45 protein-coding genes and 5 pseudogenes (1 of these 50 running past the window's edge) are annotated in these 57671 nt (G+C 63.3%); 30 read left to right on the top strand and 20 right to left on the bottom strand.

Annotated elements, in window-relative coordinates; all coding sequences use genetic code 11:
- The 3 genes from D2V07_RS12020 to D2V07_RS12010 form a co-directional block, all read right to left on the bottom strand.
- Window positions 1-772, bottom strand: partial view of an acyl-CoA thioesterase gene (locus D2V07_RS12020; protein ID WP_233548381.1) — the 5' portion only. The gene continues 134 nt to the left of window position 1, outside the view; only the first 772 of its 906 coding nucleotides appear in the window; the start codon lies at window positions 770-772; its stop codon lies off the left edge, out of view.
- An 81-nt stretch (window positions 773-853) separates the two neighbouring features.
- Complete coding sequence (locus D2V07_RS12015; protein WP_119587249.1) at window positions 854-3619, bottom strand: TonB-dependent receptor; 2766 nt, start codon at window positions 3617-3619, stop codon at window positions 854-856.
- Between the two features lie 193 nt (window positions 3620-3812).
- Entirely contained in the window at window positions 3813-5051 is a 1239-nt protein-coding gene (locus D2V07_RS12010; RefSeq protein WP_407641600.1) for a serine hydrolase domain-containing protein, read from the bottom strand.
- Between the two features lie 144 nt (window positions 5052-5195).
- On the opposite strand from D2V07_RS12010, the gene D2V07_RS12005 reads away from it, so the two are divergent.
- Complete coding sequence (locus D2V07_RS12005; protein ID WP_119587247.1) at window positions 5196-6959, top strand: class I adenylate-forming enzyme family protein; 1764 nt, start codon at window positions 5196-5198, stop codon at window positions 6957-6959.
- A 147-nt stretch (window positions 6960-7106) separates the two neighbouring features.
- On the opposite strand, the gene D2V07_RS12000 is transcribed toward D2V07_RS12005, so the two are convergent.
- From D2V07_RS12000 to D2V07_RS11985, 4 genes are all read right to left on the bottom strand, one after another.
- Window positions 7107-7670, bottom strand: a complete 564-nt coding sequence (locus tag D2V07_RS12000; RefSeq protein WP_147366960.1) for a hypothetical protein — start codon at window positions 7668-7670, stop codon at window positions 7107-7109.
- A 251-nt stretch (window positions 7671-7921) separates the two neighbouring features.
- Window positions 7922-8968, bottom strand: coding sequence for an NAD(P)H-dependent flavin oxidoreductase (locus D2V07_RS11995; protein WP_407641601.1), 1047 nt, complete (start codon window positions 8966-8968; stop codon window positions 7922-7924).
- A gap of 189 nt (window positions 8969-9157) precedes the next feature.
- Window positions 9158-9304 (bottom strand): hypothetical protein, encoded by a 147-nt coding sequence (locus D2V07_RS18695; RefSeq protein WP_199698789.1) that lies wholly within the window; start codon window positions 9302-9304, stop codon window positions 9158-9160.
- 314 nt (window positions 9305-9618) lie between these two features.
- Window positions 9619-10701: a Zn-dependent alcohol dehydrogenase gene (locus tag D2V07_RS11985; protein WP_119587244.1), complete on the bottom strand. Its 1083-nt coding sequence runs from the start codon at window positions 10699-10701 to the stop codon at window positions 9619-9621.
- 166 nt (window positions 10702-10867) lie between these two features.
- On the opposite strand from D2V07_RS11985, the gene D2V07_RS11980 reads away from it, so the two are divergent.
- Genes D2V07_RS11980 through D2V07_RS11965 form a run of 4 tightly spaced genes read left to right on the top strand, consistent with a single transcriptional unit; the run spans window position 10868 to window position 15698 of the window.
- Complete coding sequence (locus D2V07_RS11980; protein WP_119587243.1) at window positions 10868-12175, top strand: acyl-CoA dehydrogenase family protein; 1308 nt, start codon at window positions 10868-10870, stop codon at window positions 12173-12175.
- Window positions 12175-13386, top strand: coding sequence for a thiolase family protein (locus D2V07_RS11975; protein ID WP_119587242.1), 1212 nt, complete (start codon window positions 12175-12177; stop codon window positions 13384-13386). Before D2V07_RS11980 ends, D2V07_RS11975 begins: the two co-directional genes overlap by 1 nt.
- A gap of 24 nt (window positions 13387-13410) precedes the next feature.
- Complete coding sequence (locus D2V07_RS11970) at window positions 13411-14607, top strand: acyl-CoA dehydrogenase family protein (RefSeq protein ID WP_119587241.1); 1197 nt, start codon at window positions 13411-13413, stop codon at window positions 14605-14607.
- A 5-nt stretch (window positions 14608-14612) separates the two neighbouring features.
- Complete coding sequence (locus tag D2V07_RS11965) at window positions 14613-15698, top strand: acyl-CoA dehydrogenase family protein (protein WP_119587240.1); 1086 nt, start codon at window positions 14613-14615, stop codon at window positions 15696-15698.
- Window positions 15699-15748: 50 nt separating this feature from the next.
- Here the strand turns inward: D2V07_RS11965 and D2V07_RS11960 are convergent, their stop codons facing one another.
- The 6 genes from D2V07_RS11960 to D2V07_RS11935 all read right to left on the bottom strand — a co-directional run bounded on the left by D2V07_RS11960 (window position 15749) and on the right by D2V07_RS11935 (window position 23009).
- The gene (locus D2V07_RS11960; protein WP_119587239.1) at window positions 15749-16885 is read right to left on the bottom strand and encodes an acyl-CoA dehydrogenase family protein; all 1137 of its coding nucleotides are present in this window, start codon (window positions 16883-16885) and stop codon (window positions 15749-15751) included.
- A gap of 1 nt (window position 16886) precedes the next feature.
- Window positions 16887-18086, bottom strand: coding sequence for an acyl-CoA dehydrogenase family protein (locus D2V07_RS11955; protein ID WP_119587238.1), 1200 nt, complete (start codon window positions 18084-18086; stop codon window positions 16887-16889).
- Entirely contained in the window at window positions 18079-20115 is a 2037-nt protein-coding gene (locus tag D2V07_RS11950) for a 3-hydroxyacyl-CoA dehydrogenase NAD-binding domain-containing protein (RefSeq protein ID WP_233548380.1), read from the bottom strand. Before D2V07_RS11950 ends, D2V07_RS11955 begins: the two co-directional genes overlap by 8 nt.
- Before the next feature lie 224 nt (window positions 20116-20339).
- Window positions 20340-21161 (bottom strand): SDR family NAD(P)-dependent oxidoreductase, encoded by an 822-nt coding sequence (locus tag D2V07_RS11945; RefSeq protein WP_233548379.1) that lies wholly within the window; start codon window positions 21159-21161, stop codon window positions 20340-20342.
- Window positions 21158-21934: an SDR family oxidoreductase gene (locus D2V07_RS11940; RefSeq protein ID WP_119587235.1), complete on the bottom strand. Its 777-nt coding sequence runs from the start codon at window positions 21932-21934 to the stop codon at window positions 21158-21160. The genes D2V07_RS11945 and D2V07_RS11940 overlap by 4 nt, the downstream gene beginning before the upstream one ends.
- A 28-nt stretch (window positions 21935-21962) precedes the next feature.
- Window positions 21963-23009, bottom strand: a complete 1047-nt coding sequence (locus D2V07_RS11935; protein WP_119587234.1) for a phosphotransferase family protein — start codon at window positions 23007-23009, stop codon at window positions 21963-21965.
- 113 nt (window positions 23010-23122) lie between these two features.
- Here D2V07_RS11935 and D2V07_RS11930 point away from each other — a divergent pair, with 113 nt between their 5' ends.
- The 7 genes from D2V07_RS11930 to D2V07_RS11900 all read left to right on the top strand — a co-directional run bounded on the left by D2V07_RS11930 (window position 23123) and on the right by D2V07_RS11900 (window position 30522).
- Window positions 23123-24397: a TetR/AcrR family transcriptional regulator gene (locus D2V07_RS11930; protein ID WP_158586825.1), complete on the top strand. Its 1275-nt coding sequence runs from the start codon at window positions 23123-23125 to the stop codon at window positions 24395-24397.
- A complete protein-coding gene (locus D2V07_RS11925) occupies window positions 24397-25200 on the top strand; it encodes a tyrosine-protein phosphatase (protein WP_158586824.1) in 804 nt (267 codons plus the stop codon). Before D2V07_RS11930 ends, D2V07_RS11925 begins: the two co-directional genes overlap by 1 nt.
- A 19-nt stretch (window positions 25201-25219) precedes the next feature.
- Complete coding sequence (locus tag D2V07_RS11920; RefSeq protein WP_119587232.1) at window positions 25220-26218, top strand: NADPH:quinone oxidoreductase family protein; 999 nt, start codon at window positions 25220-25222, stop codon at window positions 26216-26218.
- A gap of 136 nt (window positions 26219-26354) precedes the next feature.
- Window positions 26355-27326, top strand: coding sequence for an NAD(P)H-dependent flavin oxidoreductase (locus tag D2V07_RS11915; RefSeq protein WP_119587436.1), 972 nt, complete (start codon window positions 26355-26357; stop codon window positions 27324-27326).
- Window positions 27323-28255: a hypothetical protein gene (locus D2V07_RS11910; protein ID WP_119587231.1), complete on the top strand. Its 933-nt coding sequence runs from the start codon at window positions 27323-27325 to the stop codon at window positions 28253-28255. The genes D2V07_RS11915 and D2V07_RS11910 overlap by 4 nt, the downstream gene beginning before the upstream one ends.
- Window positions 28248-29111 (top strand): enoyl-CoA hydratase-related protein, encoded by an 864-nt coding sequence (locus D2V07_RS11905; RefSeq protein WP_119587230.1) that lies wholly within the window; start codon window positions 28248-28250, stop codon window positions 29109-29111. The genes D2V07_RS11910 and D2V07_RS11905 overlap by 8 nt, the downstream gene beginning before the upstream one ends.
- Window positions 29112-29232: 121 nt before the next feature.
- A complete protein-coding gene (locus D2V07_RS11900) occupies window positions 29233-30522 on the top strand; it encodes a spinster family MFS transporter (RefSeq protein WP_119587229.1) in 1290 nt (429 codons plus the stop codon).
- A gap of 29 nt (window positions 30523-30551) precedes the next feature.
- Here D2V07_RS11900 and D2V07_RS11895 read toward each other — a convergent pair whose 3' ends face one another.
- Window positions 30552-31169: a helix-turn-helix domain-containing protein gene (locus tag D2V07_RS11895; protein WP_233548378.1), complete on the bottom strand. Its 618-nt coding sequence runs from the start codon at window positions 31167-31169 to the stop codon at window positions 30552-30554.
- Between the two features lie 138 nt (window positions 31170-31307).
- On the opposite strand from D2V07_RS11895, the gene D2V07_RS11890 reads away from it, so the two are divergent.
- The 13 genes from D2V07_RS11890 (at window position 31308) to D2V07_RS11830 (ending at window position 48685) form a co-directional block, all read left to right on the top strand.
- Entirely contained in the window at window positions 31308-33305 is a 1998-nt protein-coding gene (locus D2V07_RS11890) for a serine hydrolase domain-containing protein (protein ID WP_119587227.1), read from the top strand.
- Window positions 33305-34315, top strand: a complete 1011-nt coding sequence (locus D2V07_RS11885) for a dipeptide epimerase (RefSeq protein WP_119587226.1) — start codon at window positions 33305-33307, stop codon at window positions 34313-34315. The genes D2V07_RS11890 and D2V07_RS11885 overlap by 1 nt, the downstream gene beginning before the upstream one ends.
- A 129-nt stretch (window positions 34316-34444) precedes the next feature.
- Window positions 34445-36658, top strand: a complete 2214-nt coding sequence (locus D2V07_RS11880) for a TonB-dependent receptor (protein WP_119587225.1) — start codon at window positions 34445-34447, stop codon at window positions 36656-36658.
- Between the two features lie 2 nt (window positions 36659-36660).
- The gene (locus tag D2V07_RS11875; protein ID WP_233548377.1) at window positions 36661-37722 is read left to right on the top strand and encodes a DUF1611 domain-containing protein; all 1062 of its coding nucleotides are present in this window, start codon (window positions 36661-36663) and stop codon (window positions 37720-37722) included.
- Complete coding sequence (locus D2V07_RS11870; RefSeq protein WP_119587224.1) at window positions 37719-38873, top strand: YkvI family membrane protein; 1155 nt, start codon at window positions 37719-37721, stop codon at window positions 38871-38873. Before D2V07_RS11875 ends, D2V07_RS11870 begins: the two co-directional genes overlap by 4 nt.
- Window positions 38866-40446, top strand: a complete 1581-nt coding sequence (locus tag D2V07_RS11865; RefSeq protein WP_119587223.1) for a serine hydrolase — start codon at window positions 38866-38868, stop codon at window positions 40444-40446. Before D2V07_RS11870 ends, D2V07_RS11865 begins: the two co-directional genes overlap by 8 nt.
- Window positions 40443-41633, top strand: a complete 1191-nt coding sequence (locus D2V07_RS11860) for a dipeptidase (protein ID WP_119587222.1) — start codon at window positions 40443-40445, stop codon at window positions 41631-41633. The genes D2V07_RS11865 and D2V07_RS11860 overlap by 4 nt, the downstream gene beginning before the upstream one ends.
- Before the next feature lie 89 nt (window positions 41634-41722).
- Window positions 41723-42037 (top strand): hypothetical protein, encoded by a 315-nt coding sequence (locus D2V07_RS11855; protein ID WP_147366959.1) that lies wholly within the window; start codon window positions 41723-41725, stop codon window positions 42035-42037.
- On the top strand, window positions 42037-43053 hold the full coding sequence (locus D2V07_RS11850; RefSeq protein ID WP_119587220.1) for a histone deacetylase family protein: 1017 nt from the start codon (window positions 42037-42039) through the stop codon (window positions 43051-43053). The genes D2V07_RS11855 and D2V07_RS11850 overlap by 1 nt, the downstream gene beginning before the upstream one ends.
- 105 nt (window positions 43054-43158) lie before the next feature.
- Window positions 43159-43734: a sigma-70 family RNA polymerase sigma factor gene (locus tag D2V07_RS11845; RefSeq protein WP_119587219.1), complete on the top strand. Its 576-nt coding sequence runs from the start codon at window positions 43159-43161 to the stop codon at window positions 43732-43734.
- A complete protein-coding gene (locus tag D2V07_RS11840) occupies window positions 43727-44488 on the top strand; it encodes an anti-sigma factor (protein WP_119587218.1) in 762 nt (253 codons plus the stop codon). Before D2V07_RS11845 ends, D2V07_RS11840 begins: the two co-directional genes overlap by 8 nt.
- 249 nt (window positions 44489-44737) lie before the next feature.
- Window positions 44738-47155, top strand: coding sequence for a hypothetical protein (locus D2V07_RS11835; protein WP_119587217.1), 2418 nt, complete (start codon window positions 44738-44740; stop codon window positions 47153-47155).
- A gap of 360 nt (window positions 47156-47515) precedes the next feature.
- Complete coding sequence (locus D2V07_RS11830) at window positions 47516-48685, top strand: tyrosine-type recombinase/integrase (RefSeq protein WP_119587216.1); 1170 nt, start codon at window positions 47516-47518, stop codon at window positions 48683-48685.
- On the opposite strand, the gene D2V07_RS18850 is transcribed toward D2V07_RS11830, so the two are convergent.
- Window positions 48670-48828, bottom strand: a complete 159-nt coding sequence (locus tag D2V07_RS18850) for a hypothetical protein (protein WP_233548376.1) — start codon at window positions 48826-48828, stop codon at window positions 48670-48672. The two genes, D2V07_RS11830 and D2V07_RS18850, sit on opposite strands and share 16 nt — an antisense overlap.
- Before the next feature lie 58 nt (window positions 48829-48886).
- Window positions 48887-49498 (bottom strand): lytic transglycosylase domain-containing protein, encoded by a 612-nt coding sequence (locus D2V07_RS11820; protein ID WP_233548375.1) that lies wholly within the window; start codon window positions 49496-49498, stop codon window positions 48887-48889.
- A gap of 39 nt (window positions 49499-49537) precedes the next feature.
- Between D2V07_RS11820 and D2V07_RS19145 the strand changes: the two genes are divergently transcribed.
- From D2V07_RS19145 to D2V07_RS11805, 3 genes and pseudogenes are all read left to right on the top strand, one after another.
- A complete protein-coding gene (locus D2V07_RS19145) occupies window positions 49538-50485 on the top strand; it encodes a DUF7146 domain-containing protein (RefSeq protein WP_456061944.1) in 948 nt (315 codons plus the stop codon).
- Window positions 50486-50612: 127 nt separating this feature from the next.
- Window positions 50613-51076, top strand: a pseudogene (locus D2V07_RS19140) (DDE-type integrase/transposase/recombinase).
- Window positions 51077-51144: 68 nt separating this feature from the next.
- Window positions 51145-51351 (top strand): annotated as a pseudogene (locus D2V07_RS11805) (IS3 family transposase); the annotation flags it as partial.
- A gap of 20 nt (window positions 51352-51371) precedes the next feature.
- Here D2V07_RS11805 and D2V07_RS19135 read toward each other — a convergent pair.
- The 4 genes and pseudogenes from D2V07_RS19135 to D2V07_RS11790 all read right to left on the bottom strand — a co-directional run.
- Window positions 51372-51650 (bottom strand): annotated as a pseudogene (locus D2V07_RS19135) (transposase); the annotation flags it as partial.
- Between the two features lie 37 nt (window positions 51651-51687).
- Window positions 51688-51849 (bottom strand): annotated as a pseudogene (locus tag D2V07_RS19130) (IS110 family transposase); the annotation flags it as partial.
- 307 nt (window positions 51850-52156) lie between these two features.
- A complete protein-coding gene (locus D2V07_RS11795) occupies window positions 52157-53608 on the bottom strand; it encodes an FAD-dependent oxidoreductase (RefSeq protein ID WP_119587214.1) in 1452 nt (483 codons plus the stop codon).
- A 133-nt stretch (window positions 53609-53741) separates the two neighbouring features.
- Complete coding sequence (locus tag D2V07_RS11790; protein ID WP_158586823.1) at window positions 53742-55451, bottom strand: FAD-dependent oxidoreductase; 1710 nt, start codon at window positions 55449-55451, stop codon at window positions 53742-53744.
- A 174-nt stretch (window positions 55452-55625) separates the two neighbouring features.
- On the opposite strand from D2V07_RS11790, the pseudogene D2V07_RS19215 reads away from it, so the two are divergent.
- Window positions 55626-56125: pseudogene (locus D2V07_RS19215) on the top strand (IS6 family transposase); the annotation flags it as partial.
- A gap of 94 nt (window positions 56126-56219) precedes the next feature.
- A complete protein-coding gene (locus D2V07_RS11780; protein WP_119586016.1) occupies window positions 56220-57593 on the top strand; it encodes a transposase in 1374 nt (457 codons plus the stop codon).
- The last annotated feature ends 78 nt before the right edge of the window (window positions 57594-57671 follow it).

Here is a 57671-nt window from a genome sequence, read left to right as displayed (position 1 = left end):
GGCTGAGCCCGCGCGCCTTGCCGGCCCATGGGCTGTCCGTGGCGAAGAGGTGCCACTGCCGGAAATCGGGGGTCTGGTGAAACCACATCGCGTGGTCCAGGCTGGCAAGCTGCATGCCGCTGTCTCCCGGTCGCACGCCGTGGGGCAGCAGCGCGTTGCGCAGGAAAAGCATGTCGGATGCGTATGTCAGCTGCGCGCGGCTGGTCGCGGCATCGGCGGGCTGCGGGTCGCGCGAACGCATCCAGACCGCAGAGTGCGGTGCGCGCGAGGTGTTGCCGAACAGCGAATCCGCCGCGAGGGGAATGACCTCGACGGGACGCAGGCCCAGCTTGCCGATGATCGGCATGCTGTCCATGTCGTTGCGCTTGCGCCATTCTTCCAGCGCCCGCTCTGCACTGTGCCTGTCGCCGTAGTCGGGCGGCGAGGCAGAATGGCGGAAACCATCCTCCTCCAGTTGCAGGGACACGGTCATGGTCAGCACGTGATCGTCATGCTGGAAGGCGTCGACGCGCCGCCGTGCGAAGCTGCGGCCTTCACCAAGGGAGGTAACCTTGTAGGTGACCGGCACGTCGGCATCGCCGGGCCGCAGGAAAACGACATGGAGCGAATGGGCTAAGCGCTCCCCGGTCTCTTCTTGGCACGCCGCCATCAGGGCCTGTGCAAGCGCGTGGCCGCCGAACAGGCGCGTTCCCACGCCGGCTCCCGGGGGCCCGATCCAGCTTTGCTCTCCCTGTGCTTCAAGCTCCAGGATATCGGCAAAGTTGGTCGTCACGATAAGGGCCTCCGGCAGGGTCTTACAAAATGCAAGGGCCGGGGAATCGCCCCGGCCCCTGTTTAGCAGTTGCCGAGCGGCCTAGAAGCCGGCGCGCACGGTAATCCCGTAGGTGCGCGGCTCTGCGAGGTAAACCGAATAGGTCTGCTGCGGTGCCACGAACGGGGTGTTGAAGGCCACCTGCGAGTAGTCCTTGTTGAGCAGGTTGTTACCCCAGACCTCGATCGACCACGCGCGATCCGCGTCTTGAATGCCGATCCGGCCGTTGACGGTGACAAATCCTTCCTGCTCCTTGCCATAGAGAAGGTCGGAGCCGGTGTTGTAGGCGCTGACTGCGCGCGCGTTGGCGAACAGCAGGCCGCGCAGGCCGGAATTGCCCAGTTCGGGGTTCCAGCTGATCGAACTTGTCACGGTCGTCTCCGGCGCGTTCGACAGGTTGTCGCCCGGCAGCAGACGAAGCGCGGGGTCCAGCGGTGTGCCGCTGTCGCCTCCGATCAGGTTGTCCTCGTAGCTGGTATCGGCATAGGTCATCCCGAAAGTGACGGTCAGATCACGCAGCGGATACAGCGCCGTTTCCAGTTCGACGCCCTGCGCAACGACGCCGGGCTGGACATCGTCCGGGCTGCAGCTGCCGGTGGTGGCACTAGCATCCGTATCCGCCCCGCCAAGGTTGGTGCCGCACGAATTGATGTTCTGCACGAGGAACACCGATCCGTTGAAGGTATTGAGCTGGAAGTTCGAGAACTCCTGCCGGAAGGCCGCCACGCTGATCGACAGCGGACGGCTGGAGTACTTCATGCCGATCTCGAAAGCGTCGACCGTTTCCTCTTCGAACTGCAGCGCGCTGGGATCGAGCGCGTTGACGTTGAAGAAGGCCGGTACGGCCAGCGCAGAGCGGTCGAGGTTGAACCCGCCCGCCTTGTACCCGCGCGAGTAGCTGGCATAGAACAGCAGGTCGTCATTGGGCTGGTACGACAGCACGGCCGTGCCGGTCAGTTCATCCTCGTCGCGCGTGTCTGCCAGCATGACGCCGTCCAGTTCCGAGGTGGAATTGCCCTGGCACGTCAACGACAGGAGGCCGCCCGCCAAGCCCGCCAGCGCAGGCACCTGCAGCAGCGGCGAAAGCAGTGCCCTGTTCTGCGGACAGTACACGTTATCGTTGCCGAACTGCGCGTCGAAATCCTTGGTTTCGTTCGTGTAACGCAGGCCCAGGGTCAGATCGAGCTTGTCGGTGATATGCACGATATTGTGCGTGAACAGCGCGAAGTTGTTGCTTTCCTGATTGTAGATGTCGCCGGTGCCGCCAACGTCGCGCACCTGGGCCAGGTTGTTGATACCGGCGATGATGAGCGGGGTTGCCGCCCCGAAAGCGCCTGCCCCGCCATTGGCCAGCTGCAATGCGGCAATGTTGGGCCCGAAGCAGTTGTCTGCAGACGGGTTTGCCAGCGCCGGATTGATGGCAAGGGCAATGCGGCAGTTCGCGAACGTGCCGTACTGGGTGCCGAAGCGCAGGTTGTCCTGCACACGCAGGGATTCGTTGGCGTAATATGCGCCCACCAGCCAGTCGAAGCGGTCATCGAACAGGGTGCCGTTCAGGCGCAGTTCCTGCGTGAAGGTTTCGAAATAACGCGCCCCGCCGAATTCGTCCGGCGCACGATAGAGCAGGTCTACCGTGGTGTAGTCGGTATCCGATCCCTGGAAGTTCGAATATTCGCGGTAACCGGTGATCGAGGTGAGCGTGATGTTCCCGAAATCCCAGTTGAGTTCGCCGGAAACGCCGTAATCCTCGGTCTCGCCCTGGTAGGAACGACCGGCGGTCGGATAGATGTCGCGGTTGAACGTGTCCTGGGAAAGCGCCCGCGGATCCTGTCCAAGGCCAAGCAGGATGTTGACGATGGGGTTGGCCGTGCTCGTCAGTGCCGGACTGCCCGGCTCGGGCCGGTTGTAAGGCTCCAGACCCGGGCTGACCCTGGCAAGCGAGGCGAACTCGGGCTGCACGAACGTGGCGGCGCAGCAGGCCTCGTCCTTCTTGGAATAGTCCGCAACCAGCCGGAAGCTGATGTCTGCCGTCGGTTCGAACAGCGCCTGGGCGCGGATCAGGTAGCGATCGCGATCGTTGACATCGGTGCCGTTCGTCACGTCGTTGTAGAAACCGTCGCGCGTGAAATAGACACCGTCGATCCGTGCGGCGACCGTCTCTCCAAGCGGGACATTGATCCCCGCTTCCACCCGCATGGCATCATAGTTGCCGTAGGTGAATGCGCCGTAACCGCTCAGGTCGAACTCCGGCGGAGCGGTATAGATGTTGATCAGGCCGGCGGTGGAATTGCGACCACCCAGCGTGCCCTGCGGACCACGCAGGATTTCCACCCGCTCGAGCGGGCCGAGCTCGGAAAGGGCGTTGCCCGAACGCGAGCGATAGACACCGTCGATGAACACCGCGACCGAGCTTTCCAGGCCGGCGTTGTCGCCCACGGTCCCGATGCCGCGGATACGGGCCGAACCGTTCGCCTCGTTACCGGTGGAGGACACCAGCAGCGACGGGGCGATCTGGTTCAGTTCGCGAATGTCTGTGGTGCCGGACTGTTCCAGCATCTCCGCCGAAATGGCCGAGACGGCGATCGGAACGTCGGCCAGCGACTGGCTGCGGCCCTGCGCGGTCACCACGATGGTGTTGGTGCGCGCCTCAGGCGTTGCCGGCTCCTGCGGTTCGTTGACGTCGCCCCCTTCGGCAAGATCGTCCTGATCGGTGGGGGATTGCTGCTGCGCCGCCGCCATCGCGGGAAGGCAGAGTAACGCGCCGGCTAGGGCACCATAGGCTATGGACTGACGGAATGACGATTTCATAGTTCTCTCCCAACTAATCGTTATTTTTTGGCACACCTGGCGGCCCGGTTTCCTGTTTTCCGGTATCCGCTTTGCAAGGGGCGGTATGGCAATCCTCGTATCTATTGCTTTCGTTGTGAGGCTCTGCGGGTCGTAAGGCAAGTAATTTGAAGAATGGGTATCCTTATTTCCGGTGGAGTGTTGCTTACTTCGCTCACGCCCGGCTCTCTGCCAGCGCGGCATAGACCAGGGTCCTTAGCTGGCGCCGCAGCGGATAGATGAAGGATGGGTATACTTGGGTCATGAAAACCATCGTGATCCCTTCCAGCGGATCGACGAAGAAGGCCGTGGAATAGGCACCGCCCCAATAGAATTCGCCCCGGCTCGATGGCACCAGGGTGCGCGCAGGGTCGATCACCACCGCAAAGCCAAGGCCGAACCCGGTTCCCGCATTGCTGGCTTCCGAGAACAGCGCATCGCTCATCGCTGTCAGGTCCGCACCGCCCGGCAGGTGGTTTGCCGTCATCAGATCCAGCGTCTTGGGGCTGACGATGCGAACGCCATCGGCCATGCCGCCTCCCAGCAGCATGGTGCAGAACCGGTGGTAGTCGGTAACGGTGCTGACCAGGCCTCCGCCGCCGCTATGGAACGAGGCCGGCTTGAATAGCGCACTCTCGTTACCCGCCTCGACCCGCTTCGGCGAGCCGCCGCGGGAATAGGTATAGGCATCGACAAGGCGGCCTTGCTGGTCCTCGGTCAAGTCGAACGACGTGTCGTGCATCCCCAGGGGTTCGAAGATGTGCTCCCGGAAATAGTCACCGAGCGACTGGCCCGTGATCCGCTCGATCGCCACGCCCAGCACGTCTGTTGCGACCGAGTAATTCCATCGCTCCCCCGGTTCATGCTGCAGCGGTATCCGGGCAAGCTCCGCAATATATTCATCGGCCGACAGGTTGCGGGGCAGATCAAGCCCCGCTTCGCGATATGCGGCATCCACATTGGTGCGGTTCTGCAATCCGTAGGTGAGGCCGGACATGTGCGTTAGCAGGTCGACGAACCGGATCGGCGCGGCGGCCCGCACCGGCGCGAAGGGAATCTGGCCGCCGCCGCCCGCATAGACGCCGAGCGAGTCGAATTCGGGTATCACGCGTCCCACCGGATCCTCCAGTGCGACCCGGCATTGCTCGACCAGCTGCATGAAGGCGACCGACGTGACCGGCTTCGTCATCGAAGCGATGCGGAACAGAGCGTTGCCCGGCAAGGGGCCGCGGCCTTCGCCCAGTTCACCCAGCGCCGTGTGATAGAATGGCTGCCCGTCACGGGCCAGCAGCAGCTCGGCATTGGGGAGCCTGCCCGGCTCCACGTAGGTGGATTTCAGAAAGGCCTCGATCCTGCGCAATCTTGCAGTGTCGAAGCCCAGCGATGCGGGATCTTTCAGTTCCGGTATTCCCACGGGTTCCCCATACCTTTCATTCCGCATAGGACCTTATCGCTATTTTACGCAGACGCAATACCATCATACCCTGATTTCAGATTTTGATTTTCAAGGGTTGCGGAAAAGCCCCGGCAAAGGCATCCTGCAAGCGAGGAGAGAACGATGTCACAGACCGGGTCAGGCCATACGAATTCCGACGGTGCGGGGGGCTCGTCACCCTCCGACTGGGCGGCGCACAGTCTGGAGGAGGTGCGCGCAATGCTCACCGCACCGGGGCAGCCCTTCGAGATGGAGACGGTGGAGATCGATGGCCGTCCGATCCGCGCGTGGAAGAACGCGCCAGAGTCCCTGCGGGCAATCGCGATGGCGGCGCGCGCGCACGCCGACGCGGTCTGCACCGTCTACGAGGGCGAGCGCATTTCCTACGACGCCTGGTTCCGCGCGGTGGCAAATCTGGCGCAGCATCTGGTCGATTGCGGGGTGACGAAGGGCGACCGGGTGGCACTGGCCATGCGCAACCTGCCAGAGTGGCCCGTCGCCTTCTTCGCCATCACCTCTCTGGGCGCGATCTGCGTGCCGCTGAATGCGTGGTGGTCGGCAGAGGAACTGGCTTTCGGCCTGTCCGATTCGGGAAGCCGGATGCTCATCTGCGACAAGGAGCGGTGGGACCGCATCGGCGACGCTGCCCGCAATCTCGATGGCCTGGAAAAATGCATCGTCTCGCGCGCGCAAAGCCCGCTCGAAGGGGCGAGCCGTCTGGAAGACATAATCGGCAGCAGTGATGCCTGGGCCGGGTTGCCCGATCGCGACCTGCCCGATGTCAGCGTGGCTGCCGACGACGATGCCACCATCTTCTACACCAGCGGCACCACCGGTTCGCCCAAGGGCGCGCTCGGTTCGCACCGCAGCATCTGCACGAATGTGCTTTCCAGCAAGTACAACCTGGCCTTCGCACCCCTGCGTCTGGGTGAGATGCCGCCCGAACCCGAACCCAAGACCGTGCTGCTGGTGATCCCGCTGTTTCACGTCACCGCCTGCTCTGCGGCGATGGTCGGCTATCTGGTAAGCGGGCACACCATGGTTTTCATGCACCACTGGGACGTGGAGGAGGCCATGGCCGTGATCGAGCGGGAAGGCGTCCAGGTCACCGGCGGGGTGCCCACGATCGCCTGGCAACTGCTCGACCATCCGGCGCGCGACAATTACGATCTCTCAAGCCTGGAGCTTATAACCTATGGCGGTGCGCCTGCCGCGCCCGAGCTGGTGCGCCGCCTGCATGAGGAATTCGGAACCCAGCCGGGAAGCGGGTGGGGCATGACCGAAACGATGGCGACGGTGACGGGGCACGTCGGGCAGGATTACCTCCACCGGCCCGACAGTTGCGGCCCGCCGGTTGCCGTGGCCGACCTGAAGATCATGTCCGCAGACGGCAGCGAAGAACTGCCTACAGGCGAAGTGGGTGAACTCTACGCCCGCGGGCCGATGGTGGCGAAAGGTTACTGGAACAGGCCCGATGCCACGGCAGAGACATTCATCGACGGCTGGGTCCGCACCGGCGACCTGGCGCGGCTGGACGAGGAAGGCTTCTGCTACATCGTCGACCGGGCAAAGGACATGGTGATCCGCGGCGGCGAGAACATCTATTCGAGCGAGGTCGAAAACGTCCTTTATGCCCATCCCGCTGTCACCGATGCAGCCGTGATCGGCCTGCCGCATCAGCAATTGGGGGAGGAGCCTGCCGCCGTCGTCCACCTTTCCAAGGGGCAGAATGCAAGCGAGGAGGAATTGCAGCAATGGGTCGCCGCGCGGCTGGCGCATTTCAAGGTGCCGGTGCGCATCGTGTTCACCGACGAAATGCTGCCACGCAACGCCAACGGCAAGATCCTGAAGAAAGACCTGCGCGGGCTCTTTACGGGTGCCGGGTGAGTAACAGGCAGATGTAGTCGGCGCAGTAGTGTCCGTTGCGATGGGGCGGTTTGCCCTCCTCATCGTGATGACCGCAATCTGCCTGATCGGGAGACAGCTGCCTGTCTGCTAACGACCTGCAGGCAGACGCTGCCATAAGGTTGGTCATTACCTAATTTTTGTCGTCAGTTTGATGCTGACTAGGCGCCAGCGTAATCCCTCTCGCTCGAACTTATACGAGTTGCCTTGCTGATCACTACGATCAGAAGGAGAGGCGACGAATTCATCGATCCCTTTTCGCTCAAACTCCCAATTTTCCGTAGTCTCCATTAATCGAGGCATCACATCCGTCGGGTCCTCAGTCTGAAGCTCGTCGGGCAAGCCTAAAGCGGCCGCGAATTGCCAGTCACCATAAGGTTCGACGACGAAGGCTCTGATCGCGTCTGGATCGGTCATCGCATCGAGCACAACGCGTTTTGTCCAAGGAGGTGGATAGGTCTCGACCTGCGGCAACATCTGCTGCTCGAAGCTCGATCGCACCTTTGCACGATCGTAAAGTGCGGTCAGGTCCTGCGACGCGGTGCTCCAATCACTGAGCTGTGAGATAGTGAAGCGAGGTGACAGAAAATACCAGCCTAGGAACAGTAGCACAGGTCCGATGACGACCGCTGAAATTGAAAGAGGTCGCGCAAACCTCATGATAATCGAGGTTGTGCCCGACTGATTGCGCATCCATTGAGTTTGCGAATAACCACTCCGGGATTATCCGATCAAACAGTAGCTCTAGACAAGTTGTTTCTTGAGAGCAGACTATCCGCTTTCCACCTTATAAACAGGCACTCGCTAAAAGGGACGATCCGCCCGAGAGCGGACTGGCAGCTTTGCCACGCATAGAGACGAAAGCCGCCTGTCTGCTAACGACCCCTTAGCGGACGTTGCTGTTACAGCGGCTCAATGTCTGAAATTGGGGATGTTACCTGACTTTATGTTCGCATCTCTCTCGCGAGTTCTGCGATCAATTCCGCGGCAGGCAGAGCGCGAGCAAGTGGCGCGCCTTGACCCGCCCATTGCGCTCCAAAACCACCGTGCGCGGCAGTCTTTGCCCCCGCGTTCAGAGCCTTTCCCGCATCATACGCAGTTGGATATTCGGGCGGAATACGCTGCGTTTCTTGCCCGAAGTCCGTGAAGTCGTTCCGTAGGCATCGCGCTGGACGACCCGAGATTGCGCGCGTCATAATCGTATGTTGCGCAGCAGGGCTGAATAATGCCGTGCGGTAGGCCGTGTCGGCACTGCTTTCCGGGCAAGCAATGAATGCTGTCCCGAGTTGGGCTGCAACGGCTCCCATGTCGAGCACAGCTCTGATACCCTGCCCATCCATGATACCGCCTGCCGCGATAACGGGGAGACCCGAATGCCTGACAAGCAGGCGGGTCAGAGGCAGGGTGCCAAGACAATCGTCTGGTGTGTTGGGATCGAACATGCCGCGATGTCCGCCCGCTTCATAGCCTTGAGCGACGACGGCATCCATGCCCGCCCGCCTAGCTGCCTGGGCTTCATCCAGGCTTGTTGCAGTCGCCACCAGGAAGCAGCCAGCTTGCCGCAAGGCAGCAGTCTGCTCGGCCGAAGGTATCCCGAAATGAAAGCTTACCATCGCTGGACGCAGATCAATCAGGGCACGAAGCATATCTTCGTCTTCGAGAAAGCTCTTATAGATCACGCGGAGCACTTTGGGTGGGGCGACTTCAAACTTCCGAAACATGGGAGCGAGTGTCGCCAGCCAGGCAGACTCGCGTTCAGAGTCCGGCTGAGGGCTTTTATGGACGAATACGTTCACATTGAATGCTCGCGTCGTGGCCGCGCGAATTTCTGCTACCATGCTCCGTGCGTTGGACGCGTCCGTGGCTCCTACGCCAATCGAACCGAGACCTCCAGCGTCCGAAACGGCAGCCGCCAACATCGGCGTCGATACGCCCGCCATTGGGGCTTGGATTATGGGTAGTTGAAGGTTGAAACGATCGAGCATCCTTATTTAATGCTCGTTCTCGCAAATATCTGCAACGGGGCCGTTAGCTGCTACCGCAGAGTGCCGTCTCCAACGTCCGCTAACCACCCATAATCAGACGTTCGGTGACTGTGACGACCCGCCTAGGAGCGGACTGGCAGCTTTGCAACGATTGGAGCCAAAACCGGACATTCTGCTAACGACCCATTGCGGACATTACTCGGGGAAGCTGCGAACCACCTCAATTTCGCCAACGATGGCTGCATTAAAGGCATCGAGTTCCTCAGCGGGTATCCAATACTCTTGGTGGGCTTTCCCGCCCGCATCCTGAATGTCGTAACCATCAAGGTATGACTTCTTCACTTCGAACTGAGTGACGAATCCTGATCCGCTCGCCCTGACATTCCAGTCTCTTGCGATCTTGACTGCATACTCTTCGGTCGTGACCGGATAAAATTGGCTGCTCCGGCAAGCGGGGCGGAAAAGCTCTCATGCTCGTTTGTCTTATTAGTTCTAGCTCTTCCGGACCTACTGGTCGCCAAAGTGTGATTGTGTCGGCGGTCATTACCGACCGTTAGGAGAGATAATGTCAGCTTTCCACCCAATCTAAGCCACTCCGCCACTCGAGCCAGTACCCTGAAACCGGTCGTTCGCTGACGCACAGCCGCGCACCCCGATCACTCGAAGGTGATGACGGAGCGGGCGATGGTGCCGCCCTTCATTTCCTCGAACGCGTCGTTCACCTGTGACAGGTCGATCCGGCGGGAGATCAGTTCGTCCAGCTTCAGCTTTCCGGCCATGTAGAAATCGACCAGGCGCGGGATGTCGACTGGGAACTGGTTCGAACCCATCATCGAACCGCGCAGCTGCTTTTCCTGCAACAGCTCGTATCCGTTCAGCTGGATTTTCTGGCCCACGGGGATCATGCCGATGACGGTCGCGATGCCGCGCCGGCGCAACATGCGGAAGGCATCGGAAGCGGTGTCTGCCCTGCCGATCGCCTCGAACGCATGGTCCACTCCGCCGTTCGTCAGGCCCAGCACCTTCTTCCACACATCGCCCTCTGACGCGTCGATGAAGTCGGTCGCGCCGAAATCGCGGGCGAGCTGTTCCTTGCCTGCCACACGGTCGATGGCGATGATCCGTCCGGCACCCGCAATCTGCGCTGCGTTGATGGTGGCAAGGCCCACCCCGCCGCAGCCGATCACGGCCACGCTCTGTCCCGGCCTGACTTCGGCGGTGCGAACCACCGAGCCATAGGCGGTGATCGTGGCGCAGCCCAGCAGGGCGGCGCGGTCCAGCGGCATGTCCTTGCGGATTTTCACGCAGGCGTTCTCGTGGATCAGCAACTGCTCGGCAAAGGCCGACAGGTTGAGGAACTGCGCCATCGACGAATCGGCAGTGCCCAGCCGCGGCTCGGCATCCTTGGGCCGCTGGGTGTCCGGCTCGTTGCACAGCGACAGGTGACCGCCGACGCAGAATTCGCAGTGACCGCAAAAGGCGGACAGGCAGGTGACCACATGATCGCCGGGCGCAACGGTGCGCACCTCGCTGCCCACCTGCTCCACCACGCCTGCACATTCGTGGCCAAGTACGGTGGGCAGGGCAGTGGGGTAATGCCCTTCGATGAAATGCAGGTCGGAATGGCACACGCCGGTTGCCGCCGCGCGTATCAGTACCTCGTGCGGGCCGGGCTTGGAAATCGCCACGTCCTCGATCTGAAGCGGTTCGCCCACCGCGCGTAAAACAGCTGCTTTCATGTGATCCTCCGGCAAGTACCTGACGACTCGCAGCCTCGCGAAATTTGCCGCTCTTGCCAAGAGGCATTCTGCAAACCTTGAAAAATGCGTATGTAGACAAACGGCGCGAAAACGTGCATTTCCGACGTGCTTCGAAATAACGGTGCCGGGATAGAGAGGACGCCCGATGGACTTCGAATTGAGCGAAAAGCAGCGCGACATGCGCGGCCGGGTGAAGGATTTCATCGATTCGGTGATTCGCCCGCGCACAGCAGACTACAAGAAGGCCGCGCAGGCTGCGGAGGAGGCGGGGAACCGCTGGCAGCCGAACCCCGTGATCGAGGAATTGAAACCCCGGGCGCGCGAGGCAGGGCTGTGGAACCTCTTCATGCCGCCGCACTCCGGACAGGACCATGTGGACGATTCGTTCGAGTTCGAGGGAAAGCAGCTTTCGAACCTTGAGTATGCCCTGTGCGCCGAAGAGATGGGCCGCGTCCACTGGGCCAGCGAAGTGTTCAACTGCTCCGCCCCCGATACCGGCAATATGGAAGTGCTCTACCGCTACGGCACGCGCGAGCAGAAGGATCGCTGGCTCACTCCGCTGATGAACGGCGAAATCCGCTCCGCCTTCCTGATGACGGAGCCGGACGTCGCATCGTCGGATGCCACCAATATCGAGACCGGGATCATCCGCGACGGCAACGAGTGGGTCCTGAACGGCCGCAAGTGGTGGTCCAGCGGCGCGGGCGATCCGCGCTGCGAGGTGGCCATCGTGATGGGCAAGTCGGACCCTGACGGCTCGCGCCACGGCAGCCAGTCGATGATCCTCCTGCCGATGGATACAGACGGCGTCACCATCGAGCGCATGCTGAGCGTCTATGGCTACGACCATGCGCCGCACGGCCATGCGGAAATCAGCCTGAACAACGTGCGCCTGCCCGCCGATGCCATCCTGCTGGGCGAGGGGCGCGGGTTCGAGATCGCGCAGGGCCGCCTTGGCCCGGGCCGCATCCACCACTGCATGCGCACCATCGGCGTTGCGGAAGAGGCGCTGGAGGCGATGTGCCGCCGCCTCACCAGCCGTGTCGCATTCGGCAAGTACATCTACCAGCAGACCGTCTGGGAAGAGCGCGTCGCGCGGGCCCGCATCGATATCGAGATGAGCCGCCTCCTGTGCCTCAAGGCTGCCGACATGATGGACCGCGCCGGCAACAAGGCCGCGAAGAACGAGATCGCCATGATCAAGGTGCAGGCGCCCAACATGGCGCTCAAGATTCTCGACGATGCCATCCAGGCACATGGCGGGGGCGGGGTGAGTTCGGATCACGAACTTGCCGCGACCTGGGCCAGCATCCGTACGCTGCGCTTCGCAGACGGGCCCGACGAGGTCCACAACCGCGCCATCGCGCGCAATGAATTCGCCAAATACACCGACCTGAAGGCCAAGCCGGGCGACACGCGCGGCCCAGTGCCGACCGGAGCAGGAGCCCATTGATGACCCGTGAAGCCGCCATCGTTTCCACCGCCCGCACGCCCATCGGCAAGGCCCACCGCGGCGCGTTCAACGCAACCATGCCGGACGTTCTCGCGTCGCACGTCTTCGACGCCGCGCTGGACCGCGCCGGGATCGATCCCGAGCGGGTGCAGGACGTGTTCTACGGCTGCGGCAGCCAGTATGGCCCGCAGTTCTACAATATCGGGCGGATGAGCGTGTTCGGCAGCAAGTTGCCGCAGAGCGTTCCGGCGATGACGCTGGACCGCAAGTGCGCCTCTGGCCTGACGACGGTAGCGCTGGCTGCGCGCTCCATCATGGCAGGCGATGCCGACGTGATCCTGGCGGGTGGGGGCGAATCGATCTCGCTCACGATGGTGCCCGGCATCGTCGGCGACAACTGGCGCTCTCCCAACGTGCTGGAGCATGAGCCCGATGCCTACATGGCCATGATCGAGACGGCAGAAATCGTCGCCGACCGCTACGATGTCTCGCGCGAGGCGCAAGACCGCTTCGCCGCGACGAGCCAGCAGCGCGCCGCAGAGGCGACCGAGGCTGGCAGGCTGGCCGAGGAAATCGTGCCGCTCACCACCGAGAAGGTCATCCGCGCCAAGGACGGCAGCGAGACGGGGCGCGAAACCGTTACCCTGGAAGCCGACGAAGGCATCCGCGCCGGCACGACGTACGAGGCGCTGGCCGGCCTCAAGCCCGTTTTCAGGGACGGGGCGAAGGTGAAGGAAGGCCAGCACATCACCGCGGGCAACGCCAGCCAGCTATCGGATGGCGCGGCGGCGCAGGTGCTGATGGACCGCGCCACGGCAGAAGCCGAGGGGCGCGAGGTGCTGGGCATTTTCCGCGGCTTCCAGGCCGCGGGCTGCGGGCCGGACGAGATGGGCATCGGCCCGATCTTTGCCATCCCCAAGCTGCTCGACCGGGCCGGGCTTTCCGTCGGCGATATCGGCCTGTGGGAAATCAACGAGGCCTTTGCCAGCCAGGCGCTTTACTGCCGCGATTTCCTGGGCATCGATCCGGACCGGCTGAATGTCAACGGCGGGGCCATCGCCATCGGCCACCCCTTCGGCATGACCGGTTCTCGCCTTGTCGGCGCAGCCTTGCTGGAGGCGCGCCGCCGGGGCGAGCGCTATGCCGTCGTATCGATGTGCGTGGCAGGCGGCATGGGCGCTGCCGGCCTGTTCGAAATCCCTTCTTCATAATCCGGCCTGAGCGAGAGAAGCACGATGAACCTGGAATATACTCCCGAAGAGGAAGCCTTCCGCGAGGAAGTGCGCGCGTTCCTGAAAGAGAAGCTGCCGCAGCGCCTTTCCGACAAGGTGCGTACTGGCAAACGCCTGACCAAGGCCGACATGGAGGAATGGCACGCCATCCTGAACGAGCAGGGCTGGCTGGCACCGCACTGGCCGGAGAAATATGGTGGCACCGACTGGTCGGTGATGCAGAAGTTCATCTTCGAGACCGAGTTGGCGCAGGCCCATGCCCCGCGCGTCGTCCCCTTCGGCCTTTCCATGCTCGCACCCGTGCTGATCAAGTACGGGACGCAGGAGCAGTGCGAGCATTACCTGCCGCGCATCCTGGATGGCACGGACTGGTGGTGCCAGGGTTATTCGGAACCCGGCGCAGGGTCGGACCTTGCCAGCCTGAAGACCAGCGCGGTGCGTGAAGGTGACCACTATATCGTCAACGGCCAGAAGACCTGGACGACGCTGGGCCAGCACGCGGACTGGATTTTCTGCCTGGTGCGCACCGATTCCAGCGGCAAGAAGCAGGAGGGCATCTCCTTCCTGCTGATCGACATGGACACGCCCGGTATCGAGGTGCGCCCGATCAAGCTGCTCGACGGTGACGAGGAAGTGAACGAGGTGTTCTTCACCGATGTGAAGGTGCCGGTCGAAAACCTCGTCGGGGAAGAGAACAAGGGCTGGACCTATGCCAAGTACCTGCTGACTTACGAGCGCACCAACATCGCCGGGATCGGCGCCAGCATGGCCGCGCTGGAGCAGTTGAAGGAAGTTGCGCGCACCACGAAGCGGGGCGGCAAGCCGCTGATCGAGGACCCGCTGTTCGCCCAGCGCCTGGCACGGCTGGAGATCGATCTCGAGAACATGAAGACCACCAATCTTCGCGTGCTGGATGCAGCGGGGAAGGGCGGCGCGCCGGTGGCGGAAAGCAGCATGCTGAAAATCCGCGGCACCGAGATACGGCAGGAAATCGGCGGGCTGATGCGCCGTGCGGCGGGTCGTTATGCGCAGCCGTTTGTGTCGGAGAGCCTTGACGAAGGCTATAACGGCGCGCCCGTCGGCCCCGAATGGACCGGCCCTGTCTCTTCCCAGTATTTCAACAACCGCAAGCTTTCGATCTTCGGCGGCTCCAACGAGGTGCAGCGCGAGATCATTACCAAGGCCATTCTGGAGCTGTAACGACCATGGATTTTGCAATCGGTGAAGATCGCCAGATGCTGGCCGACACGATGAAGCGCTTCTTCGCGAAGGAATTCGACTGGGAGAAGCGGCTGAAAGTGATCGAGACAGAGCACGGTTTCGACCGCGCGATGTGGGGCACCCTGGCCGAACTCGGCGTGCTGGGCGCGCTGTTTCCGGAGGATGCGGGCGGCTTTGGCGGCAGTGCCTTCGATATCGGCACGGTGTTCGGTGAAGTCGGGCGCGCCATCGCGACGGGGCCTTATCTCGGCACGCTGATGGCCGGGCGCCTGCTCGCCGCTACTGACGAAAGCGAGACGCTGGAAAGCGTGATCGCGGGCGAGAAGGTGCTGACCTTCGCGCATGAGCCTGCCTACGACGCAGAGAGCGGCGAAACCCGCGATGTCACGGCCAGCAAGTCGGGCGATGGCTGGGTCCTCGACGGGGCGAAGGGCGTGGTCGAATATATCGGCGCGGCGGACCTTATCGTGGTGACCGCGAGGGCGGACGATGGCGAGCGGGCGTTCCTTGTCGAAAGAGGCGGGAAAGGTGTCGAGGTCGTCGACTACAAGCTGGTGGACGGCGGATCGGGCGGCGAATTGCGCCTGTCGGCCGCTTCGGCGCGCGAACTTTCCGGCGTGACGGGCGAGACCATCGAAGCGGCCACGGCGGCGGGCGTGGTGGCGCTTTCCTGGGAAGGCGTTGCGGTGATGGACGAATTGCGCGACCAGACGCTGGAATACATGCGCACCCGCAAGCAGTTCGGGGTACCCATCGGCAAGTTCCAGGCATTGCAGCACCGCATGGCGACGCTGGCGCTGGAGATCGAGCAGGCCCGCTCTGCCGCGATCAACGCCGCGGCCCATTTCGACAAGCCCGAGCGGGATCGCTTCGGCGCGGCGGCGAAATATACCGTGGCGCGCGTCGGCAACCTGGCGGCAGAGGAAGCCATCCAGATCCACGGCGGCATCGGCATGACCTGGGAACTGCCGCTGTCGCACTTTGCCAAGCGCATGGTGATGCTGGGCCACGTGCTCGGCGACGAGGACGAGCACCTGGCGCGCTATATCGAGCTGATGCGGGCGGCCTGAGCGAGTTTCGCCCACCCCCTTGCAGCTAGCAGCGGGGTGGGCAGCCAGCCCTAGTAACCCTCCATCCGCGCCAGCCGGTCCGCATGGAAATCGGCATCGCCGTAAAGCTCCGCCAGCACGCGCTGGCGCTTCATGAAGAACCCTACATCGTATTCGTCGGTCATGCCGATTCCGCCGTGCATCTGCACCGCCTCGCGCACGGCAAGGCTGCTGGCCATGCCCGCCATCGCCTTGGCAACGGAGGCATCGCGGGTCGCGGTGTCGCTGCCGGTGTCGAGCGATTGCTGCGCCTTCAGCGTGGCGGCGCGGGCGACTTCCATCTCGGCATAGAGATGCGCGGCACGGTGCTGCAGTGCCTGGTAGCTGCCGATGATGCGGCCGAACTGCTTGCGCTGCTTGATATAGTCGAGCGTCATCGCGCTCGCTCCGCCTGCCACGCCCACCATCTCGGCAGAGGCACCCGTGCGCACGGCGGAAAGCACCCGGTCGAGCACGCGGCGCCCGTCGTCGATGTCGCCGATGACCATGCTGCCATCCACGTCCACGCCGTCCAGATCGATGCGCGTGGCAAGGCTGCTGTCGGCAAGGCGCTCTGCCCGTGCCGTGATGCCGGGGTGGGAGCGGGGAATGGCGAACAGCGTCACGCCGTCCTCGTCTGCGGTGGCACCGGATGTGCGCGCGGAAACGATCAGCAGATCGGCCTCGTGCCCGAACGGCACGAATTGCTTGGCACCCGTTAGCCGAAAGCCATTGCCCTGCCGCTCGGCCTTCAGCGCGACCCTTTGTGGGCGATGCCGCGCCGCTTCGTCCAGCGCCAGGGCGGCCACGGTCTCGCCTGCGACGATGCCGGGAAGCCATGCTTCCTTCAGTGTCGGATCGGCCAGCCGCAAGGCCTCCACCGCGCCCACGGCGGTGCCGATGAAGGGCGAGGGGGTGAGGTTGCGGCCGATTTCTTCCAGCACGATACCCGCCTCGACATGGCCCATGCCAAGGCCGCCATCGGCCTCGTCCACCAGCACGCCGGTAAAGCCCATTTCGCCGAATTCGCGCCACAGATCGCGGCTGAAACCCGCAGGGTCATCGGCATCGCGAAGCTGGCGCAGGTGAGAAACGGGCGCCCGGTCGGCCATGAACGGGGCGACGGTGTCGGCCAGCGTTTCCTGGTCTTCATCATGAAACAGCGGCATGTCAGCCCTCCGGCAGTTCGAGGATACGCTTGGCGATGATGTTGAGCTGGATCTCGCTCGTCCCGCCTTCGATGGAATTGGCCTTGGTGCGCAGCCACGCGCGTGCGGCCTTGCCCTCGCCGGAGCCTTCGCTCTCCCATTCCAGCGCGTCGCTGCCGCCTGCCGCCATCAGCAGTTCGTGGCGATCCTTGTTCAGTTCGGTGCCGTAGTATTTCATCATCGAGGGCTGGGCGGGATGGATCTTCCCGGCCTTGAGTTGGTCCATGAACCGCTCGCTCATGGCGGCGAAAGCGTGGCTGCGCACCTCGTGCATGGCGATCCGCGCGCGCAGCACCGGATCATCGAGCCGACCCTGTTCGTCCACGCCCAGTTTGCCCAGCGCATAATCGGGAAGCGAAGGCCCCTGGCTGCGCCCGCCCATGCCCGAGATCATCTCCCGCTCGTGACCCAGCAGGTACTTGGCGACGCTCCAGCCGTCGTTCACCTCGCCCAGCACCTGGTCCTTGGGCACTTTCACATCGTCGAAGAAGGTTTCGCAAAAGGGCGAGGCTCCGCTGATGAGGCGGATCGGCCTGGTCGAGACGCCTTCCGATTCCATGTCGAACAGCAGGAAGGTGATACCGCCCTGCTTCTGCGAGGTATCGGTGCGCGTCAGGCAGAAGATCCAGTCCGCCTCGTCGGCATAGCTGGTCCACACCTTCTGCCCGTTGACGAGGTAGTGATCGCCCTTGTCCTGCGCACTGGTGGCAAGGCTGGCGAGGTCGGAGCCGGCGTTCGGCTCGCTGTACCCCTGGCACCAGCGGATTTCGCCGCGAACGATCTTCGGCAGGTGGTCCTGCTTCTGTTCCTCGGTGCCGTATTTGAGCAAGGCCGGGCCGAGCATGGATATGCCGAAGCTCTGCAGGGGCACGCGGCATCCCAGCGCGGCCATCTCCTGTTTCAGCACCTTGGTCTCGGCAGGTGACAAGCCGCCGCCGCCGTATTCGGCGGGCCAGTCCGGCACGGTCCAGCCGCGCTCCGCCATCACCTCCAGCCACTGTTTCTGCGCGTCGCTGGAGAAGACAAAGTTTCGCCCGCCCCAGCACACGTCCTTCTCGCTGCGCATGGGTGTGCGCATTTCGGGCGGGCAGTTCGCTTCCAGCCAGGCGCGCGTTTCCTGGCGGAAGCTTTCGAGATCGTCAGCCCTTGCGGAATCAGCCATTGAACCGCTCGCCATTCGCCGCCTTGTCACGCAGCAGCTGGCTGGGCTCCATGCCATGCTTCTCCAAGCCCGCCAGCACGGTGTCGAGGCCGATCGTGTCGGCCCAGAACATCGGTCCGCCGGTGTAGGGCGGCCAGCCATAGCCGTTGATCCACACGGTATCGATGTCACTGGCGCGCTGGGCAATGCCCTCCTCAAGGATCAGCGCGCCTTCATTCACCATCGGGTAGAGCAGACGTTCGCGGATTTCCTCGTCAGTGATATCGCGCTGCTGCTTGCCCGATTGCGCGGCGAAATCGGCGATTACCGCGTCCACCTCTTCAGAAGGGGTGCGCTGGCGGTTCTCGTCGTAATCGTAGAAGCCCTTGCCGGTCTTCTGCCCGCGCCGCCCGCGTTCGCACAGCACTTCGCGCACGTTTGCGCTGCTGGTTGTGTCGGGATCCCAGCCGACATCCAGCCCCGCCAGATCGGCCATCTGGAACGGACCCATGGGGAAGCCGAAATCGGTCAGCACCTTGTCGACCTGCGCAGGGCGCGCGCCTTCCATCAGCAGGTCGCTCGCCTGTTCCTGCCGCTTGGCAAGCATGCGGTTGCCGATGAAGCCGTGACACACCCCCGATACCACGGCGACCTTGCCGATCTTTTTGGCCAGATCCATCGCGGTGGCCATCACCTGCGGGCTGGTCTTGTCGCCGCGCACCACTTCCAGCAGGCGCATGATGTTGGCGGGCGAGAAGAAGTGCAGGCCCACCACCTGTTCCGGCCGGGACGTGCAGGCGGCAATCTCGTTCACATCCAGATAGCTGGTGTTCGAGGCCATGATGGCATCGGGCTTGCAGATCGCATCCAGCTTGCCGAACACGTCCTTCTTGATGTCCATCAGTTCGAACACCGCCTCGATCACCAGGTCGCAGTCGGCGAAATCCTGGTAATCGAGCGAAGTGGTCAGGTGGCCCATCGCGCCCTCGACCTGCTCTGCGGTCATGCGGCCCTTGCGCGCGGTCGCCTCGTAATTCTTGCGGATGATGCCGACGCCGCGATCGAGCGCCTCCTGCTCGCGCTCCACCATGGTCACGTCGTAACCGGCAGAGAGGAAGTTCATGGCGATGCCGCCGCCCATCGTGCCCGCGCCGATGATGCCGACCTTGCGGATCGGCAGCGACTTCACATCCTTTGGCAGTCCGTCGATCTTGCTCGCCTGCCGCTCTGCAAAGAAAACATGGCGCAGCGCCTTCGACTGGTCTCCGTTGACCAGTTCCATGAAGAACTCGCGCTCTTTCGCGATGCCTTCCTCGTAAGGCAGCTCCGTCGCGAGCTTCACCGCTTCGATGCACTTCTGTGGCGCTTCCAGGCCTTTCAGACGGCGGCCATGCTTTTCGCGGAAAGCATCGAACACACCCGGATCGTGATCCTTGATCCTGTCCGTCCGCTGGCTGGATACGGGGTGATCGTCCCTGCCTGCAACTTCGCGGGCGAAGGCCATGGCTTCCTCGCGCAGCTTGTCCGGCTCCACGATCCTGTCGACCAGTCCGATGGCCTCTGCCTTCTTGGCGTTGATCGGGTTGCCGGTAACGATGATCGGCAGCGCCTCTTCCACGCCCACCACGCGCGGGAGGCGCTGTGTGCCGCCTGCGCCGGGAAGGATGCCGATCTTCACCTCGGGCAGGCCGATCTTTGTGGAAGGCACGGTGATGCGGTAGTTGCAACCCAGCGCGATCTCGCAGCCGCCGCCCAGCGCCGTGCCGTTCAGCGCGATGACCACCGGCTTTGCCAGGTTCTCTATGCTGTCGATCAGTTCGGGCAGGGTAGGATGGACGGGCGCGGAGCCGAATTCGGTGATGTCGGCCCCGCCAGAAAACATGCGCCCTTCCGCGCGGATGACGACAGCGCGAATGCCGTCATCCTGCGCTGCCGTGTCTACGGCCTCCGCCATCGCCTGGCGCACTTCGGTGGAGAACGCATTTACCGGCGGATTGTCGAGGGTGATGACGAGCACCTCGTCTTCGCGGGCCGTAGTGATCTTGGACATGATTTCTCCCGTTGTCTGTGATGTCGCCCAGCGGGCGAAACAGCCGCTGCGCGACTCTTTTGCAGCACCGCTCTATTGCATACCGTGTTTTCAGACAAGCGCGCTTAGAGGTGCTCGGCTTACCGACCGCTCCGGCCACCGTGGGCGGGGCGCACGGGGTTCACCAGCGGCGCGTGCGGGTTCACCAGGCGCGCATCGGGGTTCACCAAGTGCGCCACCGGGGTTTACCGGGGGTTCACCGGTAAACCCGGCGGGCGTGTGACGGGATGCGAGGTGGAAAGGCCGCCATCGGCTGCCAGCGCCTGTCCGTTGACGTAGCTTGCCTGCTCACTGGCGAGGAACAGGGCTACACTTGCTATCTCGCGGGGTTCACCACCCCTGCCCATGGGATTGAGCAGCCCGATGCGATCTTCCAGCCCCTTGGCCCGGGCATTCTCGTAGAGCGGCGCGGTCATTCCCGTCTCGATCAGTCCGGGGCAGACGGCATTGATCCGTACGCCTGTTCCGGCAAGCTGCTGCGCCGCCGTCTGCACGAGGTTGATGACCCCCGCCTTGGAAGCGGAGTAGGGCGCCGGCCCCGCGCCGGAGCGCAGTCCTGCTACGGATGCCGTGCACACGATGGCCCCACCACCAGCGGCCTGGATCGCGGGCGCGGCGTGCTTCACCGCCAGGAACGGGCCGACAAGGTTGACCCGCAGCACCGTCATCCAGTTTGCGGCATCGCTATCGAAATATCCGCCGCGCGCATTGCCGGTAATGCCCGCGTTGGCGAAGAAGATATGCAGCGCCCCGAATTCATCCTGAGCCCTTGCCACTGCGCCTGCAATGTCCGCTTCCTCCGCCGCGTCTCCGGTGTGGGCGATGGCCTCTCCGCCTGCATCACGGATGGCATCCGCCGTGGCGTGAACGGCATCGGCGCGGTCGAAGGCGAGCACCTTCGCGCCCTCGCTCGCGAACAGGATCGCGCTGGCTCTGCCGATGCCGGAAGCGGCCCCGGTAATGCAGGCGACCTTGCCGTGCAGCAGTCCCCTGCCGCTGGCGCTCACTGCCCGACACCGATGGTAACGCCGCCGTCGATCACCATCATCTGCCCGGTCATCCATGCGCCCGCATCGCTGGCGAGATAGACTGCGGCCCCGGCGATATCCTCCGGCTCGCCCAGACGCTTGAGCGGTGTCGCCTTCGCGGTGCGATCGTGCATCTTCGGGTCTTCCCACAGGGCGCGGGCGAAGTCGGTCTTCACCACGCCGGGGGCGATGGCATTGACGCGGATATTGTCCTTGCCCGCCTCTACCGCGTAGTTGCGCACAAGCTGGAAATCCGCGGCTTTCGAGATGTTATAGGCGCCGATCGTGGTCGAACCGCGCAGCCCCCCGATGGACGACACGACGATGATCGCGCCGCCGCCGCTTGCCCGCATGTCGGGCAGGGCAAGCTGCACCAGCCAGTGGTTGGACAGCACGTTGTTATCCAGGATCTTGCGGAACTGGTCATCGCTGATTCCGTCCAGCGATCCGTAATGGGGGTTGCTGGCCGCATTGCACACCAGCACGTCGATGGGGCCAAGCTGTTCGCGCGTCTGCTGCACCAGGTTTTCCAGCGCTGCCTTCTCGGAAATGCTGGCGGCAATGGCGACCGCGCGGCCCTGCCCATGTTTCGCGTTGATGGCTTCGGCCACTTCCTCACAGGCGTCCTGCTTGCGGCTGGAAATCACCACCCGCGCGCCATGGTCGGCCAGCGCTTCGGCAATGGCCCGGCCGATCCCGCGAGAGGATCCGGTAACGATCGCGACCTTGTCGGTGCAGTCGAACAGCGACATAGATTAACTCCTTGAATGAAAAGTGATTTCAGGCACCCGCCTGGCGGGCGAATTTCAGTGCCTGCGTGGCCAGTGGCTCCACCATGGCGGCCTTGGCATGGGCGTCCTTGCTCGACGCATTGCCGTCGATGATGCGCTTCTTGATGCCTTGCAGGATGCCGACGAGGCGGAAGAGGTTGTAGGCGAAATACCAGTTCATGTCGGGCACGCTGGCGCGTCCGGTGGCCTCGCAATAACGCTGCGTCACCTCTTCCAGCGAGGGAATGCCCAGCTCCTCCAGGTCGAGGCCGCCGAGCTGGGCGTTCTCTCCCGTGCGCGGCAGTGCCCAGTTCATCGCCAGGTAGGTGAAGTCCGCCAGCGGATCGCCCAGGGTCGACAGCTCCCAGTCGAGAACCGCGCGAACCTGCGGCCCATCGGGCGCGTAGATGAGATTGTCGATGCGGTAATCGCCGTGGATGATGCTGGTCCGCTCCTGCTGCGGCACGGTGGCGGGCAGGAATTCGATCAGCCGCTCCACCGCGGGCAATTCGTCGGTTTGCGATGCGCGGTACTGCTTGGTCCAGCGCCCTACCTGCCGCTCGAAATAGTTGCCCGGCGCGCCGTAATCGCCCAGCCCCGCCTGCTCGGGATCGACCGCGTGCAGGCGGGCGAGGGCGTCCACCATCGCGTGATAGATCGGCTCCCGCTCCTGCCGTTCACAACCGGGCAGCGCGCCATCCCAGAAGGTGCGCCCTTCCACCATGCCCATGATGTAGAAGGGCGAACCGATCACCCCCTCGTCCTCGCACAGGGCATGGGGCGCGGCGACCGGCACGCCCAGCGGGTGCAGCGCGCTGATCAACCGGAACTCCCGCTCCACCGCGTGGGCAGAGGGCAGGATCTTGCCAAAGGGCTTACGCCGCAGGACGTAATCCTTGTCGCCGAACTGCAATCGATAGGTGGGATTGGACTGCCCGCCGGGGAACTTCCTGATGAACCGCAGTGAACCACTTTCGTCGACGTGGTGAACCAGCCAGTCCTCCAAGTGAACCCCGTCAAGGTCCGCAAAGCGTTGCTCGTCGGTGTCCGTCGTCATGCTGCCTCTCCTCGCGTTTGAAGATACCATACGTTCGAAACACCGGTGGACACAACAGCAAACCGAGCATCCTTTTGCTTGGCCTTATGCTTCGTTTGCGGCATGAAAGAGTGATGGATAGCAAGACAGGCGGCTTGACCGGGGGGCGGGAGCGGTCCCCTCGAGGTGCTCGATACGAGCAGAAACGCGACGCGTTGCTGGATGCCGCGACCACGCTGATCAACGAACACGGGGCAAAGGCCACAACCTTGCAGGCGGTTTCGCACGCGGTCGAGTTGAGCACGACGAGCGTGACCTACTATTTCCCGCGCAAGGACGTGCTGGCCGCAGCCGTCTTCGAGCGCGCGATTGAGCGGCTGCGGGAGTTCGTGGACGAGGCTGCGAAGGAGCCCACCCCGCGCGAGCGGGTGTGCCGCCTGTTGGAACTGCATATCCGCCTGCGCGCCGACGTGATCCGCGGAACGGACGTTTCCATCGCCACGCTTTCCGAAGTGCGCACGCTGGACGATCCCATCCGCCTGCCGCTGCTGCGCCAGTATGTCGAACTGTTCAGGGCCACGCGGGCACTGTGGGGAGACTTCCCTGCCGACCAAAAGCCGCTGATGACGGCGCGCACCCACCTGTTGCAGGAAACGATATTCTGGATGCCGGTGTGGCTGGCGCGCTATCCGATTGACGAGTTTCCGCGCGTCCACCGGCAGCTGTTCGAGCTGTTCGATCTGGGGCTGGCCGTGCCCGGTGCCACGTGGTCTCCGGCAGATCTTCCGCGCTGCGCCGATGGGGAGCCGACGGCTGACGGAGAGAATGCAGCGCCCAATTTCCTTGGCGTTGCCACTCGTCTGATCAACGAAAGCGGATATCGCGGCGCCTCCGTCGTGCGGATCGTGGACGAGTTGAAGGTGACCAAGGGCAGTTTCTATCACCACCTCGATACCAAGGATGACCTCATCCTCGAATGTTTCCGCCGCAGCTTTCGCCGCATTTCCGCGGTGCAACGCGCCGCTGCCGAGAGCGGCGGCAGCCAGTGGGAGCGGCTGGAAGCAACGATGAACTACCTGATCGACCTCCAGTTCGAGGGCGATTTCCCGCTAACGCGAACATCCGCGCTGCAAGCCCTGCCCATCGATGTACGCACGGACCTGCTGGCGCGGTCCGACAGGACAGCGCTGCGCCTTGGCAACACGCTGGTGGAGGGTATGCAGGAAGGCTCGATCCGGCTGATCAATCCGCACCTTGCCAGCCAGACGATCACCGCGATGCTCAATTCCGCCTACGATCTGCGCAACTGGGCCATCGATATGGACCGCAAGGATGCCATCCGCATCTACGCTTCCTGCCTGACGCAGGGCATGTTCGTCGATCCTGCCAAAATACTCGGGCAGGCTTGATGCTGACAGACGAAGACAGGGCGCGGATCCTGCCTCTGGAAGGCGCGGGCAATTTCCGCGATTTCGGTGGTTACCCGGCCGGTGAAGGCCTGCGCGTAAAACGGGGCCTGCTGTTCCGATCCAACCGGCTGTCACGACTGACCGCGGGCGATATCGCCACGCTGGAAGCGACAGGTATCACGACCATCTTCGACCTGCGCGCCTCAAGAGAGCGCGAGGCGGATCCCACGGCATGGCAATCGCTCAAGCTTTCCGTTCACACCTGGCCGCCGGGGCACAAGCGGCGCCTGGTGGACATGGCCCAGGAATATCCGCCCGATGCGGAAGGTGCCCGCGCCTTGATGCAGGATTTCTACGCCCAGATGCCGCGCGTGATGAGCCATGCCTTTGCCGATATCATCAGGCGAATTGCCGCAGGCGCGGCGCCCTGCGTGATCCACTGTTCCGCGGGCAAGGATCGCACCGGCGTGGCGGTTGCACTGGTGCTGACCACGCTGGGCGTGCCGCGCGAGATCGTGCTCGACGATTACGCGATGACCGATCGTATCGCCGCGAGCGAAGACGATGTCGCCCGCTCGCTGTTTGTCGGGCGCGACGGCGGAGAGCGGGCGCACGATGCCATGCGCGCACGGTTTTCGCCCGAGGCCATCGCCATGATGCGCTCCGCCCGCCCGGGCCAGCTTGACGCTGCCCTTGCCGCTATCGACCGCAATTACGGGTCGTTCGACGCGTTTCTCGCCTCGATCGGCGTCGACCGGGACGTGGCGGCAATGCTGCGTGCCCGGCTACTCGAACCGGTCTGAACCACTTGGAGATACTGCAATGAAAGCCCTCTATTCCACCGCGCCCGGCGGCCCGGACACGCTTGAGCTGACCGAAATGGAGGCTCCGCAGCCCGGCAAGGGCGAACTCGCCGTGCGCGTGCTCGCCTGTGCCATCAATTATCCCGATGTGCTGATCATAGAGGACAAGTACCAGCTCCGCCCGCCACGCCCCTTCGCGCCTGGCGCGGAATTCGCAGGCGAGGTGATCGGGCTGGGCGAGGGCGTAGAGGGCTGGGCGGTCGGCGATCGCCTGATCGCGGTCAGGGCTTTTGGCGGACTGGCAGAGCAGGTGACGATCGATGCGGGGAGCGCCTTTCTCCTCCCCGCAGGGGCCGACCCGGTCGAAGGTTCGGCGCTGCTGATGACCTATGCCACCACCATCCACGCGCTGAAGGACCGGGGTGAACTGCGCGAGGGGCAGACGCTGCTGGTGCTGGGCGCGGCAGGCGGGGTGGGGCTGGCAGCCATCCAGATCGGTAAGGCGATGGGCGCGCGTGTCATCGCGGCGGTATCGAGCGAGGACAAGGCAGAGGCGGCGAAAGCGGCCGGCGCGGATGAGACGATGATCTATGGCCGCGCCCCGTTCGACAAGGATGCGAGCAAGGCGCTTGCCGCCTCGTTCAAGGAAGCCGTGGGGCCGGGCGGCGCGGATGTCATCTACGACCCCGTCGGCGGCGACTATTGCGAACCGGCCCTGCGCTCAATCGCCTGGGAAGGGCGCTACCTCGTCATCGGCTTTCCCGCAGGCATTCCCAAGCTGCCGCTTAACCTGACGCTGCTGAAAAGCTGCGACGTGCGCGGCGTGTTCTGGGGCGGCTTCGTGGCCCGCGATCCGCAGACCAATGCCGCCCACGTCAGGCAACTGCTCGACTGGTGGCAGGACGGCACGATCACCCCGCATATCGACTGCACGTTCCCGCTGGAGCAGGGCGGCGAGGCTATCCGGCGACTTGCCGAGCGCAAGGCGGTGGGCAAGGTCGTCGTTACGATGGCCTAGCATACTTGTTATTCGGCAATACGCCCCTGCAAGGGGTTTTTGTCCATTCCCTATTTTCGAAAAATTGCATCTACCCGTTGCCAGCGCTCCCGTGTTCGGGAAAGATGCACCCATCGAATCGCGCCAGGGAGAAAGCATGCGGAACCGTTTCACAGCCATGTTCGGGATTGAACATCCGGTCATGATGGGAGGCATGCAGTGGGTCGGGCGCGCGCCGCTGGTCGCCGCCGTGGCGGAAGCCGGTGCGCTGGGCGTGCTGACCGCGCTGACCCAGCCCACGCCGGAGGACCTGACGAAGGAAATCGCCGCCACCAGGGAGCGCACGGACAAGCCCTTCGGCGTGAACCTGACCATCCTGCCGACCATGAAGCCGCCGCCCTACGCCGAGTACCGGCAGGCCATTATCGAGGCGGGCATAACCATCGTCGAAACTGCCGGACACAAGCCGCAGGAGCATGTGGACGACTTCAAGGCGAACGGCGTGAAGGTCATCCACAAGTGCACCGCCGTGCGCCATGCCCTGTCGGCCCAGCGGATGGGGGTGGACGTCATTTCCATCGACGGCTTCGAATGCGCGGGCCATCCGGGGGAGGATGACATCGGCGGTCTGATCCTGATCCCGGCGGCAGCAGACGCGCTGGATATTCCGATCATTGCCAGCGGCGGCATTGCCGACGGGCGCGGGCTGGTCGCGGCGCTGGCCCTCGGGGCGGAAGGCGTGAACATGGGCACCCGCTTCCTCGCCACGCAGGAGTGCCAGATCCACACCAATGTGAAGGACAGGATCGTCGCCAGTTCGGAGCGCGATACCAATCTCATCTTCCGCAACCTGCACAACACCGCACGCGTGGGGAAAAACAGCGTGTCGGACGAGGTGGTGGACATCCTCTCGCGCCCGGAAGCCGAGTTCCAGGACGTGGCGCACCTCGTGGCAGGCGCACGTGGAAAGAACGTGATGGAGGAAGGCGATCTCGACGACGGCCTTTACTGGGCCGGCATGGCGCAGGGCCTGATCCACGACATTCCCACCGTTCGCGAACTGGTGGATCGCATCATGGCCGAGGCACACCAGATCAGCGGCGAGCGCTTGCCGGGCCTGCTGGCGTGACACACTCTGCGGAGGCCATCGTGGAAGGGGGAAACACGCTGACCGGCCCCTGGCGCAAACCGCGCCAGATGCTGAGCAAGCAGTCGGTTTCGGGCAGCGCCTCGATCCACGACGATACCACCGCGCAGCAGCTGAGATTCAGCGGCGGCACGATCGAGGGGCCGACGCACTTCTCGCAGTTCGAGCCATTGGCCGGGAGGCTGTTTGGCGAGGCGTGGCGGCGCACCGGCTGTATTTCCGTGCACTACCGCGCGCCCGTGTTCGAAGGGGAAGCGGTGCGTGCGCTTGCAACCCGATCGACCGAACTTGCCGATTATGCCGACATTCGCATGGAGAAGGGGGACGGCACCGAGGTGCTGACCGGCTCGCTCTCGGTGGGCGACGATCCCCCGCAAAGCGCCCTGCGCGCCCGGCTGGAGGGTCTCGAGCCGCTCGCGCAGCCGGTGCTGGTGGCCGATGTGCCGGTTGGAACGCGCACGTCCCGCGTGCCGGTAACGATGGACCGCGATATGCCGATGGGTGCGCTCTACCCCTTCAGCCTGGCGGACAAGCTGGCCGTCATTACCGAGGCTGCCGAGCGGTTCGCGCGCGAACTGCCTTTCGAGATGATCTCGGTCCTCGCCAACGCCAAGGCCGATGTGGAGCCTTTCGCCGTGCGCAGGCCCAGCATCGGCCTGTTCGCCGACCAGGAAATCCGCCTGCATGACGGCCCGCTGCGGGTTGGCGAGACCTACGAGGTAGAGCGCGAGGTGATCGCGCGAACCGGCAGCCGCAAGACCGAATCGCTGTGGACCGAATATCGTATCTACCGCGCGGGTACGGACGCCGTGGCGGCCACGATGCTGCTCAATCTCGCCTCCCTGAAGGGGAGCTATCCCGCCTACGAGGCCGAGGCACAGGCACTTTACGGAGACGAATTCGATGGCTGACTTCCACACGCTCGATCTGGAAATCGATAACGGGCTGGCCGTGGCGACCTTCAACCGGCCAGACCAGATGAACACCTTCAATCCGGCGATGATAGCCGACCTGCTGGCCTTGTTCGACCTTACCGATGCCGACGACGCGGTGCGCGCGGTGGTCATCACCGGATCGGGCCGTGCCTTCTGTGCCGGTGCGGATCTTGGCGGGGGCGGCGATACCTTCGATTACGACAAGCGCGGGCGTGCAGACGACATCGGCGGGGCAGACCGCGATGGTGGCGGCATGGTGACCCTGCGCATCTTCCGCAGCCTGAAACCCGTCATCGCCGCATCCAACGGTGCGGCGGTGGGTATCGGTGCCACCATGCAGCTGGCGATGGACTGGCGCATGGCCGCAGAGGATTCGCGCTACGGCTTCGTCTTCTCCCGCCGGGGGGTGACTCCGGAAGCGTGCTCGGGCTGGTTCCTGCCGCGGCTGGTGGGGATGCCCAAGGCTCTCGACTGGACCTATTCTGGCCGTGTCTTCGGCGCGGCGGAGGCGCTGGACGCGGGCCTTGTGCAATCGCTCCACCCCGCTGCCGATCTGCTTGATGCAGCGAAGGAGAAGGCGCTGGAAATGACTGCATCGTCCGCCCCGGTCTCCGTCGCGCTGGCGCGGCAACTGATGTGGCAGGGCCAGACGATGGCGCACCCGATGGACATGCACCGTGTCGACAGCCGCGTGTTTGCCGCGCGGGGCCGGTCAGCCGACGTGCGCGAGGGCGTGACCGCCTTTAGGGAAAAGCGCGAAGCCACCTATCCCGACACGGTGCCCGAAGGACTGCCGGACATGGATTGGGCCGCGGAACCGCGCTTCAAATGATATCGATTCGATCCGGAATGCCGCGTCCCCTTCCATCTCTCGGGACAGGCATATCCGGGCGGACGGGGGCCGGGACGCAAGACCCGGCCCTTTGTCACTCACCGGGACGAGGAAACCACGCATGACCCAAGCTGCCGCACCACCAGTCGACGCGCCCCGGCGCGTCCTGCCGGCGAATGCCAATCTCGTGCTGGCGATGCTGCTGCTGGTCTACATCTTCAATTTCCTCGACCGGATGATGCTGTCGATCCTGGCAGCTCCCATCCAGGCCGATCTCGGCTTGTCGGACAGCCAGATGGGTCTGCTGGGCGGACTGGCTTTTGCCGCGCTCTACTCGACGCTGGCCGTGCCCCTGTCCGCGGTGGCGGACCGTACCAGTCGCAGCTGGGTCATCACCATCGCGCTAATATTCTGGAGCGGGTTCACCGCGCTGTGCGGCATGGCGCAGAGCTTCTGGCACATATTCCTTGCCCGTGTGGGGGTGGGCATCGGCGAGGCGGGCGGCGTTGCGCCGAGCTATGCCATTATCGGCGACTACTTCCCGCCGCGCCGCCGCGCCACGGCGCTGGCCATCTATTCGCTGGGCATACCCATCGGCAGCGCCATCGGTGTCATGGCCGGGGGGTGGATCGCCTCCACCGTGGACTGGCGCGTTGCCTTCTTCGTCATGGGAGGCCTTGGCATCGTGATCGCACCCCTGTTCAAACTGGTGGTGAAGGACGTGCCCAGACAGGATGACGCAGATACCGTGGCCCGGCCCCGGCAATCGGCTTGGACGGTGTTCCGGATCCTGGCAAAAAAGCCGTCATTCTGGTTCATGGCCTTCGGCGCGGCATTCAGTTCCATGCTGGGCTACGGCATCGGTTTCTGGAAACCCAGTTTCCTCCTGCGCAGCTTCGATATCGACCTGTGGGGCGCTGCCCTCTTTATCGGCGGGGTGCTGCTGATAGGCGGGGTGAGCGGGATGCTGGCAGGCGGGGCGCTGGCAGACCGGCTGGGTTCGAACAGGAAATGGTATCCGCGCCTGCCTGCCATCGCCTTTATCGCCGGTGCGCCGATCTACGCCGCGGGCGTGCTGACCGACAGCCTGCTGATGGCTTTCATCCTGTTCCTGATTCCCCAGGGGTTGGCCTATGTCTGGCTTGGCCCGGTGCTGACCGCCATCCAGCACCTTGTGGAACCGCGGGCGCGAGCAACGGCTTCCGCGCTTTTCCTGCTGATCAACAACCTGATCGGACTGGGCGGCGGAATCTATGTCCTTGGCCTCATCTCGGATTTCTACGCGCCGATTTACGGCGATGAATCGCTGCGCGCGTCGATCCTGACGGTAATGCCGCTTTACCTGGTGGCCGGAGTGCTGATGCTGCTGGCAACCCGCACCATCACCCGCGACTGGGTGGAGGAGCACTAGACGCGCCCCAAACGGGACTGGCTTTCCGATCAGTCCCGCAGGTTGATCAGCGAATCCAACAGCCCGTCATCCGCGCTGGAGCAGACGCCCAGCACTACGGCTTCGTCGCAGCCTTCTGCCGTCACGTAGGCGTGCCCCATGGTCGAATCGAGGTAGATGCCTTCCCCTGCCTCGAGCGTTACCGGGTCATAATACTCGGAAATGACCTCGATCTTTCCTTCCATCACGTAGATGAATTCCTCTCCGTGATGGCGGACGAGATCGCCGAACTCGCTGGCGCTGCGGGCGCGGATGCGGGTGACGATCGGGATCATGCGTTTCTTGCGCAGATCGGTGCAGAGGTAGTGATAGTCGTAGTTGTCGGTCGTCACCTGCACCGCGTTTTCCATCGTGGCGATGCTGCGGCGCGCGGTCACTGGAGGTGCGTTGTCCTCGCTATCCTCGGCGAACAGGTCCGACATGCGGATCTCCAGCCGCCGACTGACCTGTTGCAGCTTGTCATAGGTGAGCGTGAGACGGTCGTGTTCCACCTTGGAAAGGGTCGAGACCGGGATTCCCGATTTCGCGCTCATCTGCTTGAGCGTCCAACCCTTGCGCTTGCGGATGTCGCGCATGACCCGCCCCAGCGTAGGGGACGAAGACGTCACGGCGACCACCCCGACACTTGGATTGACAATTTTCTAATCAGGATCATTATGTCCCCATGACGCCAAAACAGCGGTGGTCATCCTATTAGCACTATCCGCCGGCTGCAAGCAGCTCGCCAAGTAAATCAGGGAATCGTGATGCGCCTGACCAGAAAACTAGCCGCCCTTGCCGCCTTGCTCGCGTTCGGATCGCTCGCTGCGCAGGGGCAGGTGCCGCAGAACCCGGCACCGGCCGAGGTGGACATCCTCGCCCCCGTCGAAAGCGGCGGAGCCGCAGGGGCTGAGCCGGATGGAGCGGTCGCGCTGGACCGCGCCGATGTCGAGGCCTGGCTGGACGGGTTCATGCCCTATGCGCTGGCGACGGGGGAAATTGCCGGTGCCGTGGTGGTCGTCGTCGAGGGCGATTCCACCGTTCTTCAGAAAGGCTACGGCTTTGCCGATGTCGCAGCGCGCGAGCCGGTCGATCCCGAGACGACCCTGTTCCGCCCGGGCTCGGTTTCCAAGCTGTTCACCTGGACCGCCGTCATGCAGCAGGTGGAAGAGGGCAAGATCGACCTGGACGCCGACGTGAACGAGTATCTCGACTTCACGATACCGCCCTACGAAGGCCAGCCGATCACGATGCGCCAGATCATGACGCATACCGCGGGCTTCGAGGAAGCGGTACGCAACCTCATCAGCAGCGATCCTGAGGCCGTGATGACCATGGCCGACTACACGCAGGAATCCCTGCCTGCCCGCGTATTCGCGCCGGGCTCCACACCTGCCTATTCGAACTATGCCACCGCACTTGCGGGCCGCATCGTCGAACGCACCAGCGGCATGGATTTCGACGATTACATCGATCAGCGGATATTCGCCCCGCTGGGTATGGAATATGCGACTTTCCGCCAGCCGCTGCCCGAGCGGCTGCAGCCGCTGATGTCGAAAGGGTATGCCACGGTTACCGGGGATGCGGAGCCGTTCGAGATCGTGATTCCCGCACCGGCCGGCAGCCTGTCGGCCAGCGGCGCGGCGATGGCGGAATTCATGAAGGCGCACCTTGCCGATGGCGGGCCGCTGCTGAAACCCGAGACCGCCCGAATGATGCACGATTACCGTGCACCGGGGGTCGGGCCGCTCAACACCATGGCGCTGGGGTTCTACGAACAGTGGATCAACGGCAACCGCGCCATCGCCCATGCAGGCGACACGGGATATTTCCACACCAACCTGGTGCTGTTTCCGGACAGCGACCTCGGCATCTACATCTCCGTGAACAGCGCCGGCACGGGCGGCGCCCCGCAGGCCATTCGCAGCGCACTGGTGCAGCAATTCGCCAGCCGATACATGCCGAACGAGACCGACTACACGCCGATCGATCCCGAAACGTCGCGTCAGCACGCGCAGATGATGGCGGGCAACTATACGATGAGCCGCGGGTCGTTCACCAATTTCATGAGTGTCTTCAGCCTGCTCAGCCCCGCCGAAGTCTCGGTAGGGGAGAACGGGCAACTGCTGTTCCCGGCGCTTGACGGCCTTTCCGCAGGCCCGCGCGACTGGGTGGAGGTGGAGCCGTTCGTCTGGCGTGACCGGAACACGGGCGAGCGACTTGCCGCCCAGGTGGAAGACGGTGAGGTCGTGCGTTTCAGCATCGACACCGTATCGCCTTTCACCGTGATGGAGCCCGTGCCTTTCGGGGCCGATCCCGGCTGGTTGTTTCCGGCCTTCATTTTCGCCCTGGCCGTCGTCCTGCTGGCGGCGCTGGCGTGGCCGGTCCGTGCACTGGTGCGGCGCCACTACAAGGCCGGGTTCGCCCTTACCGGGCGGTCCCTGACGGCCTATCGCCTGACGCGGACCTTCTGCTGGCTGGTGCTGCTGGCACTCGCGGGCTGGGTCTCGGTGGTGATGGCTTTCTCCGCCGATATCGGCTCGCTCAACGGCAGCCTCGACTGGCTGCTGCAAACGCTCCGCGTGCTTACGCCCGTGGCGACGATCGGGCTGCTGGCTCTCGCCATCTGGCACCTGTGGAACTGTTTTACGGACGGGCGCCGCTGGACGATGAAGCTGGGCGCGGTCCTGCTGGTCCTTGCGGCCCTCGTCCTCGCGTGGATCACGGTGCGCTTCAACCTATACGGCTTCGGCCTGGTCTTCTGATGGGAAGGTCGGGCGAAGGTCGCCTGTCGCTTGAATTGCGGCTGGAGCAATTTCCCTACGTGCGGCCGTTCCGGATTTCCGGCCACGTGTTCGAGGCAACCACGGTGCTGGTGGCAGAGCTTTCGGATGGCCGACACCTGGGCAAGGGGGAGGGGGCAGGGGTCTACTACCTGGGCGACGATGCCGATCACATGCTGGCGGAGGCCGAACGCGTCCGCCCGCTGATCGCAGAGGGTGTGACGCGCCAGGATCTGCAGGATGTCCTGCCACCCGGCGGTGCCCGCAATGCAATCGACTGCGCGTTCTGGGACCTGGAGGCCAAGCAGTCGGGCACGCCTGTCTGGCAACTGGCGGAATTGCCGCAGCCCGGGCCACTGCGCTCAACCATCACGATCGGCGCTGATGAACCGGCGGTAATGGCGCAGGCGGCGATGCGACTGGATCCCCAGGCGCCGGTAAAGCTCAAGCTGACGGGCGAACCGCAGCTAGACGCCGAAAGGCTCGCCGCAGTTCGGCAAGCCAGACCGGACGCATGGATCGGGGTCGACGCCAACCAAGGGTACGACTTGGCTTCACTGCAGGAAATCCTCCCCACCATCGTTGGCCTCGGCATAGCCTTGCTGGAGCAGCCGCTACCGCGGGGATGCGAGGCCGATCTCGACGGTTTGGACCGGCCCCTGCCTCTCGCGGCGGACGAAAGCGCGGTGACCCTGCCCGATACGGAAGCGCTGGCGGGCCGGTTCGACGTGGTCAACATCAAGCTCGACAAGTGCGGTGGCCTGACCGAAGGGCTGGCGATCGCACGCCGCGCCCGTGCGCTCGGCCTCCGGGTGATGGTCGGCAACATGATGGGCACCAGCCTGTCGATGGCACCGTCCTATCTGCTGGGGCAGTTGTGCGACATCGTGGACCTCGACGGACCCACGTTCCTCCAGCGCGACCGCACACCCGGCGTGGCCTACGCCGACGGCAAGATTACCGCGCCACAGGACATTTGGGGCTGGCCGTAGAACAAAAATCCTGAACAGGTTGACAATTTTCTGATTAGGACAATAGTCGTCACATTACGGTTCACGCGTCGTGGCCGGGGACCATCTGAATAACAGGCCCTGAGAGCGACCAGATCGAGGGAACAGTCCATGAGGGTAAAAACCGCCATTCTCATTTCCGCCACGATGATGGCGATCGCCGTGCCGAGCCATGCGCAGGACGCACCATCATCGGCAGGTGAGCCGATCATCGTCACTGCGCAAAAGCGTTCGCAGACGCTGATCGAGGTGCCCCAGTCGATTACCGTGGTGGATGGCAGCCTGCTGGAAGACCAGCATGCCGACAGTTTCCAGGATTACCTGGTCAACGTTCCCGGGCTGCAGCTAGACCAGAGCCGCGCCGGACAGGGCCGCCTGATCATCCGCGGCGTCAACACCGAAGGGGTCGCCTCCACCGTAGGCGTTTATGTCGATGAAACGCCGTTCGGATCGAGCAGCGGCCTCGTCAACGGCGCTGTCTTGGCCGGCGATTTCGACACGTTCGACATCGAACGGATCGAGGTTCTGCGCGGCCCGCAGGGGACATTCTATGGCGCAAGTTCGCTCAGCGGCGTGCTGAAATTCGTCACCAACACCCCGTCCACCGCCGGTGTCGAGGCACGCGGACGGGTCGGGCTGGAAACCACCGATGGCGGAGAGATGAGCTATTACGGCAACGCCGTGGTTAACCTGCCGCTTTCCGACATGGCGGCTTTCCGTGCATCGGGCGTCTATCGTGACACCGGCGGTTTTATCGATTCCATCGGCACCGCCGGGTCGGATGTCGAGGAGAACATCAACGACAGCAAGTCCTATGGCGGCCGGGCCTCCTTGCTACTCATGCCGACCGAGGCGATCGACCTGCGCCTTACCGCCATCGTGCAGAACATCCGTGCCGATGCCCCGTCGCTGGTGCTGGCCGATCCCGACACGCTGGAAATCCTGCCGGACGGGCTGACGCAGGCGCAATACACGCCCAGCTTCAGCGACCTCGACTACCGCGTCTACAACGCCACCGGCGATTTCGACCTGGGCTTCGGCACGCTGACGTCCTCCACCAGCTATTCCACGCAAAAGCAGGATTTGCGCACCGATTACACCTTCGCGCTGGGCGGCCTGATCGAGGCGGTTCTCGGCGTGCCCAATGATTTCTTCCAGGACCAGAGCACCGATTCCGAGAAGTTCACGCAGGAACTGCGCCTCGCCGGCTCGGCCTCGATGGTGGATTGGCTGATCGGTGCCTATTACACCGAGGAAGACGGCCTGATCCAGCAGGACTTCGTCGTCGCCTCCCCCGGCACCGTGACACCGATCGACGGGCTTCCCGCAACGGGCTTTGCCGAGGTCGTATCCGATTACCGAGAGATCGCCGCCTTCGCCAACGTCACGCTGCACATCGGTGAGCGTTTCGATATCGATATCGGCGGCCGCTACAGCGATAACGAGCAGTCCGCCACGCAAACGACGGACGGCATCCTGGCAGGGGGTTTTGCCGAGTTTCCGACTTACGAATCCTCAGAAGACGTCTTCACCTATTCGGTCGCGCCGCGCTTCGAGCTTAGCCCCGATGCCTCGATCTTCGCCCGCGTTGCCAAGGGCTTCCGCCCCGGCGGACCGAACGTTCTTCCCCCGGGCGCTCCTGCCGAATTTGCCACTTACGGTTCAGATTCGGTCGTCAGCTACGAAGTCGGCTTCAAGGCGCAGACGCCGGATCGCGGCCTCAGCTTCGACGTGGCGGCGTTCTATATCGACTGGGATGACATCCAGCTCCTCGCGATCCAGGATGGCTTCGGCTTCAACGCCAACGGCGGCAGCGCGCGCAGCAAGGGCATCGAATTCGCGGCCACCGCTCAGCCAGTGGGGGGATTGAGCCTTACCGTGAACGGCGCCTACACCGATGCCGAACTCACCGCCGACACACAGATCGGTGGTTTCGACGGCGACAGGCTGCCTTTCACCCCTGAATTCAGCGCGGCCCTGATCGCCGATTACAACTGGGAGGTTTCGAGCGGGGTGGAGGCGAGCGTGGGCGGTTCGCTGCGGCACGTCTCGGAACAGTCAGCCAGCTTCGATGAAGCGTTCCGCACCGCGAACGGCCGCCAGCGCCTTGTCGACGGCTACGACGTCGTGGACCTGCGGGCTGGCGTGGACTTCGGACAGGTGGCACTGGATTTCTATGTGAAGAACCTCGGCAACAGCCAAGGTCGCACCTCGACCACCGCAATCGACGTGTTCGGCGGCTTCCCGCTCTATCCGGGTGGCGCGATCGCCACAGGGGTGCTGCGCCCGCGCACCTTCGGTGTGTCGCTGACCGCCGGGATCTAGCCTTGTCCTCCTCCGCCATCATTGCCGAAAGGCCCGTTCGACAGCCAGCGGACGACCTGTCCCTGCCGCAGCCCTATCTGCTGTTCCTGGGCGACGTGACCGAACCCAGCTTCGCCAAGACCGCGTTCGGCCTGGCGGACTGGGCGGCGGACAAGTGCGTCGGCGAATTTGCCCTGGGCGAAACGGGCGTGAGCACGGGTCTGCCCGAGATGTCCCCTGCCGAGGCCGCTGCCGCCGGTGCGAAAGCGATGGTGATCGGGGTTGCCAATCCCGGCGGCGTCATTCCCGAAGCGTGGCGTGCCGCGCTAGTCGACGCGCTGGAGGCGGGGCTGGATATCGTCAGCGGCCTGCACAATCGGCTGGCAAGCTTCCCCGAACTGGCCGAGGCGGCCCGCCGCAACGACCGGCGCCTGATCGATGTCCGCGTTCCGCCTCCCGATATTACCGTCGGCAACGGACGCAAGCGCAGCGGCAAGCGGCTGCTGACGGTCGGCACCGATTGTGCGCTGGGCAAGAAATACACGGCGCTGGCGCTGCACCGCGCTTTCGTGGCGAGGGGTGAGGAGGCCGACTTTCGCGCCACCGGCCAGACCGGCATTATGATTGCGGGCGGCGGCATTCCAATGGATGCCGTGATCAGCGATTTCGAAGCCGGGGCGGCGGAAAAACTCAGCCCCGATGCAGCACCTGGCCACTGGGACGTGATCGAAGGGCAGGGGTCGCTTTTCAATCCCGCCTACGCCGCGGTTTCCCTGGGTCTCCTGCACGGCAGCCAGCCCGATGTCTTCGTCGTGTGTCACGATCCCCGGCGCACGATGATCCTCGGGCTGGAGGGCTTTGCCTTGCCAAGCGTGGAGGATGTGATCGACCTAACGATCCGCCTGGGGCGGCTAACCAACCCGGCGATCCGCTGCGGGGGCGTAAGTTTCAACACGTCCGGCATGTCTGCCGAAGACGCGGGCGCGCTGTGTGCTGCCGAGAGCGAGCGCCTTGGCCTGCCTGTCGCCGATCCGGTGCGGGGCGAGGCGAATTTCGACCGGCTCGTCGATAACTGCCTGCTGTGAGTGATGGCGCGACCGCAGGTGGCAACACCTTCTTCCGGCGTTACCTGCTGCCCGCGCTCGCGCTGAAAGGCGTCATCATCGGCGGAGGCTATGCGACCGGGCGCGAACTGGCCGAGTATTTTCTCAGCCAGGGGCCGACCGGGGCGCTGCTTGCGATGGCGGTGGCGACGGTCATGTGGAGCATTGTGGCCGCGCTTACATTCGCCCTGGCATTTCACATGCAGGCCTTCGATTACCGCGCCTTCATCGAAAAGCTGCTCGGCCCGGCTGCCATCGTCTTCGAACTCTGCTTCATTGCCTTCTGCATCCTGCTGCTGGCCGTTTTCGGTGCGGCGGCGGGCGAGGTGGTCGCCAGCCTGTTCCCCGTTCCTCCCTGGGTCGGCACGGTTCTGCTGGCACTCGTCATTGCGCTGGTTGCCGGCGCGGGGGAGGCCGCAGTGGAAACGATGTTCAAGGTCGTCTCCTGCTTCCTCTACGCCGTCTACGCGCTGTTCCTCGTGCTGGCGCTAACCCGGTTCGGCGGCCCGATTGGCGAAACTTTGGCAGCAGGCGGTATTTCGCCGGAATGGCCAGTGTCGGGAATAACCTACGGCATCTACAACATCGTGGCAGCCGTGATGATCCTGCCGCTGCTCACCCATTTTACCTCGCGCCGTAACGCCGCAATTGCGGGCGTGATCGCCGGACCGATGGCCATGCTGCCGGCCCTCGCGTTCCTGATCGCCATGACGGCCTTCTATCCGGATATCCTGGGGGCCACACTGCCGTCCGACTATATCCTCCAGCGGCTCGACAGTCCCGCGTTCCGCTTCGTGTTCCAGATCATGGTGCTGGGTGCCCTGCTCGAAAGCGGGGTGGGCGTCATCCACGCCCTGAACGAGCGCGCCCTCCACCTTCATGCCAAACGGCACCCCGACAAGCCGGCGCCGCGCTGGTTTCGCCCCGGCCTTACCGTGGCCGTACTTGTCGGCTGCATGTTCGCTGCCACAGCCATCGGTCTCGTCGACCTTATCGCTTCGGGATACCGCCTGATGGCGCTGGTCTTCCTTTTCACTTTCGTCATACCGCTGCTGACGGTCGGTGTCCTGCGGTTGCGCAGGCCCGCGAGTGGCGGCAAGATTTCCCCACGAACGGATACTGCCCATGTCTAGACTCCTGATCGCCCTTGCCGCCCTTCCGCTGGCATTGCTGGCCAGTCCGGCATTTGCCGACCCGCCGGACGGTTTCGTCGAACGGGTAGAGACCCTGCGCGCGCAGTCGGGCGCGCCGGGCATTGCCATTGCCATCGTGGAGGACGGGGAAACCACCCTGTCGCGGGGCTGGGGCGTGCGCGAAATGGGTACGAACGACCCGGTCGATGCCGATACCATCTTCTACACCGGATCGACCGGAAAGGCGCTGACCAGCGCTGCCTTGGCAACCCTGGTCGATGACGGGGTCATCGACTGGGACGACAAGGTGATCGACCACATGCCGTGGTTCCGCATGTACGATCCGTGGGTCACCAACGAGATCACGATCCGCGACCTGCTCGTTCACCGCAGCGGCCTGGCGCTGGGGGCGGGCGACCTGCTCTACGTGCCCCGCGGCCAGCTTTCGCGCCGCGAAACGGTGGAGCGGCTGCGCTATATCGAACCGGCAACCAGTTTCCGCTCCGCCTATGCCTACGACAACATCCTCTACATCGTGGCGGGCCAGCTGATCGAGGAAGTGACGGGACAGACCTGGGAGGAATACGTCAAGGCCGAGGTGCTCGATCGCGGCGGCATGACATCCTCCACCACCAGCTATGCAATGCGCTACGCCGAGGACAACCGCGCATTGGGACATGCGCGCGTGAATGGCCGGGTGCGCGGCGACGGGCCGCTGTCGGTGCTGGACGAGGACGAGCAGCTTGGCGCGGCCGCGCTGCCAGCGGGCGGCATCGCGATGAGCGCCAACGACCTGGCGCAATGGCTGAAGATCCAGCTGGCGCACGGCGCGCTGCCGGGTGGAGGCCGCCTGTTCAGCGAGGAAACGGCACGCGAGATGTGGCAGCCGGTCACCGTGATGCCCACCACCACCTGGCCGGGCGACCTCGCCGTCGCCAACGCCGACTACACCGCCTATGCGCTCGGCTGGACAGTGGAGGATTACCGCGGTCACAGGCTTGTCTGGCACAATGGTGCGGTGTTCGGTTCGATAGCTGCGGTCGCCCTCCTGCCCGACGAGAACGTCGGCCTCGCCATCGTCGTCAATGCCGAGGAGGGGGCCCTTCGACGCGGCCTGATGTACGAATTGCTGGACCACTATATCGACGCGCCGTTCCACGACTGGCCCGCCAAGTTCGACGGCTTTATCGCCGACATGCAGTCCCGCGGCATTGCTGCGGTATCCGCCATTGCCGACGATCCGGCAGATGTCGGCCCTTCGCTGACCCGAACTGCCTATGCCGGGACCTACCGCGATCCTTGGTATGGCGACGTTGTGGTCAGCGAGCGTGATGGCGGGCTATGGGTCGATTTCGCGACCACCCCCGACATGCAGGGCCCACTGGTTCACTACCAGTACGATACCTTTGTCACGCAGTTCACCGACAGCGGCATCGAACCTGCGCTGGTGACCTTCCAGCTGGATGCCGAGGGGCAAGTGGAGCGGGTAAAGATGGCCGCCGCATCCCCCATCGCCGACTTCAGTTTCAACTATCATGACCTGGACCTGCGTCCGGTAAGAGAGACACCATGAGCAAGTACCTTGCCTGCGTCGCCGCGCTGCTGGCAACCGCAGCCTGCACCACCACGCCGCCTGTCGAAACCGATGTCGAGGCGATCCACCGCGATCTGCTGGTGCTAGATACGCACCTCGACACGCCGCTCAATTTCGGGCGGCCCGGATGGGATTTCTCTCAGGCGCATACGCTTGAAAACGACATTGCCCAAGTCGATCTGGGCCGCATGGCCGCGGGCAACCTGGATGGCGGGTTCTTCGTGATCTACACCGAACAGGGCGAACTGATGGACCAGGGATACCGCGATGCCCTGGCCTTCGCGCGGCTCCGGTCCGACACCATCGACCGCGAGCTGGCCCTGCATCCCGACATGATCCGCCCTGTCACCACGGCCGAACAGGCAGAAGCGCTGGCCGCGCAGGGCCTGCTGTTCGGCTTCAAAAGCATCGAGAATTCATATCCACTGGGTGAAAGCGTTTCCCTGCTGCAGGAATTCTACGACCGCGGCGTCAGGATGGCTGGGCCGGTGCATTCTGCCACCAACCAGTTCGCCGATGCCGCCACGGGTGAAGCGCGCTGGAACGGCCTTAGCCCCCTGGGCCGCGAATGGGTTGCTGAAATGAACCGCCTGGGCATGGTCATCGACGCCAGCCACGCCTCGGATGCTGCGTTCGACCAGATGGTCGACCTGTCCGCGACGCCCATCATCCTTTCGCACACATCGCCGCGTGCCGCTTACGACCATCCGCGCAACCTCGACGATGCGCGCATCCGCAGGCTGGCGGCCAGCGGCGGGGCGATTTGCGCGTCGACGATCTTTCTCAGCGAGATCAACCTGGATGGCGAGCGCGGCGAACTGTTCACGCAGTACGAAAACATCGCCTCGATGAGCGAGGAGAAACAGGCCGAACTCGTCCGTCGTTGGCGCGCCCTCGACGAGACTCAGCCGCTGTGGGACACCGATTTCGAGACCTTCTTCGCCGCGCTGCTGCACGTGATCGAGGTGGCCGGGGTCGACCATGTCTGCTTCGGCGCGGACTGGGACGGCGGGGGCGGGATCGAGGGGTTGATGGAAATCTCCGACCTCCCGCACCTCACCGGGCGGCTGCTCGAGGAAGGATACACGCCCGCGCAGATCGAGAAGATGACCAGCGGGAACGTGCTGCGGATCGTGCGCCAGGCGCAGGCCGCCGCCAGGCGCTGACATGGCGGCCCGACGGGCCGATCTCGACCGGTACGAACGCAAGACACTCCGGCTTTTGCAGCATGACAATTTGCTCTTCCTTCACGATCGTGGGCGAACCGAGCGCGGCGCTGCTCAGCCGGTTGCTGGGTTTTTTCTCGCAGCACGACCTGGGCGCTCCGGAGATGACCGTGACGCGGCGGGGCGGGGACATGATCGTGCAGTTGGAAAGCGCGGACCTGGGCGCGCAGCTCGCCCCGGTAGTATCCGCTAAAATGGGTTCGCTGGTGGGGGTTCGACACGTCGATCTGACATTCACCGAAATTGCCGCCGATCACGCGCCGAACCTTGCGCTTCAGCCAGTTCCGGCACATCGACCATCCCAGCGGATGCCGGGTTCGCGACATAAACGGAGTTCCGATTAATGCGCGTCATCTTCGATCCCCGGCAAACCGAGCATGCGCCCGAGCGCGAGTTGCACAACGGCGCCTGGGCCCCCTACGCAGAGGTGCCGGCACGGGCGGAATCGATTGCCGCGCTATTCGATTGCCAGCCCGCGCGCGACTTCGGGATGGCGCCGCTGGAAGCTGTCCACGCCCCGGAATACCTGCAATTTCTGCAGGATGCCTGGACGGACTGGCAGCAGACCGGGCGAGGCGGGGACGCGATCCCCTACGCCTTTCCGGTCCGGCGCAGACGCGCGCTTTCGCTGGAGCGGATCGATGCCAGAATGGGCAGGCACGCGTTCGACGCGGCGACCCCGATCGCAAGGGATACCTGGAAGTCCGCATACTGGTCCGCGCAGACCGCGCTCACCGCGCTGGAAGACCTGCTGACCGGCACGCAACCGGCCACCTTTGCCCTGTGCCGGCCCCCCGGCCATCATTCGGGCCACGATTACATGGGCGGCTATTGCTACCTCAACAGCGCCGCCATCGCGGCGAGGCATGCGCTATCTTCTGGCGCGAAGCGTGTCGCAGTTCTCGATGTCGACTACCATCACGGCAATGGCACGCAGGACATCTTCTATGAAAGCGCCGACGTTTTCTTCGCCTCGATCCACGCCGATCCCTCGACCGACTACCCCTTCTACTGGGGACACGCCGACGAATGCGGGGCTGGCGAAGGGCAGGGGACTACGCTCAATGTCCCGCTCCCGCGCGGTACGCAGTGGAACGCCTATCGCGATGCGCTGGCGGGCGTTGTCGAAAGGCTGAGTGCCTGGAAGCCCGAGCTGGTCGTGGTCTCGTTCGGGGCCGACACGTTCGCCGGCGATCCCATCTCCGAATTCCTGCTGCGCACCGAAGACTACGAGCAGATGGCGCAGCTTGTTGCGACCATCGGCGTGCCGATCCTGGTGGTGATGGAAGGCGGCTATGCAATCGGAGACCTGGGCGCGAACACGGCGAGCTTTCTCGCCGGGATAGCGACTGCCCTTTGATGGCAGGACGACTGTCGGCGCACAAAGAGGAAAATTGCGCTAGTCCCTTGAATGTCGGCGAACTTATTTCTTTTCTTTTGCAAATGACTTGGTAGTCCAATCGCCATGGGAACTGCCAACGAACTTTCCAGAACGGATCGCCGCGCTGCGCTGGAAGAAGCAATGCAATCGGTGGCAGATGGCAAGCAGGAGGCGTTGCAGCACGTATACGACCTTACTTCGGCCAAGCTGCTCGGCGTGATCATTCAGGTCGTGCGGGATCGCGAGACGGCGGAAGATGTCCTGCAGGAAACCTATATCAAGGTCTGGTCGCGCGCCGGGCGGTTCGACCGCACGCGGGCAAGCCCCATTACCTGGCTTTGCGCCATAGCGCGAAACTCCGCCATCGATGCGGTCCGGAAAGTCGGCCGCCGTGGCGAAATCGGCGACGATGCCTTGCCGGAAATCGCCGATGAGAGCCCCGACGCGGACAAGATGCTTTGCGACGCCGAGGAAAGCGAGCGCCTGAAGGAATGCCTCGACACCTTGCAGCAGGATCACCGCCGCTGCATTCGCATGGCATTCTTCCGGGGCTTCACGCACAGCGAACTGGCCAGCCGTCTCAAAGTACCGCTGGGAACGATGAAAAGTTGGATACGACGTGGCCTCGTCAGCCTGAAGGGTTGCCTCGACCATGGCTGACGAAAGCGCGATCGATTCCGGCTCTCCCGACATTCTGGCGGCCGAATATGCTCTCGGCGTGCTGGAAGGCGAGGAGCTTGCGACGGCCCAGCGCCTGTTCCTGTCCGACCGCGAATTTGCCGAACGCGTGGACTGGTGGCGGCTGCGCCTTGCCTGCATGGCGGAGGAAGCCGGCGAGTTCGAACCGTCCGCTGCGGTGTGGCCTGCGATCAAGCGCAAGATAGAGGCGCTTGCCGAACCTTCCCGTGGAGCAGTCGAGGCGATACCCGAACCTGCGCGACGCGGCTTCTCCGGCTGGGCGCTGGGGGCAGGCATGGGCGCAGCCGCCGCAGCAGCCGTGGCACTCACGCTGCTTGTCGTACCGACAACCACCAATTCGCCGGTTGCACCGGTAGAGACAGCCGCACCCGTTTCCGGCGAGAGGCTGATTGCCCAGCTGCAGAGCGAGGACGGCGAGCTCAGCCTCTCCGGCCTCGTCGATCCGCGGGCGGGCCAGATCGCCGTCAGCCTGAACGGCTTCGATCCTGCCGAGGGGCAGGCCACAGAGCTTTGGGTGGTGCCCGATGGCGGCGCCCCGCAATCGCTCGGCCTGATCCCGGCAGGTGGCACGTTCGAGCGTGAACTGACAGAGGCGGAACGGGCCAGCCTGGTGGAAGGCGCATCCCTTGCGGTGACCTACGAAGATGCCTCGACCGCGCCGCACGCGGCACCCGGCAGCGATATCCTGGTGATCGGCGGCCTTACCCGCATCTGATCCGCTTCTTCAAAAAAATCTAATAAATAGCCCTGTGAAAACAGAGGCTTGAAAATTTATTTCGCACCCGGTGCATCCACTGCGCCGGGTGCGTCGTAGCTCCCCCTGCCATCCGGAAAGCGGATGTGCGCCATGGCCATGGCCGATGCTGGAACGGGGATGCAAAGTGTACGCAGTCCAATCAATCCCGCGAACCTCCAAGGCCTTTGACCATGGTTTCCTGGTCCAAGAAACGAAGAGGAATGCACGATGAATACTCCCCTGACAAAGACGTTCGGTATGGCCCTGCTGGCCGGAACCGCCACGATGGCGATCTCCGCCCCCGCTGCCGCGCAGGAAATCTCCGGAGATACGGGATACGAGTGTCTGCTCACCGAAGACGGAACGACTAGCACCACGGCGAATGCCACGGCGAACGGCGAAGATGCCCTGGCCTGCGGCGAAGATGCCAACGCGGACAGCCCCTCCACTGTCGCGATCGGCGGCGAATCGAACGCCACCACCCCCGGCGCGACTGCGCTGGGCTGGCAGGCCAATGCCACCGGCGCCATGGGCACGGCGGTCGGCCACCAGACCACCGCATCGGGCGACCAGAGCTTTGCCGGCGGTGAAGACGCCGTAGCTTCGGGCACGAATGCCATTGCCATCGGTAACGCCGCGCTCGCGGAAGGTGGCGATTCCATTGCCATTGGCGGCAACCGCGATGGCGACATGGGCATGGCCACGACAGCCACCGGTCCCTCGACAACCGCCGTTGGCGGACAGGCCCTTGCCAGTGGACCGGGCGCAACGGCCTACGGCTGGCGCGCACAGGCCTCTGCTGAACGCGCAACCGCGCTTGGCCACCTGGCGACTGCGCAGGGCGTACGCTCCACCGCCATTGGCGAGAATGCCGACGCGCAAACCGACTTCTCGACCGCGATCGGCAACGAATCTATTGCCAACGGCATTGATGCGCTGAGCATCGGCGATACGGCCATGGCGATGGGCAATTCCACCAGTGCCGTGGGCGGCGAAAGCGTCGCCACCGGGCCGGGAGCCTCCGCTTTCGGCTGGCAGTCGGTCGCTAGTGCAGAGCGCGCCACCGCGCTCGGCCACCTCGCCACCGCCGATGGCTTTTCGGCAGTCGCTGTAGGTGAAGCGGCAGGCGCACTTGCACGCGGTTCTGTCGCGGTAGGCGGCAACGTCGATGGCGGCGTCTACGGCGCGGTTGCCTTCGATGAAATGGGCATCGCAGTTGGCGGCGACGCCGAAGCGCGCGGTGTTGGTGCAATCGCCATCGGTGGTGACGCTGCCGGTTCTGGCGACGGTGCCTTCGCCGACGGGGTCGATGCCCTTTCGGTGGGCGCGAATGCCAGCGCCAGTGGCAATTCGACAAGCGCGGTAGGCGGCGAAAGCGTCGCCACCGGGCCGGGAGCTTCTGCCTTCGGCTGGCAGGCTATGGCCAACACCGAACGTGCGACCGCTCTGGGCCACCTGGCTTCCGCAACCGGCCTTGCTTCGACGGCCATCGGTGAAGGCGCAATCGCCAATGGGGTCGACGCTGTTGCCCTCGGCGGCGGCGTGGACGGTTCCGGCGGCGCGCAGGCGCTCGGCAACTCCACCGTCGCAATCGGCGGCGAAAGCATCGCCAGCACGCCAGGTGCCACGGCTCTCGGCTGGCAGGCCGTTGCCAGCGGCGCGATGGGCACCGCAGTGGGTCACCAGACCACGGCTTCGGGCGACCAGAGCTTCGCCGGCGGTGAAGACGCTGTCGCCTCGGGCTCGAACGCCATCGCTATCGGTAACGCTGCCGTAGCCGAAGGAGGCGATTCCATCGCCATCGGCGGCAACCGCGACGGTGACATGGGCATGGCTACCATTGCCAGCGGACCATCCACGACGGTGGTCGGCGGACAGGCTATGGCCATGGGGCCGGGCGCTACCGCCTTCGGCTGGCGCGCTATCGCCGATGCGGAGCGGGCAACGGCCCTGGGCCATCTCGCCAACGCCAACGGCGTTCGCTCGGTTGCTGTCGGTGAAGCTGCCGTCGCAAGCGGCGACGGTGCGATTGCGATGGGTAACCAGGCTGTCGCCTCGGGCACCAACTCCGTCGCCATCGGTAATGGAGCGACCGCAACGCAGGACGGGCAGGTGGTTGTCGCCAGCCTCGATACCAGCACCGGCGTCCAGACCGGGCCGATCAACTTCGTGACCGCCGATGCCAACGGGACCCTTGGTCTCAGCAGCACGGTTGGCCTGACGGGCCTTGCGAGCAACAACGATGTCATGGCAAACACGGCAGCCATTAGCTCCAACACGGCGGCCATCGGTGTCAATTCCGGCCTGATCGCGGCCAACACCGCGAACATCGCCACCAACGCTTCCGCGATTGCCGACCTGCAGGGGCAGACTGCCACGCTGTTCGATCTCGCCGATGAGAACACCCGCGGCCTGCGTGAGGCCAACGAAGGCGTCGCGCTTGCCCTCGCCATGGAATCCCCGGTGCTGATGCCAACGGACAGCTTCGGCGTCGCCGGCGGCTTTGGCTACTTCAACGAACGGGTCGCCGGGTCCGCATCCTTCTCCGCCAGGATCAGTGACAGCACCTATTTCACCGGCGGTGTGGGTGTCGGCTTCAGCGAAGGCGAAGTCGGTGCACGTGCCGGGTTCCAGGCCGCCTGGTAAGGCGCAAGGATGGCTAAACACCAGATCTCCTGAGGACCAGGAGAGGGGGCCGGGACGAAAGTTCCGGCCCCTTTTTTATGGGGAACTCGCACTGGAAAAGCGCTGGATTAACGCGCGTGCATTTTGGGTGCTTTCTGGAAGACGCGTACGAGTTCGCGGAACATCTGGAAAGATGGTGGGCGCGGCAAGGATTGAACTTGCGACCCCACCCGTGTGAAGGATGGGGTTACGGACAATCTGGGATTTTCTGGGATCATAAAAAGCCTTGAAAAATAGATAGTTTTTTCTAAACTCGTCTCATTCAATCCACCCAAGTTTTTCATACTTGTTTCATACGTTTCATACAAAGGCGATCCGCAGATGCCTGATCTAAGCAAGATTGGTGAGCGCGAAAAGCTGAAGCCGAGAGGAGACAAGGAGCCTCACTGGCAGCGGCTTCAGGCTGGCTGGTACGTCGGCTATCGACCATCCCGGCGCGGCGGGAAGGGTTCTTGGTTTGCCCGTACGTATGATGAAGATGCAGGCAAATACCGGCGCAAGAATCTTGGATCGTATGGTGCCCTGTCCGGACATGAAGTCTTCGCGACGGCAAAGAAGGATGCGGAAGCCTTCGCCGAACTGGTCGAAGCGGGAGGGTTGCGGTCAGAGAAGCTGGACACGGTTGCAGATGCGTGTCGAGCCTATCTCGAAGACAAGCCGGGTCCTATTGCTGAAGGGGTGTTTCGTCGTCACGTCTACGATGACGCGATTGCCAAGGTTAAGTTGGATAAGCTGCGGAAGCACCATTTGCGGGCATGGCGAAAGCGGCTCGAAAACGCGCCAGCGCTTGTCACGCGAAGCAAAGAAGGCGAGCCTCGGTTCAAGGCCCGAGCTGCCTCTACGGTTAATCGTGATATGGTTCCGCTTCGCGCGGCACTTTGGCGGGTTCTTTCTCCCGGTGCCCCAAATACGGACGCCGCATGGCAAGAGGCATTGAAGCCAATCAAGGGCGCTGATCGGCGTCGGGATGTCTATTTAGACCGTGCCGAGCGAAAGAAACTTCTCGCCGCGCTGGCTGAAGACATCGAACCATTTGTCCGTGGCCTCTGCCTCTTGCCTTTGCGCCCAGGTGCTCTTGCCGCTCTGAAAGTCAGTGACTTCGACAAAAGGACCAGAACGCTTACGATTGGTGCCGACAAGAATGGTGTTCCTCGACAGATCAGTGTTCCTGAAAGCATCGCCGGTTTTCTGTCGGATCAGAGCAAGCGCAAACTACCCTCTGCTTCTATGTTCGTGCGAGCAGATGGTGTGCCTTGGTCCAAGGATAAATGGAAAGGTCCCATAAAGAACGCCGTGAAGGATGCAGGTCTTCGTCCGGCAACCTCCGCTTATACCTTGCGCCACAGCGTCATCACCGACTTGGTGCGCGCAGGCCTGCCGATCCTGACCGTTGCTCAGCTGTCGGACACGAGCGTCGCCATGATCGAGAAACATTATGGGCATTTGGTACGCAACGACGCGGAACATGCGCTGGCTCAATTGGCACTTTGAGTTTCGAAACTAGATTTCGCCAAGCCAATCAACACGCGTCGGTCGAGACCGACAGCGACACCCTCGGTCGTGACTTCGTTGCCGAAACGATCAATTTCTAGATCTACATCTTCATGAACCCAGAGATCGCCAGCATCAGTCACAATGGCAACGCCGGGAGGCAGGTTTCTAGTCGCCCGCTGATCCGCTTTCGATTCTTGTTCATGACGATCCGTATGCCATCCATCGACGAAGAACGCTCCTGACATATGCGGGTGTTTCCCCATTCCGGGGGATGCCACCGGCGCGGGGCACCGCGCCTGGACCGGCGTTGTAAGCTGCAAGTGCCAGATGAACATCGCCAAAGCGGTCCAACATCTGGCGCAGATAACGCGCGCCACCTTCAATGTTCTGGTTTGGATCATGCAGATTACTGACGCCAAGTTCGCGAGCCGTTGCGGGCATCAGCTGGGCAAGGCCGGCAGCACCAGCCGGACTAATGGCCATCGGGTTGAACCGGGACTCGGCCCAGACCAGAGCCAGCATTAGTCCGGGCGGCAGACGATACCGGGCTTCTGCTTTCCGTATGAGCGGCTCGTAGAGCGCTTCGCGATAGGATGCTTGAAGCTGCACCCTCAATGGCGTTTCACCGCCAATCCATTGGCTTTGGTCTGGGCCGGATTCAGGAGGCTCATACCGATGCTCCAACATCGTGAACTCTTGCGCTTGTGCGCAAGGTGCCAAAGGACTGACGAAAGTCGCCATCGATCCAATCAGCACAGCCAGTTTCATCGCGGTCACTCCCATCGCTTGCAGCGAATCGGAATAGAACATAAATAGATCATGTAGGAAAATGCTTTGTCCTGCCCATCGATGAGAGGGGAGGACAGCGGCCATGGGGGAGCCTGCGAAGGAGCCCTTATGCCTGTTGTTACGACAAGCCATCCGCTAGCCGAGACCGCTCGCCGCATCTGCGAATCTCGCGGCGGCAAATGGTCGGGCACAAAGGGCATGGCTTGCTGCCCCGCGCATAACGATCGCACGCCATCGCTCGGGGTGTCACTCGGCCGAAAAGCCATCCTTTTCCATTGCTTTGCGGGATGCGATCAGCAGAACGTGCTTGCAGCCTTGGCACGGGACGGTTTCGAGGCACCTGCGCTTTTTTCCGGTTCCGCAACTGCCGACCATTGCGAGCCGACCAGGATACGCAAACCCTCTGCAGCAGCGCTGAGAATTTGGCGCGAAGCGCAAGCTTTGCGAGCCAGTCCTGCAAAGGCTTACCTTGAGAGCCGCGGTATCCTCGCCGCATCTCCGGCGCTCCGCTTCCATCCACGAACGCCGCTTGGTCCGAAGGGACGCTCCCGCTTTTTGCCGGCGATGATTGCGGCTGTCAGCCTCGACGAGGGGCCGATCGCCATCCATCGCACGTTCCTGTCGGGCAATGCCAAGGCTGGCTTCGACAAGCCGAAGCGCGCACTCGGCGCGCTTGGTGCAGCTGCTGTCCGTCTCTTTGCTCCGGCTTCCGGCAAGCTTGGCCTTGCCGAGGGTATCGAGAGCGCGATGTCAGCCTATGCGCTCACCGGAATTCCTGTCTGGGCAACCCTGGGTAATGAGCGCTTCGGCATCGTCAGCGTGCCCGAGAGCGTGACCGAACTCCATCTCTTCGTCGATCATGATGCTGGTGGCGAGCTGGCTGCCTCGCGTGGCCTCGCTGCCTATGCCCGCGATGGACGGACGATCCAGGTCCGAAAGCCATATGCACCGGATACAGACTGGAACGACGAACTTACAGCGTGGCTGCACCGCAAAGCGGCGCAGTAAGAGGAGAGAGGGCACTTTCCGACCAAATGCACCGGCTATCGAAACACGCGTCATCAGCTAGGGCACGGCAATGCCCAAGTCCCGCAAACCAGTCAGCCCGTTTCGATGTTTCAACTCTTCGCCCGAGATGATCCGCCTTGGTCGTGATGATGTACGTCCGCATTCCGCTGAGCCTGCGCAACGTGGAGGACCTGCTCTCCGAGCGCGAGATCGACATCTGCCACGAGACCGCCCGTATTTGGCGGAACAGGTTCGGACCGATGTTCGACGCTGATGTGCGGTGCCAGCGGGTGAGCCGGATGAAGGGCTTCCGCCAGGGGAAGTGGCACCTTGATGAGGTCTACGTAAAGAATCAACGGCGAGATGCACTACCTGTGGCGAGCGGTTGACCAGGAGGGGGAGGTGCTCGAGAGCTAAGTCACCAAGACGCGCGACAAGGCGGCACTGCGCTTGAAGTCGTTACAGAAGTTCGCCTCGGTCTAAGCCAACGTCCACAATCACTTCAATCTCGAACGCCACCTGATCGACAGACAGACCTACAAGGCCCGCCGCTCGGCCGCACTGGCCGAGTGGCAGAACCTCATGGCCTAAACCGACGCTGCGTTGGGGAGAGCACTGCCAATCGGAGACAAGTTGCGATTAGACTGATAGCACCGCTCTATCCGTTCGCGGCCAGCCGAATGCTGCGCGACCTGCTTCGGCAGGAGGGCGTGGAGATTGGCCGGCTCCACGTCTCGACGCTGATGAAGCGGATGCGGATCGGGGCTATCTACCGCCGGCCAAACGCGTCGAAGCCAGCGCCGGGGTACAAGGTCTATCCCTACCTGCTGTGCAAGCTGGCGGCAACGCAGCCCAACCAGGTGTTCAGACAAACCGAGCCATCTCTGTTGCCGCGTTTGGAGATGCTGAGCAACCGAGGCTTGCCGCCAGTGTTATGTTGCCGGGGAACCAGACCGAGCCAGGCCACAGGAGTCCGGGCTTTGGCGAAGCCGCTTGCGCCGCCCACCGCCGCGATCAGGGCCGTTGCGTTCAAGACCCCGACGCCGGGGATGGAGGTCAGCCTTTGTGCGGCGGCAATACTGCGCGCGAGTTCTATGAACTCGCCGTTCAGCGCCTCGATCCTTGCATCGAGTTCCTGCCATTCGGCACGCAGTTCGCAAACCAACTAGCGCACGCGCTGCGACAAAGTCCCATCGGCTTCAGCAGGCTTCCATTGCAATTACGCATGCCGGGAGTTTCGTCACATAGTGGATAAGCGTCTGGCGCCGCACCGACCGGCGTATGACCACCCCACCGGCTGCGTCAACGCGAACCACGCTGCAGGAATTCTTGCCCAGATCAACGCCAAGGCTCACAATAGACATCGGTTCGCTCCTTTCCCTTCTCAAACACCGGCATCATATCCGATGCCGAGGAAAGGGGCGAGCCAATGCTCGCAGATATGTGCAATGTCACTGGCCGTAGGGACATAGCAGCCGGACGGTCCGTGACTCGCCGACCGACGGCGTCGGAGAGGTATGGTTTTGAAAGCTGTGAAGCGATGCAGGCGGCGCTCGACAAGCCCCGCTTTAGGCGCGGATGAGCAGAATTCATCGATGAAGTGCGCTGCCTTTCATTCGTCGGACTGGGTGTGCTATGACCGACAGCCTGCCCCCGCTGTCGGGCTGCTGATCAATCAGGTGTAGACATCGCTTCACGTCCGGCGATGCGGCCGAAGAACGACCCGGGCCCAAGGCTCATGCCACTCGCGTAGCTCTTACCGTCCGGCGACAGGTGCGCAGTGCATGCCCCAGCAGCGTAAAGACCCTCAACGAACTTGCCATCTCTGCGCTGCACGCGCGCGTCTGGCCCGATCCGCAGCCCCCCCAAGGTGATGTAGTAATAGGTCGACCGATTGAAGGAGATGTCGAACGCCGCCCAAGGGGCCGAAGTCAACGGTTTCAGCCAGTCGGCATGTTTTTCAAACAGAGGATCGCGACCAAGTGCGGCCTGCGCGTTATAGGTTTCAAGCGTATGGGCGAGCGAGCCAGGCGGCAAGCCGAGCCCTAGTTCCATTTCTCCGGTCGTTTCATACCCATCGACCAGGCTATGGTTGGCCCCCACAATCTCGGGATAGGCGAAGATTTCGGAATCGACGATGAGAAACGCTCGTTGGTCCGGCTGCTCCATGATAAAGGATGCGGTCCGTCCGTGATAAGCGTCCTCCGCCACGAAACGCCTGCCACGGCTGTTGACGATGATGCCTTTCACCAGTTGCGGCGGAGGGTAGATCGATGCGGTCGCGATTAGCCCATCCATGCCGCGAACGTCTCCGCCAGCCTCGGCGGCCATGTTGATGCCGGAGCCATCGGTATGGGGAACCCCCATCGGCTCCGCCGTGTCCGGCAGGCCGGGAAAATAGCGAGCGAGCATTTTTTCATTCCGGCCGTAACCTCCGGTCGCTACAATCACAGCGCGATTTGCGTGCAAATGGCGTCTCTCGCCAAACTGGCGTACGGTTACGCCGCACACCTTGCCGGATTCGTCGATGATCAGGGACGTTGCAGTCGTATCGAAGATGGTGCGCACGCCGGCCTCGTTGCACCGGGCTACCAACGCCTCCATGGCTGCGGCCCCTGACGCGTCGCCCTCCATCGCCACCTGATGGCCGCGCGGGGCCGGCGTCGCAGCATCTCGAAACGGCCAGACCTTCTCGTTGCCCGACCACATCAGCCCCTGCGTGCCGTTCAGGAATACCGTCTTGTCGGGATAATAGCTACGCTCGAACGGTATACCTTGAGCCTCCAGCCACTCAAAGTGTTTTACATTGCCGTCGCAATAGCGCCGGATGAGGTCGGCCTGGCCGGGCCCCATGCTAGCTATCATCGACCGGTACATATTGTCCGGTGTATCCTTGTAGTTAGCCGCTTTCTGCACCTCGGTGCCGCCGCCGAGGTAAAAAATTCCGGATGACAGCGCACTGGCGCCGCCAGCGCCGCTCGTGCGTTCGACCACCAGAACGTCTCCGCCGGCCCGTCGTGCTTCAAGCGCGGCGCAGGCGCCCGCTATACCATAGCCCAGAATGATGACGTCAGCTTCTTCAGCGAACTGATCGATCTCGTCCAGCGGTGTGGGATCATGCATGGTGTGGTCCTGTAAGGGCATCAATGGCCATCGGGCGCCTAGCGCCTCCTGCTGGCAGTTTTGCCGTGTTCGCGCCAGAGCGAACCAGGAGGGGGTCGGATGTGCGCATGATCTCCCACGTTACCTGGCCTTCTCATGATCCGGTGGCATTCGCCGGCCTGGTGGGATTTTGCGCGGAGATATTACGAGCCGCTACATAGGCGAATGCCATTGTCGGTCCAAGGCTGGCTCCCCCGCCGGGGTACGCACCGCGAAACGCCGGATTTGCATCGACACCAACGGCGTAGAGACCGTCTATGACAGATCCGTCCTTGCGAATGACCCGAGCCTTTGCATCAGTATCGAGCCCATTAAGCGTGCTCAGTTCGCCCGGCCGCAGTTCGACCGCGTAGAAGGGGCCTTGACGGAGCGGACCAAGACTGGGGTTCGGCATGTGGTCCGGATCGCCCTGCGACGACGAATAGACATCTTCCCCTCGATGGAAATCGGCATCGATGCCGCTATCGGCATAGCGATTGAACGTCTCGACGGTCTCGGTCAGCGCTTCTGGTGGAATGCCGAGTTGGATCGCCAGCGCCGCGATGGTATCCGCCTTCTTCAGATATCCGTTGGCGAGATAGGATCGTAGGGGCAAGGGGGAGGCTTTCGCTAGGCCCATCGAATGCTTGCGAATGGCGGCATGGGTGCCGATCAGCCATGCGCTTTCGATACCGCGCGCGTGCATGGCCTTGCAAAATGCTTGGTAGGATGCGCCCTCGTTGACGAACCGCTTTCCCTCGCTGTCGACCACAATCAGGCCCGGGCGATGACGATCGAGCATGATGTGTGAAAAGACGATTCTTTTCCCCGATGCGTCGGTCATAGACGACATAGGCGCCCAGATGCCGTTGTCTATATTTTCCTGGACGAAGTATCCGCCTGCCTGTTCGCCCATGCGAATTCCGTCGCCGGTATTGCCGGGGGGCTGCAGCGACCATCCTGCGTCCGCCATCGGCATGTTCTCTCGCCGCATCGCCTGATTGGCGCCATAGCCGCCACTGGCGAGGATAACGCCGCGCCTCGCGCGTAATTCCGATATCTGCCCGTTCCTCTGAACTCTAACGCCCACTATTCTGCCATGTTCTTCAAGCAAACCAGTGACCGCCGTTTTTAGCCACAGTTCGACGCCCGCCCGCCGCGCCGATAGCAGCAGTCGGGCGACCAGCGCGTTGCCGTTCACAAGGCGGGTGGCGCGCCCATGTCGCACTCGGTCCCAAGCGTAGCGCAGAAATCTTTTCGCCCCGTAAAAAAAAGATTTCGGCGATCGCAGCACCGCCATGAAATGCGCGGCGTCCTCGAAACCGATCTGCATGCCGCCGAACACGCCGAGCTGACCGAGAGCGGGGCGCAGATACTGGAAATCCCGGCCGAGCGCCTTGCCGTCGAAGCTTTGGGTCAATAATGTGCGGCCAGTCGATGCGCCGGGCTGGTTTGCTTCATAGTCGGGAATCAAACCTCCCATGAAGCGCACGTCGGTGCGATCCTCAAGGTAGCAGACCATCTCCCGCCCGGCTTTCACGAATGCTTTTGTCTTGCGCGCATCGAAATAACCGCCGGTGATGTTGCGCAGGTAAAGTACCGCGTCTTCCGCGGTGTCGGACAGGCCGAGGCTAGCCATGTGATCATTTCCGGGGATCCACAGTCCGCCGCCGGAGATCGCCGAGGTGCCGCCGAAATACGCTGTCTTCTCGATGACGACGGTTGCAAGTCCGTGCTGCGCAGCGACGATTGCGGCCGTTAGTCCGCCCGCGCCGGAGCCGACGACGACAACATCAAAATCGTTTTTCGGAACAGGTTCCGTCACTCTCCGCAAACCACCCTTTGATTACATGTTCGCATTTTATCATCGTGCCGCGAACAACAAACATGTTTCCACCCGCATTTATGTCCCCGGGTGAGGGGACTGAGGTGGCGACAGGGCACTTTCCGACCAAATGCACCGGCTATCGAAACACGCGTCATCAGCTAGGGCACGGAAATGCCCAAGTCCCGCAAACCAGTCAGCCCGTTTCGATGTTTCAACTCTTCGCCCGAGATGATCCGCCTTGGTCGTGATGATGTACGTCCGCATTCCGCTGAGCCTGCGCAACGTGGAGGACCTGCTCTCCGAGCGCGAGATCGACATCTGCCACGAGACCGCCCGTATTTGGCGGAACAGGTTCGGACCGATGTTCGACGCTGATGTGCGGTGCCAGCGGGTGAGCCGGATGAAGGGCTTCCGCCAGGGGAAGTGGCACCTTGATGAGGTCTACGTAAAGAATCAACGGCGAGATGCACTACCTGTGGCGAGCGGTTGACCAGGAGGGGGAGGTGCTCGAGAGCTAAGTCACCAAGACGCGCGACAAGGCGGCACTGCGCTTCGTGAAGAAGGCGCTGAGGAAGCACGGCTCGCCAGCCGAGATCACTACCAACGGCCTGCGCTCATACGAGGCGGCGATGGGTGAGCTCGGCAACGCCGACAAGCAGGAGGCGGGACGCTAGGTCAACAACCGGGTGTATTCTGTTGAAAAACTCCTCTTGCGAAGAGGGCGAGCCGCTGATTCAGTGATCTTCGTAATCAGGAGATTTGCTGATGATGGGCGAGCGGACGGTGATGCAGGAGGCGCTGTTCTACAGCTTCCGCATTGAGGATCATGTGCCGCAGGATCACCTGCTGCGTTCGGTTGACCGGTTCGTCGATCTGACGGGTATCCGAGAGCACCTGAAGCCGTTCTACAGCTCGACCGGGCGGCCTTCGGTTGATCCCGAGCTAATGATCCGGATGCTCCTCATTGGCTATTGCATGGGCATACGCTCGGAGCGCCGCTTGTGCGAGGAGGTGCACCTCAACCTCGCCTATCGCTGGTTCTGCCGGCTAGATCTCGAGGGGTCGGTGCCCGATCACTCCACCTTCTCCAAGAACCGGCACGGCCGGTTCCGCGACAGCGACCTGCTGCGCAAGCTCTTCGAGATGACCGTCGAGCGCTGCATGAGAGAAGGACTGGTGGGAGCAGAGGGCTTCGCGGTCGATGCGAGCCTGATCCGCGCGGATGTCCACCGGCAACGTTCGGTGCCGGGGGAAGAAGGCCTCCCGCCCGAAGTTGCCGGTCGCGCGGTCGCTGAGTATCTCGAGGTCCTCGATGATGCAGCCTTCGGCGCAGCCACGCCTGTCGAACCAAAGCGGGTCAGCCTGACCGATCCCGCTGCGCGCTGGACTGCGGCGACGCGCGATGCGGCTTTCTACTCCTACTCCACCAACTATCTGATCGACCTCGATCACGCGGTGATCGTCGATGTCGAGGCGACGACATCGGTTCGGCAGGCCGAGGTGCTTGCGCAGCGAAGGATGATCGAGCGAACGCAGGAGCGCTTTGGCTTGTGGCCCGAGAAGCTGGTGGCCGACACTGCTTATGGCTCGGCGCCGAACCTTGCCTGGCTGGTCGAGGACAAGGGTATCGAGCCCCATATCCCCGTGTTCGACAAGTCTGCACGCAGCGACGGCACTCTTGCGCGGTCCGACTTTACCTATGACGCCGAGGACGACAGTTACCTCTGCCCTGGCGGAAAGCGGCTGAGACCATCCAACCGCAACTTCAAGGCCCCGCGCCCGCTGGCCAATGCCGATGGCTTCATCCGCTACCGTGCGAGCCAGAAGGACTGTCAGGCATGCAATCTCAAGCAGCTCTGCGCACCCCGCACGGCGACCCGCAAGATCGTGCGCTCGGTCCACGAAGGCGCACGCGACCTGGCACGCGATATCTCCAAAAGTGACGCCTATCTCGTCTCACGTCGCCAGCGAAAGAAGGTCGAGATGCTCTTTGCGCACCTCAAGCGGATCCTGAAGCTGGACCGCTTGCGTCTGCGCGGTCCCAACGGAGCAAAAGACGAGTTCCACCTCGCCGCCGCAGCCCAGAACCTCCGGAAACTGGCCAAGATGCGGCCCATGCCGGGCCTCGCCACCGCCTGAGAGAGGCAGCGGCCTCACTCGCCCTCGATCCGGGGAGCTAAACCAACGCAGCCAACGGCGACTTTTTCAACGGAATAG

This window comes from Aurantiacibacter zhengii (assembly GCF_003584125.1).
Taxonomy (GTDB): domain Bacteria; phylum Pseudomonadota; class Alphaproteobacteria; order Sphingomonadales; family Sphingomonadaceae; genus Alteraurantiacibacter; species Alteraurantiacibacter zhengii.
Note: the sequence above shows the minus strand (reverse complement) of the source record. Positions and strands in the feature narration are given on the sequence as shown.

Bases quoted from the DNA above. Each gene is read 5' to 3' on its own strand.
- D2V07_RS11850 (WP_119587220.1), top strand. From the start codon at position 42,037: ATGCGCGTCATCTTCGATCCCCGGCAAACCGAGCATGCGCCCGAGCGC.
- D2V07_RS11820 (WP_233548375.1), bottom strand. From the start codon at position 49,498: ATGTTCTATTCCGATTCGCTGCAAGCGATGGGAGTGACCGCGATGAAA.
- D2V07_RS11980 (WP_119587243.1), top strand. From the start codon at position 10,868: ATGGACTTCGAATTGAGCGAAAAGCAGCGCGACATGCGCGGCCGGGTG.
- D2V07_RS19145 (WP_456061944.1), top strand. From the start codon at position 49,538: ATGAGAGGGGAGGACAGCGGCCATGGGGGAGCCTGCGAAGGAGCCCTT.
- D2V07_RS11965 (WP_119587240.1), top strand. From the start codon at position 14,613: ATGGATTTTGCAATCGGTGAAGATCGCCAGATGCTGGCCGACACGATG.
- D2V07_RS12000 (WP_147366960.1), bottom strand. From the start codon at position 7,670: ATGCGCAATCAGTCGGGCACAACCTCGATTATCATGAGGTTTGCGCGA.
- D2V07_RS12005 (WP_119587247.1), top strand. From the start codon at position 5,196: ATGTCACAGACCGGGTCAGGCCATACGAATTCCGACGGTGCGGGGGGC.
- D2V07_RS11940 (WP_119587235.1), bottom strand. From the start codon at position 21,934: ATGTCGCTGTTCGACTGCACCGACAAGGTCGCGATCGTTACCGGATCC.
- D2V07_RS11845 (WP_119587219.1), top strand. From the start codon at position 43,159: ATGGGAACTGCCAACGAACTTTCCAGAACGGATCGCCGCGCTGCGCTG.
- D2V07_RS11935 (WP_119587234.1), bottom strand. From the start codon at position 23,009: ATGACGACGGACACCGACGAGCAACGCTTTGCGGACCTTGACGGGGTT.
- D2V07_RS11885 (WP_119587226.1), top strand. From the start codon at position 33,305: ATGGGAAGGTCGGGCGAAGGTCGCCTGTCGCTTGAATTGCGGCTGGAG.
- D2V07_RS11905 (WP_119587230.1), top strand. From the start codon at position 28,248: ATGGCTGACTTCCACACGCTCGATCTGGAAATCGATAACGGGCTGGCC.
- D2V07_RS11925 (WP_158586824.1), top strand. From the start codon at position 24,397: ATGCTGACAGACGAAGACAGGGCGCGGATCCTGCCTCTGGAAGGCGCG.
- D2V07_RS11900 (WP_119587229.1), top strand. From the start codon at position 29,233: ATGACCCAAGCTGCCGCACCACCAGTCGACGCGCCCCGGCGCGTCCTG.
- D2V07_RS11890 (WP_119587227.1), top strand. From the start codon at position 31,308: ATGCGCCTGACCAGAAAACTAGCCGCCCTTGCCGCCTTGCTCGCGTTC.
- D2V07_RS11970 (WP_119587241.1), top strand. From the start codon at position 13,411: ATGAACCTGGAATATACTCCCGAAGAGGAAGCCTTCCGCGAGGAAGTG.
- D2V07_RS11955 (WP_119587238.1), bottom strand. From the start codon at position 18,086: ATGGCTGATTCCGCAAGGGCTGACGATCTCGAAAGCTTCCGCCAGGAA.
- D2V07_RS11975 (WP_119587242.1), top strand. From the start codon at position 12,175: ATGACCCGTGAAGCCGCCATCGTTTCCACCGCCCGCACGCCCATCGGC.
- D2V07_RS11930 (WP_158586825.1), top strand. From the start codon at position 23,123: ATGGATAGCAAGACAGGCGGCTTGACCGGGGGGCGGGAGCGGTCCCCT.
- D2V07_RS11880 (WP_119587225.1), top strand. From the start codon at position 34,445: ATGAGGGTAAAAACCGCCATTCTCATTTCCGCCACGATGATGGCGATC.
- D2V07_RS11960 (WP_119587239.1), bottom strand. From the start codon at position 16,885: ATGCCGCTGTTTCATGATGAAGACCAGGAAACGCTGGCCGACACCGTC.
- D2V07_RS11920 (WP_119587232.1), top strand. From the start codon at position 25,220: ATGAAAGCCCTCTATTCCACCGCGCCCGGCGGCCCGGACACGCTTGAG.
- D2V07_RS11835 (WP_119587217.1), top strand. From the start codon at position 44,738: ATGAATACTCCCCTGACAAAGACGTTCGGTATGGCCCTGCTGGCCGGA.
- D2V07_RS11985 (WP_119587244.1), bottom strand. From the start codon at position 10,701: ATGAAAGCAGCTGTTTTACGCGCGGTGGGCGAACCGCTTCAGATCGAG.
- D2V07_RS11840 (WP_119587218.1), top strand. From the start codon at position 43,727: ATGGCTGACGAAAGCGCGATCGATTCCGGCTCTCCCGACATTCTGGCG.
- D2V07_RS11830 (WP_119587216.1), top strand. From the start codon at position 47,516: ATGCCTGATCTAAGCAAGATTGGTGAGCGCGAAAAGCTGAAGCCGAGA.
- D2V07_RS11865 (WP_119587223.1), top strand. From the start codon at position 38,866: ATGTCTAGACTCCTGATCGCCCTTGCCGCCCTTCCGCTGGCATTGCTG.
- D2V07_RS11860 (WP_119587222.1), top strand. From the start codon at position 40,443: ATGAGCAAGTACCTTGCCTGCGTCGCCGCGCTGCTGGCAACCGCAGCC.
- D2V07_RS11915 (WP_119587436.1), top strand. From the start codon at position 26,355: ATGCGGAACCGTTTCACAGCCATGTTCGGGATTGAACATCCGGTCATG.
- D2V07_RS11795 (WP_119587214.1), bottom strand. From the start codon at position 53,608: ATGCATGATCCCACACCGCTGGACGAGATCGATCAGTTCGCTGAAGAA.
- D2V07_RS12015 (WP_119587249.1), bottom strand. From the start codon at position 3,619: ATGAAATCGTCATTCCGTCAGTCCATAGCCTATGGTGCCCTAGCCGGC.
- D2V07_RS11950 (WP_233548380.1), bottom strand. From the start codon at position 20,115: ATGTCCAAGATCACTACGGCCCGCGAAGACGAGGTGCTCGTCATCACC.
- D2V07_RS11780 (WP_119586016.1), top strand. From the start codon at position 56,220: ATGATGGGCGAGCGGACGGTGATGCAGGAGGCGCTGTTCTACAGCTTC.